Here is a 55,001-nt window from a genome sequence, read left to right on the forward strand (position 1 = left end):
ATCCGGAGGCCGACGGTGACCTGCCGGCCGAAGCCCGCGCTGTCGGCGAGCACGAGGGCGCGCACGCGATCCGGGTGCCGCACCGCGAGGGTCATGGCCACCGCGCCGCCGAGCGAGTTGCCGACGACCGTCACGCGACCCGTCACGCCCGCCGCGTCGAGGCACGCGGGCAGGGCGTCGGCGAGGGACTCGAGCGTGGTGGGACCGTCGACCGGATCCGACCAGCCGAAGCCCGGCAGGTCGAGGCTGTGCAGCTCGTGGCCGTCGGACAGGCGCGCGTGCTGCTCGTCCCAGTCCTCGAGGCTGCGGCCGATGCCGTGCAGGAGGAGGAGCGGATCCCCGGCGCCGGTCACCCGGTGCCGCACCTGCCGGCCGCCGACGTCGAGCATCGCGGTCCCCGGGGCCCGGAGCGGATCGACGTCCCCGGATGCGGCCATGTCGCGACCCTATCGAGATCCCCCACGTGCCGGATTCCTGCGATGTCGGGAGGAGGTGCGACGATGGAGGGGCTGCGCATCGCAGCCCCTTCCCCGTCGCCCGGAGCCACGAGCCCGCCCGACGTGAGGCGACCCACCGAGGTCGCCGCTGAGCATCAAGGAGCGAGACGGCATGACGATCTTCGAGCAGATGGAGTCCGAGGTCCGGAGCTACAGCCGCGGCTGGCCGGTCGTGTTCGACCGCGCCGTGGGCAGCGAGATGTTCACGGCCGACGGCGACCGCTACCTCGACTTCTTCGCCGGCGCGGGCGCCCTCAACTACGGGCACAACAACCCGGCGCTCAAGCAGAAGCTGGTCGACTACATCCTCCGCGACGGCGTCACGCACTCCCTCGACATGTTCACGGAGGCGCGTCGCGACTTCCTGCAGACGTTCCAGGACGTCATCCTCCAGCCGCGCGGGCTCGACTACCGCATCATGTTCCCCGGCCCGGGCGGCGCCAACGCGGTCGAGGCCGCGCTGAAGCTCGCGCGCAAGGTCACCGGCCGCACCACGATCGTGCACTTCACCAACTCGTTCCACGGCATGACCGAGGGCGCGCTCGCGGTCACCGGCAACGCGCTCAAGCGCGGCGGCGCCGGCCACCCGCTCCAGCACACCGTCGCGGTGCCGTTCGACGGCTACCTCGGCGGCGAGACCGACAGCCTCGCGTACTTCGAGAAGCTGCTCGACGACTCGGGCTCGGGCTTCGACAAGCCCGCCGGTGTCATCGTCGAGACCGTGCAGGGCGAGGGCGGCATCAACGTCGCGAGCGCCGAGTGGCTCCGCGCCCTGCGCGACCTGTGCACGCGCCACGGCATCGTGCTCATCGTCGACGACGTGCAGATGGGCTGCGGCCGCACCGGCGGCTTCTTCAGCTTCGAGGAGTCGGGCATCGTCCCCGACATCGTCACGCTCTCCAAGTCCATCGGCGGCTACGGCCTGCCCATGGCCCTCACGCTCCTCAAGCCGGAGCTCGACCAGTGGAAGCCGGGCGAGCACAACGGCACCTTCCGCGGCATCGCGCCGGCGTTCCTCACGGGCGCCGAGGCGCTGCGCCAGTACTGGGCCGACGGCGAGCTCGAGGCGTCCACGCTGCGCAAGGGCGAGCGGATCCACGAGGTCTTCACCGAGATCGCCGCCGAGGCGGCCCCCGGCATGACGCTCAAGGTGCGCGGCCGCGGCCTCGCGCGCGGCATCGAGTTCCCCTCGGGCGACCTCGCGGGCGCGGTCTGCCGGGCGGCGTTCGAGCGCGGAATGCTCATGGAGACGAGCGGCGCCGGCGGCACGGTCATGAAGGTGCTGCCCGCGCTCACCATCACCGACGACGAGGTCGAGGAGGGGCTCGCCATCATCCGCGCGTCCGTCCGCGAGGTCCTCGGCGCCACGAGCGAGGAGCTCGCCGCCGACGAGGTGCCGCTGCCGGTGGCCGTCGGGAGCTGATTACTGGTCGGGTTCGGTCCCTTGTTTTATAACCAACTACTTAGGCCCTAATTCCAGCAGCAGTTCACAAGTCGCAATTAGCGCGTCCGATTTACGCGAAGACCTGCGCATATCTTCTAGGTCTTCGAGGCGCGAGGTATACAGGTTGCGAACTTCTGGTTCCATTTTGGCCACCCGGCAATCGAGGGTTTGTTGTGCGTATTTGAGGGCTGGCCCCGGCATTCCTTCGGACACATATAGGGTAGTCAGTTCGTGGCGCGTGTTTTCAGTCTCGAAATGGCAACTCCCTAGAGAGACTGCCCTGTCCCGCAAAGTAGCAGCAAATTGCTTGATAGCTTTATACGGTTGACCCGCGTTACGGTAAGCAACCCCGGCATAGTGCCCCGAAATCAACGTCTCGATATGGAATTGTCCAAGAACGTCGGTCCGATGGGCCAGGTTACGCTCGTGCATCACCGCGGCCGCTTCCGAGTCGCCAAGTTCATCCAGGCACCGTGCTTGATAGTGGTATGCAACCATGAACTCTCGACTGTCCTCAGTTAAGATATTCCGGATCCGGGGTAGTAGCGAGTCCAAAAGCGCCATGGATTCAGCAAAACGCTTCAGATCGAATAGCGCGGTAGCAGCGTTACTTTCCGCTAGAAGCGTATTGGGGTGATCCGGCCCCCATTCTTCCGCAAACTGATTCGCGAGCTGTTCAAACAGAGCAAGCGCCTCAGCATGCAACTTATGGGCCTGCATGGCCCCGGCTAGGCTATTTCTCACCACTGGAAGCTGTTGACGCGCCCGCCTATCTAACGCTTCTGAGTCCATTGCAATAGCCGCCTGGAGTGACGCGATGGCTTCATCGGTCCTCATAAGCTTGGCATAAACAGGCCCGAGGTTAGCGCGCAGTGCGAATATGTGATACTCATTGGGGACATCTTCTTCTAATGCCGTTTCGAGTAGCTCTTCAAGGACGTCCGCCGCGTCCTGATATTTGTCCTCAGCCTGCAGGACCGCGGCGTAATTAGTCCAATTGACAAAATTGTCGTCGCCCGTTGAGGCCAAGAACGCAAAAATATCTTTCGCCTCCTGAAGGCGTCTACCCTTCATCAAGGTTTGCGCGTACGCAGAGAGCAGTCGGTACCAGAAAGCTTCGCCTAGCTTCTCCTGAATGTCTGCGGTATTCATGATCGCCTCGAACGCACTTGCCGACTCGGCATAAGAGCCTTTTTCCTGCAGCGCCTGCGCCCGATAAAACGTAAGCACCCAGTACGCCAAGGAATCTGAATCGATTTCCGACGTCAGACTTGACGCTACATTGATTTTACGTGCCGAATTACCAGGGGAGCGATCTAGATAATCGACCCATATAGCCCCTGCTTCTAGCACGGCCTCGCGGTCCTCCACCAAACCCGCTTCATACATAGCTATAACAAATTGCGAGGCGGCCGACGCTTGGGCAGGATTGCGATATAATCCGTTATGTACAGCTTCGATCGTTAATTTCAGTAATGCGTCTCGGAAGCCCGCGTGTTGGCTCTTTGAAAAGAACTGGTTATCTTCCTCGGCCACTTGCGCTTGCGCCGAGCTGGAAAACACGTATACGCCAGAGCCGAGGGAAGAAATCCAGGTGGGCGCCTGAAGCAGCAGAGCCTCCACCCCGCTCTCAGACTCGTCAAAATCAATCTGGAAGTCGACAGCCCCGAAGGCAGCAGAAATATCATTGGCGATCCACGCCTTTGCGCCCTGAATTAAACCTTCGTCGACTCCCTTCGTAACATGTGCCAGAAGTGAAAACATACGCTTATGGCCATTGTCGAGCTCTTGCCACAGTCCCCGATACAGGCCAGCCACTGTCGAGGGCAACTCCTCGATGGCCTCGCTTGACAGCTTTAGATCTCCGGATGGAAACTGCTCGTGGTAGCGCCGCCAGAGACCGAAAAGAGTCAACTCAAGAGGGTTTGAGTATAGTTTGACAATCGCTTTCGCCGTACTTGACTCCACATTAGGAAAGTAGTGTCGGAGTATTGCATAACGCGCGTCCTCCTCGAGCGCTAGGTTTGCAGATACCCGCGCCACCTCCTGGTTCTGATCAAAAAGATTGATTGCCTTAGCTTCCCGCAACGCTGACTCAAGTGCGGAATCTGAAGCTTGTTCAGGCCAGGCTGTGGATATGACCATGACGTACGGATTAGACTCTACAAGCTTTGTCATCAGGTTGAGTAGATTGGAGTCCCCCCAATGAGCATCTTCAATGAAGATAACCGTAGGCAGCTTCGGGCCAATCGAGCGCATCAAGACATCGTAAATACGATCATGTACGACCGACATATCCTCGCGAATGTCGTCGCTCCCCCGGACAAGTCGCTTCCGCTCCTCTACCCTTTCGGAGCTGGTTGCAATCTGCTTTAGCGCGGCATAGGCGAGCCCTGTTCCCAGACCTAAATCAATACCCATCGCACCTGTCGCACCCGACAATGCGAGGTTGCCAATTTCGTCAACAAGCGCGTCTGTCGATCCGCTTATAGTCGTCTTTAACCTATCAAGGCGCGAAGTATTCTGGCGCACTAGCTCTGCTATATAGGGCGCGTGGGCGAGCCATTGGTGAAATGCTTGGTGCGCAGAGTTGCCCCTCGATGCGGTCAGGGTAGTCGCAGTGATTCCCCACCACATGAACTGCGGGAGAGAGCCGGGGACGTGCGGAAACATTGGAAACGTTGCTTTACGTGCTCTAGCGTGTTGATCCTCGGTCAATTCAGTGGAATCCTCTGTAATCAGAGGAGGCCAATATGCCGAAGTTTGTTGATGCTTAGATGCGATTTCCTTATAGAACTGTTGAACTATTCGCGTCTTTCCGGCACCACTTGGCGCATCAAGGTGAATCCACTGACCCGTTCCCTCAGAGCCGAGTCGATTGAAGCTTGATAGAAGGTCGCTCACATAAGCTAGACGGCTTGCACCCACGAACGGGGGAATGCTGAACGAACCAGGAGTCATGATATCTCGTCACCAATCTAGCCATGGGTATGCCTATCGAATGCGGGTGGCTAATTGATCAGGCAAACGGAGGTGTTTTAATTATCCGTAGTTTTTTGAAACCGCACAACTCCCCCGTCACGGGGGTATGCGATGACGGACGTTCTCCGCTTCTCCTTCGATACAAGACTCAGGCCCATGCCGACGCCTACCTGGACCCGTTAGCGGTGTTCCTTGCATCGAGTGGATCCAGAAAGGTGCCGCTTCCGGTAGCTGTCGGGAGCTGATGCGTTCCTGCGCATCGCCTCGCAGCTCGGTCGTTCGCCTCGTGGCGCGGCCGGGCCGTCCTTGGGTTAAGCCTCGGCAGTCGTACCCTGCATCTCGAGCTCCGCGGCCGTGACGGAGGCCGACGCCGGCATCCTTGGTCAGTAGTTGTCCGCGCGGAGCTGCTCTGCGAACACGGTCAGGTCCGGGTCCGGCTTCAGGTCCGTGTCCTCCGGCGTGAGCTCCGAAAGCAGGTGCCGCCGCCCGAAGGTAACCCGTGCCGTGACGGGCACGAGGGTAGGAGATGCCGGTTGAAAACAAACGGCGCCGCCCCAACGTGCAGTTTCTTCTCCCAGCGCACGGTGGTGACCGTTTCGCCACTCACGACCGCGTCATGGTGGATGCGTTGGGAGCGGATGACCTGGGACGCGGGGGATCCTACGGGCGGTGATGCAGCCGGGGAACGCTGCCCGGCCCCGCATCCGCGGAGCCGGGACGTCGTGCGTTCACCGCGGCCGCAGGATCCGGTAGCGGTGCTCGGGGCGGCCGGTGGATCCGTAGTTGAGCTGCACGTCGACCACGCGGTCGCGCGCGAGGGCGCCGAGGTAGCGCTGCGCGGTGGCGCGGGAGACGCCGACGCGCTCCGCGATCTCGGGGGCGCTCAGCTCCTCGTCGGATGAGGACAGGGCGTCGAGCACGGCCTGCTCCGTCGCCGGGCGCTCGCGCGCGGAGACCCGGCCGGGCCGCAGCGCGTGGATGGCGCGGTCGATGCCGGCCTGGTCGAGCGGACGGTCGCTCGCGAGGCCGGCGCGGAAGGCCGCGTAGGCCGCGAGCCGCGCGGTGAGCAGCTCGGGCGCGAACGGCTTCACGAGGTAGGAGACCGCGCCGCCGCGGAGGGCGCGGCGGACGGTGGCGGGGTCGTCGGCGGCCGTGACGAGGATCACGTCGGGCTCGATGCGCCGCACGAGGTCGACGCCGCTGCCGTCGGGCAGGTACGCGTCGAGGAGCACGAGGTCGGGGCGGGACGTGTCGAGCACGGCGAGCGCGGCCCGCACGCTGCCCGCGGTGCCGACGGCGCGGAACCCGGGCGCCTGCTCCACGATGCCCTCGTGCAGGCGCGCGATGCGGAAGTCGTCGTCGACGACGAGGACGGTGAGGTCGTCGGTCATGCGCGGTCTCCGCGGGGGTGGGGGTCGGAAGGGTCGGCGGGGGCGGGCGGATCCCCGTCGGGCGGCTCCACCACACCGGCGAGGCGCGCGCAGAACACGGCGCCGGCGTCCGCACGAGGCGGCGGGCCGCCGGGATCCGCGACCCACACGTCGCCGCCGTCGCGCCGCGCGATGTCGCGCACGAGCGGCAGGCCGAAGCCGAGGCCGTGCGGGGGATCCGCGCCCCCGCCCGCGGCGAGCGCCCCCGCGGCCCCGTCCACGTCGTCGGGCCGACGGCGGAAGATGCCCGCGACGTCCGCCGACCCGAGCCCGTCCCCCGAGTCGGAGACCGCCAGGTGCAGGTCGACGCCGTCGTCGAGCGCCTCCACCTCCACCCACCTGTCGGGGCGGGATCCGCGCACGGCCGCGTGCATCGCGTTGTCGACGAGGTTGCCGAGGACGGTGGTGACCTCCTCGGGCCGCACCAGGATCCCGCGCACGAGGGTGCCCGGTCCCACCCGGAGCGCCACGCCCCGCTCCTCCGCCTCCATGGCCTTCGCGCCGAGGAACGCCTGCAGGTAGGGCTCGTCGACGAGGCCGGCGTCGACCGTCGGGAACGCCACGGGCCCCTGCTCGAGCACGCCCGCGAGGTAGCTCTCGGCCTCGTCCACGCGGCCGGTCGCGACGAGGCCGCGGACGACGTGGAGGCGGTTGGCGAACTCGTGCCGCTGCACGCGGAGCGCCGTGGACATCGCGGTGACGGCGGTGAGGCGGCGGCTCATCGCCTCGATGTCGGTCTCGTCGCGCAGCACCATCACCGCGCCGAGGTCGCGCCCGTCGCGGGCGACGCGGGCGACGTCCACGAAGAGGAGCCGGTCGTCGACCACCGCGCGCAGCGACGGGGATCCGGCGGCGGCGCCGGACGACGCTCCGGCCCGCGCCTGCGCGACCGCCTCCCGCAGCACCGGCGCGACGCCGAGCTCGTCGAGCGTGCGGCCCACCGGATCCGCGAGGCCGAGCAGTTCGGCGGCTCGCGGGTTGCAGACGGTGACCCGGCCGTCGGTGCCGAGGCCGAGCACGCCCTCGCCGACCCCCGAGAGCACGGCCGCCTGGTCCTGCACGAGGCCCGCGAGCTCTGAGGGCTGGAGGCCGAGGGTGAGGCGCGCGAGGCGGCGGCTGAGGATCCCGCTGGCCACCGCCCCGACGCCGAGCGCGAGCAGCGCGACCACCGCGATGGCGGCCACGTCGACGCCGATGGAGTCGCGCACGGTCGCCGCCGCGAAGCCGACGCTGACCTCGCCGACGACCCGGCCGGATCCGTCGTCCGGAGCGTCGACCGCCTCCCGCGCCCGCACCGGCACCTTCGCGCGCGCGGACTCCCCGAGCGTGCCGGTGGCCCACGTCACCTCCTCGCGACCCGCGAGCGCGACCGTCGGATCCGTGCTCACGAGCTGCCCGAGCTCGGCGGGGTCGGGGTGCGCGAGCCGCAGCCCGCGGTCGTCGGTCACGACGACGAACAGCGCGCCCGTGCGCTGCCGCACGGCCTCGGCGGTGCGCTGCACGGGCCCGTCGGCGAGGTCCGCGGCGGTGGCCGTCGCGGGATCCGCGGTCTCGGCCGTCACGGCGGCCCGGAGCGCGGGATCCTCGGCGGCCGTCCGCGCGATCGCGAGCGCCGTCGCCTGCGCCTCCTCGCGGTTCTCGGAGGAGCTGAGCAGGCCGTAGGCGATGGTCGCGATGCCGACCACCACGAGCACGACGAGCAGCTGGAGGACGAGCGTGCGCCGCGCGAAGTCGAGCCCCGCCCGCCGTCGCCCCGTCGCCCGATCCACCTGGTGAGCATAATGCGCAGAACGTCGTCTACGTGCACTATCGCGATGAAGCGGCACAAGCGCGACGGCGCGGGGAAGCCGACCTAGCGTGTGGTGTTCAGCCGGGCGTCCCGCCCACCGACGAAGGAGTCACACGTGCTGGTATTCCTGGGCTTCGCCATGGTCCTCACCTTCATGGCGCTCATCATGACCAAGCGGCTCACGCCCATGGTCGCCCTCATCCTCGTGCCGACGATCTTCGGCCTCTTCGCGGGCGCCGGGCTCGGCATCGGCGACATGGTCATCGAGGCGCTCGGCGACCTGGCCCCCACGGCCGCGCTGCTGATGTTCGCCATCATCTACTTCGGCATCATGATCGACGTCGGCCTCTTCGACCCGCTGGTGCGCCTCATCCTCCGCGTCGCGGGCGGCGACCCGGCGAAGATCGTGCTCGGCACGGCGATCCTCGCGGCCGCGGTCTCGCTCGACGGCGACGGATCGACGACCTTCATCGTCACGACGGCGGCCATGCTGCCCATCTACCGCAAGCTCGGCATGAGCCCGGTCGTGCTCACGTGCACCGCCGGCCTCGCGAACGGCACGCTCAACATCGTCCCGTGGGGCGGCCCCACCGTCCGCGCGGCGGCGGCACTCAAGGTCTCGCCGACCGACATCTTCGTGCCGATGATCCCGTCGCTCCTCGTGGGCATCGCGCTCGTCATGATCTTCGCCTGGACCATGGGCCTCCGTGAGCGCAGCCGTCTGGCCGCGCTCGGCGAGGCGCGGGCCGAGGGCGGGCTCGACGCGGCCGGCGGCACGGGCGGCACCGGTGGATCCACCGGCGGATCCGGCTGGTGGCGCGCCGGTCGCGGCGCCCCCGCGACCCCGCGCGGCGGCCTCATCACGATGGCCCCGGCGCTCGTCCGCGCCGAGACGGCCGCCGTCTCCACGCTCGGCACCACGATGCTCGACCCCGACCGCGACACCCTGCGCCCCCGCCTGATCTGGTTCAACCTCGGCCTGACGCTCGTGGTGCTCGCGCTGCTGATCATGGACCAGCTGCCCCTCGCCTACGTCTTCATGGTCGGCGCGGCCATCGCGCTGATCTTCAACTTCCGCGTCCTCAAGGACCAGGGTGAGCGCATCGCGGCGCACGCGCCCAGCGTGGTCGGCGTGGTCTCGATGGTGCTCGCGGCGGGCGTCCTCATCGGCGTGCTCAACGGCACGGGCATGGTGTCGGCGATGTCGGCCTGGCTCGTCACGATCATCCCGGACGCGCTCGGCCCGGGCCTCGCGGTCATCACCGGCGTGCTCAGCATCCCGATGACCTTCTTCATGAGCAACGACGCCTTCTACTACGGCATGCTCCCGGTGCTCGCGGAGAGCGCGGCGAACTACGGCATCGACCCCGTCGAGATGGCCCGCGCGTCCATCACCGGGCAGCCCGTGCACCTGCAGAGCCCGCTCGTGCCGGCGATCCTGCTGCTCGTGTCGCTGGCCGACGTGAACCTCGGCGACCACCACCGCAAGGTGCTGTGGCGGGCCGTGCTGGTGTCGCTCGTGATGCTCGCGGTGGGCGTGCTCACGGCGGCGATCCCGATCTAGGTCGGGGCGCTCCTCGCGGGCGCGCATGCGGAGGCCGGGCGGCTCGGGGGAGCGCCCGGCCTCCGCGCGTGTCGGGCCTCGCGCGCCGTCCCGGATCGTGCCGGTCGCCTACGAGGTCCGGCGCGCCACCTGGTAGCCCGCATCGGCGTAGACGATCTCGTAGACGGTGCCCGCCTGCGTCGCCTCGCCGTACTGGTCGGCGTTGAGGGCGCCCTGGCCGAGGCCGCCGCCGACCGTGTCGATCACCACGTACTCCGGCGCCGGGTTGCCCGGGTTGCCGAGCCAGAAGACCTCGTGGTCGTCGACGAGGTACGACATGAGGCCGATGTCGCTGAGCACGCTCGCGCCCGCGGGCACCTGGTCGAGCGCGGCCTGCGCCTGCGCGGCCCGGGGCGCGGGCTGCCAGATGGCGGGCTTCGCGAGCTCGGCCATGGGCGAGCGGACGAGGAGCGCGACGGCGGCCACGGCGATCAGCGGCACGGTCGCGCGCGACGCCGTGCGCAGCCAGCGCTGGCGGCCGGCCCGCGCCCGGACCACGCCGTCCATCGCGGCGGCGAAGACGATCGGCATGAGCACCGCGTCGTAGTGGTAGCCGGGCGCCCAGTACGACTCGGTGGGCGACAGGAAGCGCCAGGCGAGCGTGGGCACCACGAGCAGGAGCAGCGGCGAGCGCACGGCGATCAGCGCACCCGCGATCAGGAGGAACGCGACCGTCTCGAGCTTGGGGGCGGCGAGGAGCCCCACGACCGTGCCGAGCGGATCCGCGAGGGCGCCGCCCGCGTCGAGCTTGGAGGCGTAGTCCCAGCGGGACTCCCGGTTGAAGGCCGGCAGGATCACGGCGGTGGCGAGCGCGAACCAGAGGACGCCCCAGCCGGCGAGCGCGATGCCGATGCGGCGGTGCAGCGTGAGGGCGAGGATCGCGCCGAGCACCGCGACCGTGAGGCCGAGGTCCTCCTTCACGAAGACGAGCGGCGCGGCCCAGAGGGCGGCGGCGAGGGCGCGGCGGGCGATCACGGCGTCGAGCGCGAAGGCGAGCAGCGGGAGCGCGAACGCGATCTCGTGGAACTGGAAGGCGACGGCGCCCTGGATCCCCCAGCTGAGCCCGTACGCGGCCGCCACCGCGATCGCGCCCCAGCGGCCGACCACGCGGCCCGCGAGGCGGCCGACGCCGACCACGGAGATGCCGATGAGCACGGCCTGCACCACGAGGAGCGCGAACGCGTGCGGCCACACGGCGTAGACCGGGCCGAGCAGCACGAGGATCGGGTGGAAGTGGTCGCCCATGAGGTTGAACCCGTCGCCCTTGATGGAGACGAGCGGCGCCTGGAGGCGCGCGTAGTCGTGCGCGAGCTGCGCGAAGATGCCGGTGTCCCACGACTTCACGGTGAAGCGGCGCCACTCGAGCGCCGAGTAGAGCACGTAGACGGCGGTGACCAGCGCGGCGACGACCACGGAGCCGACCGTGCCGGGGACGCGGGATCCGGTGACGGTCGCGGGGCGGCCGGGCGCGGGATCCGGGGCGGCGGTCGCGGCGTCGGCGGCGGCGTGTCGGCGGCGTGCCGTGGCGTTCGGACTGGTCACGCGAGCAAGGCTCTCACGCGGACCGGGGGGCGAGCGGGCGCGGTCCCCGGCCCAGCCGCTCAGCGACGAGCGGGGGCGGTCAGCGGCGGGATCCGCCGGTGCCCTCCTGGCGCTCGCGCTCGGCGGCCATGGCGGCGCGGCCGGCGTCGCGGTTCTTCACCCGAATCTGCTCCTCGCGCACCTCGGCCTGCGTCGCGCGCTCCTGCACCAGCCACTGCGGCGGGGCCTCGAGCAGCGCCTTGATCTGCGCGGTGGTGAGCGCCTCGTCGACGCCGCCGCGGGCGAGGCCGGCGATGGAGACGCCGAGCTTGCCGGCGATGACCTGGCGCGGGTGCGGGCCGTCGCGCAGCAGCGTGGCGAGCCACTCCGGCGGGTTCTCGTGCATCTCGGCGAGCTCCGCGCGGGACGGGGTCGACTCCTGGAACTCCACGGGGGTCGCCGGGAGGTGCACGCCCAGCTTCTTCGCCGCGGTCGCGGCCTTCATCGTCTGGCTGGATCCGGGGCTCGTCATGTGCCCAGGGTACCGTCGGGTCCCCGTGCGGCCTGCACTAGCCTGGATCGGACCCGCCGCCGCTCATCGCGCCACCACCGAGCGGGCCATCGAGGGGACTCCCGTGGACGCCGACCCGACCGCCCTCCGGCACTTCGCCGCCGTCGCCGACGAACTGCACTTCGCCCGCGCCGCGAAGGCCCTCAACGTCTCGCGCATCGCCGTGAGCCGGTCGATCCTCGACCTCGAGGCCCTCTGGGGCGTCGAGCTGTTCGTGCGCGACGACGGCCCCACGCGCCTGAGCGCCGACGGCGAGGCCCGCCTCGCGGAGGCGCGCGCCGCGATCGCCGCGGAGGACGCGCGCCTGGCCGCAGAGGCCGAGGCGCCGCCCCGCGGGCTCGTGGTCGCGATCGTCCCGGGCGTCACCGTCGCCAAGTGGACCCGCGCCTGGGACGAGCGCATCGCCGACGTGCCGCTGCGGGTGGTGCCGCTCGCCGAGCCGGACGCCGCGCCCGCGCTCGTCGACGGATCCATCGACGTCGCGTTCCTCCGCCTCCCCGTCGACGGGCGCGGCCTCACGATCGTGCCGCTCTACGGCGAGGTGCAGGTGGCGATCCTGCCCAAGGACCACGCGCACGCCACGGCCGACGCGATCGCGATCGCCGACCTCGCGGAGGACCTCCTGCTGCAGCCGGCCGAGCGGGTGCCGGGCTGGCCGGGTCGCACGGCGGGGGCGGATCCGGTGCCGATGCCCGACGACGTCACGAGCGCCGTCGAGCTGGTCGCCGCCGGCGTCGGCTTCGTGGTCGTGCCGCACGCGCTCGGCCGTCAGCACGCGCGCAAGGACGTGGTGGCGGTGCCCGTGCACGACCTGCCGGAGACGCGGATCGCCGTGGCCTGGCGCGAGGGCGACGCCTCCCCCGACATCGAGGAGCTCGTGGGCATCGTCCGCGGGCGCACCGCCGCGAGCTCCCGGTCGCAGCGCGACGACGACGAGCGCGACCGCCGGAAGCCGACCGCCGCGCAGAAGACCGCGCGCAAGGCCGCCGGGAAGCCGGGCGCCGCGGGCGGGAAGGGCGGCTCGGGCGGCGGGAAGGCGACGCCGAAGGGCGGCGCGGGCGGGAAGCGCACTCCCCCGCCGCGCGGCGGCCGACGCGGGCGCTAGGCCCGACCGGCCAGCCGCATCACGCGGCGCCCGTCGCGGCAGCGGCCGCCGGCGCCGCGGTCACTGCCCCCCGCGCTCCGTCTGCAGGTCAGCGATGACGCGCCCCACGTGCTCGCCCCAGCGGCGGTACATGGACGCGTAGCGGAACACGCCGTCCTCGAAGTCGACCGGCCCGGCGTTCGGCAGCGTGAGGGAGACGGCCTGCGGGAACCGGGCGCACGCCTCGGCCTTGCGCGCGGACATGTACGCCGCGTGGTCGCGGAAGAGCCCGCGCACGAACGAGCCGGCCTCCACGTACTGCGACACCTGCGGCACGTCGGACACGAGCACGATCGAGTTGTCCGCGGTCTGCTCCACGAGGTGGTCGAGCAGGTCCTCGAGCCGGTGGACCCAGGGCGTGATGCGCGCGAGCTCGAGCGCGTCGGCGACCCCGGGCATCACGAGCACGACGTCGTAGCGGTGCAGCTCGGTGATCTGCCGCACGGCCTCCTGCGTGGCCGTGACGTGCTGGTCCGCGAGCGGCACGGTGCGCCACTCGACGCCGCGGCCGGTGATGGCGCTGAGCGCGCGGGCCGTCTGCGCGGCGACGCCGTCCGCGTGCGTGCGGAGCCCCACGCCGGATCCGCCGATGCCGCCGAGCGCGAGGATCCGGTCCGGATCCGGCCCCGGCACCGCTCCGACGGGCGCGTCGGTGGGCACGGCCGCGGTCAGCGGGGTGGGGATGCCGCCGCGCAGGCTCGCCGCCACGAAGGGGCGGACGGCCTGGTGGAGGACGCGGATCGGCGGTGTCATGGGCTCCTGGGGATGGAGAGGGGGTCCGTCCATCTTGCCTCGACGGCCCCGGTGTCGGACGCCGAGCCTATCGTCGTCCACGAGCACGGCCGGGTGCTCGCGACCGACGTCCCCTCACCTGGAGCACCGATGACCCGCGAGCCCGAGCCCCTCGACCACCACCCGCACGCCCGCTTCCACCAGGGCGCCTGGCGCGTCCAGGTCGCGTCGCAGCCCGTCCTCGGCTACGTCGTGCCCACCTGCCGCACCGCCGGATCCGCGCCCGTCTTCGAGGTCTACGCCGACGCGGTCGACGACTCGGGACGCCGCGTGTGGGTCTCCACCGCGGTCACGCTCGAGGCCGCGGTCGCGTGGATGCGCGAGCACGACATGGAGCTGCTCTCCTTCGCGGGCGAGCACGCGCGCCGCCGCCGGGAGCTCGTCGCGGGGATGATGCCGACGCACTACTGAGCGGGTGCCCGGCCGCCGGGTGCACGCCCGGAGCGCGTCACGCCGGCGTCACCCAGTACGCGATGAGCAGCATCGTCACGACGAAGCCCGAGAAGAAGTTGAGGCCGAGGAAGCGGCGCCACCCGCGGTTCGCGGCCTCGGCGTCCTCGTCGCGGATCGACCAGAAGGGCGCGGTGCTGAGGATGTACGGGATCACGAGCACGGCCGCGATCATGCCCGGCGGCCCCGTGAACAGGATCGCGACGCCGGCCGCGGCGTAGGCGAGCACGGCGATCCGCACGGTCGCGGCCCCGCCCAGCACGGTCGCGATGGAGGAGATGCCGCCCTCGCGATCGGCCACGATGTCCTGCACGGCGCCGAACGCGTGCGAGGCGACCCCCCACAGGAAGAACGCCGCGAGGACCGCCCACAGCGCGGGCGTGAACACGCCGCCCGCGAGCACGATGCCGTAGACAGCCGGTGACGTGAAGTGCGTGCTCGAGGTGAGCGAGTCGAGGACCGGGCGCTCCTTGAAGCGCAGGCCCTTCACCGAGTAGGCGATCACGGCGAAGGCGCTCACGGCGAGCACGCCGGTGCTCACGGCGGATCCCACCGCCACGAGGTAGACGAGGAACGGCACGTTGGTCAGGAGCACCGCGATGAGCACCGGCCGGTGCATGGCGCGCGCGAGCACGGCGCCCTCCACGCCGCCCTTCCGCGGGTTCCGCATGTCGGAGTCGTGGTCGAAGACGTCGTTGATGCCGTACATCGCGAGGTTGTACGGGATGAGGAAGTAGATCGTGCCGATCACGGCAGTGAGGTCGAGCTCGCGCGTCACGGTGAGGTACGCGGCCGCGAACGGGAAGGCCGTGTTCACCCAGGAGAGCGGGCGGGAGGAGAGGAGGATCGTGCGCAGCATCCGTGCGGCGCCGGGCCGCGTGCGCACGTCACTCATGCGCTTCGATGCCGGACACGCTGCGGCGTCGTCGCAGCAGGTACCAGACCGCGGGCAGCAGCACGAGGGCGGCGATCGCGTAGGCGAAGTCCTCGATGGGCGCGACGCCGAGGATGAGGCCCACGAGCTTGTCGGGGTCATAGCCGACGAGGCCCACCTGGATCATGATGTTGTCGAAGATCAGGGTCATCACGAGCAGGATCGCGACGGGCATCCGCCGGTACCAGTAGTACTCGGGGTAGTCGAAGCGGCTGGATCCGTACGGCACGGCGGCCGCCTCGCGCAGCAGCAGGCGCCGGAACAGGAACCCGACGATCGCGACGGGGATCAGGAACAGCAGGTCGAGCACGAGGTAGCTCATCGGTTCGCGCGCTCCCTCGCCCGGGCGACGTGGTGGTCGGCCAGGCGGCTGAACCCGTTGACGAGGTTCATCGTGAGGTAGCAGAGCAGCGTGAGGAAGAAGACCTCCTCGAGCGGCAGCTCCGGGCCCACGAGGATCCCCGTCATGAAGGAGGTCTCGCCGCGGAAGAAGATGCCCTGCGAGATGCCGGCGACGTCCCACGCCAGGAAGAACACGACGCCGATGAGCGTCGTGAGGGCGGCGGCCATGCGGTCGCGCCAGAAGAACAGGCGCCAGCGCCGGTCGAGCAGCATCATGCAGCCGAGGGTGACGAGGAGCAGCGCCAGGTAGACGAACCCCATCAGACCACCGGGCGGCCGACCGTGCGCACGAGGGGCTCGGCGCCGGGTCCGGTCGACGTGTCGCCGCGGAGGCGCTTCACGAGGATCTCGGCGCTGATGAGGCACATGGGCAGGCCGATGCCGGGGATGGTGGATCCGCCGGCGTAGTGCAGCCCGTCGACCTTCTTGCTGGTGTTGCCGGCCCGGAACATGGCCGACTGCGCGAGCGTGTGCGCGGGCCCGAGGATGGTGCCCTTCCACGAGTGCAGGTCCCCGGCGAAGTCGCCGGGGCCCGAGGTGCGGCGGACGACGACGCGCTCGGCGAGGTCGGGGATGCCGGCCCAGTCGGAGATCTGCTGGATGGCCCGGTCGGCGATCTCCTCGACCCGCGCGTCCCCGGCGCCGTCGACGCCGCCGCGGCCGATGGTCGGGTCGGCGGGGATCGGCACGAGGATGAACACGTTCTCATGGCCATCGGGCGCGACCGAGCCGTCGGTGGCGCTGGGCTTGCAGACGTAGATGCTCGCGGGATCCGGCACCGAGGTGGCGCCGCCCTTCGGCGGGAAGATCTGCGAGAAGTTGGCGTCCCAGTCCTCGGTGAACAGCAGCGTGTGGTGGTGCAGCTCGGGCAGCTCGCCGCGGACGCCGAGGTACACGAGCACGGCGCCGGGGCCGGCGGTGGCCTTGTCCCAGTACGACTGCGGGTAGGTGCGGAACGCCTCGGGGATGAGCTCGGTCTCGGTGTGGTGCAGGTCGGCGGTGGAGACCACGACGTCGGCCTCCAGCGTCTCGGTGCCGGCGTCGGTCGTGACCTGCACGCCGCGCGCCCGCGCCCGGCCCGCCGTCGTCGGCTCGGTGAGGATGCGCGAGACCGGCGACCCCGTGCGGATCTCGACGCCCTCGGCGCGCGCGACCCGCTCGATCGCGTCGATGACGGTGATGAGGCCGCCCTGCGGGTAGAGCACGCCGTCCTCGAGGTCGAGGTGGCTCATCAGGTGGTACATGCTCGGCGCGAGCTTCGGCGAGGAGCCGAGGAACACGGCCGGGTAGCCGAGGATCTGGCGGAGGCGGCGGTCCTGCACGTACCGGGCCACGTGCGTCTCGAGCGGCGTGAGCAGCAGCTTCGCGAGCGTGCCCGTGCGGGCGACGACGTCGCGCTTCAGCAGCGGCCGGTAGTCGGCGAAGGTCGTGTAGAGGAAGCGCTTCTTCGCCATCTCGTAGACCTCCTTCGCGGAGTCGAGGTAGCGGGCCATCGCCGGGCGGGATCCGGGCTCGAGGCTGTCGAAGAGGTCGAGGTTGGCCTCGCGGGAGTCGCGGATGTCGACGGGCTCGGGGTCGCCCTCGAAGAGCACGCGGTAGCCGGGCAGGCGCACGAGGTCGAGCTGCTCCTCGGCGCTGGATCCGAGCAGCTTGAAGAAGTGGTCGAACACCTCGGGCATGAGGTACCAGCTGGGGCCGAGGTCGAAGCGGAAGCCGTCCTTCTCCCAGGAGCCCGCGCGGCCGCCGACCTGGTCGCGGCCCTCGACGAGGGTGACGCGGTACCCGTCGCGGGCGAGGAGCGCCGCGGAGGCGAGGCCGGCGATCCCGCCGCCGATCACGATGGCGGTGGGTGCGGTCATGGCGCTCTCCTGCTGCTCGGGGTCGGACGGGGTGGGACGCGGCGCGGGGGCGGGCGCCTGGGCAGGGCGGGCGCCGTGGGCGCGGGGCGCGCGGGAGCGGCGCACGAGGCGGCCGTCGGCGCCGGACGGCTCGGCGCCCGTGGCCGCGGCGAGCGCGATGCGGGCCTTGACGGGATCCGGCACCCGCACGCGCGTGCGCGCCAGCTCGGCGGCGGGGGTGTCGCGCAGGCGCACGGCGAGCTCCGCGAACAGGCCCTGCGCGAGCGCGACGGCGCGGCGGCTGGAGGCGGGCAGGTCGGGGATGACGGAGCCGGACATGCGCAGGTCGGCGTCGATGTCGTCGAGGATGCGCTCCTTGTCGGCCTCCGAGAAGGTCGCGACGTCGACGCCGGGGAAGTAGCTGCGGCCGAGCGCGCCGTGGTCGGCGGCGAGGTCGCGGAGGAAGTTGACCTTCTGGAACGCGGCGCCCAGGCGCTTGGCGCCCTCCTCGAACCGGATCCGCTCGGCGCGCGTGGTGGCGTGGCCGACGAGGAACGCGCGCAGGCACATGAGGCCGACGACCTCGGCGGATCCGTAGACGTACTCCGTGAAGGACGCGGGCGTGTGCTCCATCCGCCGCAGGTCCATGCGCATGGAGGCGAAGAACGGCGCGGTGAGCTCGGCGCCGAAGCCGGCGCGGCGGGCGGTGATGGCGAACGCGTGCACGACGAGGTTGGTGCTGTAGCCGCGCAGCATCGCGTCCTCGGTCTCCTGCTCGAGGGCGTCGAGCAGGGCCTCGACGTGCGCGGGATCCACGCCCGCCCCGGCCGCGGCGCCGTCGACGATCTCGTCCGCGATGCGCACGAGCGCGTACACGTTCTCGATGTGCTGGCGCACGTCCGGGCCGAGCAGGCGGGCGGCGAGCCCGAAGGAGGTGGAGTAGCGGCGGATCACGACGGAGGCCGTGTCCTGCGCCACGCGGTCGTACTTCTCGAGGCCGGTGGGCGCCTCGGGGGCGGGTCGGCGCCGACCGGGCACGCGACGCGTCATCGGATGCGCCCGAGCACGGACTCCGCGACGGGCGCGAGCTCGGCGCGGAGGGCGTCCGGCACGACCGGGTCGTCGAGGCGCGCGACGGCGGCGACCGCGAGGTCGCGGGCCAGCCCCTCGGCGTAGGCGCGGGCGCCGGAGCTCTCCAGCACCGAGCGGACGAGCGCGGCCTCGCCGCGGGAGAGGTCGTCCTTGCCGACGAGCGCGCTGATCTCGTGCCACTCCGACGAGCGGACCGCGTGCGCGATGAGCACGGTGCGCTTGCCCTCGCGGAGGTCGCCGAGGTTCGTCTTGCCGGTCTGCTCCTCGTCGCCGAAGACGCCGAGGACGTCGTCCACCACCTGGTAGGCGATGCCGATGTCGCGGCCGAAGTCGCCGAGCGCGGCCACGACCTCGGGGCGCGCGCCCGCGAGCACGGCGCCGGCCTGCAGCGGCGCCTCGAACGAGTAGACGGCGGTCTTGAGGCGCTCCATGCGGAGGATCTCCTCCACGCTCGGCACCTCTGCGGTGAGCGAGAACTCGACGTCGATGAGCTCGCCCGCGGCCGACGCGAACACGGCGTCGTCGAGGATCTCCATGAGGTGCGAGCGGGTGAGGTCGCGCACGCCGCTCGCGTCGATGAGGCGGTACGCGTTGACGAGCGCCAGATCCCCCGCGATGACGGCGGCCGACATGCCGCGGTGCTCGGCGAGCGGCTGGGGCAGGCCCTGGGTGGTGGCGATGTCGCGGTAGGCGCCGGAGACGTTGGGCCCGCCGCGCCGGGTGAAGTCGCGGTCGATCACGTCGTCGTGGACGATGAGCGCGGTGTGCAGCATCTCGAACGCGGCGCCGACGTGGGCCGCGGCCCGCACGTCCTGCCCGCCGAGGCCGTCGTACGCGGCCATGACCATGCGGGGCCGGAAGCGCTTCCCGCCGGCCGTGTTCGACTCGAGCGTGCGCCACAGCTTCACGTACTCCGAGCCCATCGCCTCGGCCCGCACGAGCGACCGGGCGAAGAACGCGTCGAGCACGCCGTTCACGTGGGCCTGCCTCGATGTGGAGACGGCAGCGAGGTTGGTGGCGTCCACGGATGAAACCTAACATCGAGGGGGTAACGGAAAGCAGGGAGCGCATGTCACATCACACCGAGCTCGTCGTCCTCCTCGACGACGACGGCACGGCCATCGGGACGGCGCCCAAGGCGACCGTCCACACCCGCGACACGGCGCTGCACCTCGCGTTCTCGTGCCACGTCTTCGACGCGGAGGGGCGGATCCTCGTCACGCGCCGCGCCATCGGCAAGCTCACCTGGCCGGGCGTCTGGACCAACTCGTTCTGCGGGCACCCCGCGCCGGGCGAGGACATGGTCGAGGCCGTCCACCGCCGCGCCGAGCAGGAGCTGGGGCTGACCCTCGCGTCCGTCGAGCTCGCGCTGCCCGACTTCCGGTACCGCGCGACCGACGCGGCGGGCGTCGTCGAGAACGAGATCTGCCCGGTGTTCCGCGCCGTCGCGGCCACGCCGGTGGATCCGCGGCCCGAGGAGGTCGGCGAGTACCGGTGGGCGGATCCCGAGGAGCTGATCCCCGCGGTCGCCCACACGCCGTGGGCCTTCAGCCCGTGGCTCACGCTCCAGCTGCCGCTGCTGTACCCGGAGCACGCGGCGCACGCCGGGCTCGCGGACGCGGTGCCCGCGGCCTGATCCACTCACCGACGCCGAGGGGCCCGGCCGCGCGATGCGGCCGGGCCCCTCGTCGTGCGGGTGGGATCAGCCCCAGAAGGCGCGGATCTCCTCGGCGAGGCGCTCGGCCTGACGGCGGCCCGCCTCGGCGGAGACCTTGCGGGTCGAGAGCAGGAGCGAGTTCTCGCCGAAGGCGGCCGTGCTCTCGGCGTCGGCCTGGATCACGAGCACCTCGGCCCGGCCGCGCAGCTGCTGCACGACCGTGGAGAGCGTCGGGCCCATGCCGGAGGCGGGGGCCTCGGGGCCGCACGCGATGACGAGGATCCGCTCGTGGTCGGCCACGACGTCGGCGTTCGTGCCGGAGCGCATGCCGCCGTCCATGTAGGGACGGCCGTCGATGGTGACGGGCGGGAAGACGCCGGGCACGGCGCAGCTCGCGGCGGACGCGCGCACGAGGTCGGCGCCGGAGTCCTTGTCGAAGACGGTGAAGCGGCCGGTGCCGGCGTCGACCGCGGTGATGCGGAGGTCCTGCTCGGGCCAGTCGCGGATCGGCAGCAGCTGGCCGATGCGCTCGACGCTCGCGGCGTCGTCGACCTCGGGGTCGTACTCCTCGAGCGCCAGCTCGCCGATCCTCTGGCGGGTCGGGATCTCGCCCGCGGTGCTCACGACGCCCTCACCGATGACCTCGACGGTGCGGGAGAGGTCGCGGCTGCCGGTGGGCTCCGCCATGCCGGCCACGTCGACGAAGTGCTCGTCGTAGGCGGCGTCGATGGCGCCCGCGCGCAGGTTGATCGCGACGACGGATCCGGCCGAGGTGCCGACGACCGTGTCGGCCGCCCCGAGGTCGACGCCCGCGGCGATGAGGCCCGACAGGAGGCCCGTCTCCCAGGCGATGCCGGCGACGCCGCCGCCGCCGAGGACCAGCCCTCGCGTCGGCGTGGTCGTGTCCCGCTCGGTGCCGGTCATGGTCCTCCTCTTCCGCGTGCCTCCAGGCCCGCGTGCGCGTCGTGGTGGTGGTTGATGCGGCTCCATCATCCCCGACGTCGGTGGACGCCGCCCGAGCGCCGGGTGCACGCGCGGTGGACGGGGCCGGGATCAGCGCGCGGCGGGCGGCTCCACGGCGGATGCGGATGCGGCGGGACCGGCGGGACCCGCGGCCGCCTCCCGGTAGACCTCGCGCACCTCGCCGAGGAACCGCGTCACGGCGGCGCGCTCCGCGGCGGTCAGGGAATCGGCCGCGCGCGCGACCCCGCCGATCATGGGCATCAGCTCGGCCATCGCCCGGCCGACGGAGGCGGGCCGCGGGACGACGACGACGCGGCGGCGGTCGTGCGGGTGCGGACGGCGGTCGACGTGGCCGACCTCGACGAGCCGGTCGACCACGAGCGTCGCGGCGGCCGTCGAGACCCCGAGGCGGCTGGCGAGCTCCGTGGGCGACAGCGACCCCTCCTGGATGAGGTGCTCCATCGCCTTCATGTCGGTGGGGTTGACCTCGAGCACGCCGCCGAGCCGGCGCTCGAAGTGGGCGGCGAGGCCCAGCACGTCGCGGAGGATCCGGCCGAGCTCGCCGGCCTCGCCCGCCTCGGCGGGGACGCCCGTGCCGGGTGCCGGGAGGGCGGCGGGCGCGTCCGGTTCGGGGCGGGGACGGGCGCGGGGCATGCCCTCATGGTACGCCCGAGGTAGCTAAGCCGCTTGATCATCAGTAGGCTGACGATCACCGCACCCCTGGAGGACCCGTGAGATCCATCGCCCGCTTCGTCAGCGCCCGCCGCACCGCCTGGATGGCGCTCGTCATCGCGGCGGCCGCCGTGGCCGCCCTGTTCGCCTTCCTGCCGAAGGGCGAGGCCGACGCCTTCCCGCCCTCCGGCCTGCCCGAGTCGAGCCAGGCGCGGCAGGTGAGCGAGCTGCTCGAGCGGTTCCCGAGCGCGGACACCACGGTCGGGATCCTCGTCTTCAGCCGGGACGGCGCCGCCCTCACCGAGGCCGACACCGCCGCGATCGCGCAGCGCGCCGAGGCCCTGGCCGCCGGATCGATCGCCCCGCAGGCCGTCGTGCCGCAGGCCAGCGACGACGGCCGCGCGGCGCTCGTCGCGGTGCCGCTCGACGCGTCCGCGGTCGCCGACGACGTCGCCGGGACCGCCGAGGCCCTCCGCACCACGGCATCGGACGGCCTCCCGGACGGGCTGGTCGCGCAGCTCACCGGCCCCGTCGGCTTCCAGGCCGACATCTCGGACGCCTTCGCGGGCGCCGACCTCCGCCTCCTGCTCGTGACCGTGCTCGTGGTCGCGGTGCTGCTCATCGTCACGTACCGGAGCCCCGTGCTCTGGATCGTGCCGCTCGTCGTGGTCGGCGCCGCCGACGGCCTGGCGCGCGTGGTCGTCACGGCCCTCGCGGATCCGCTCGGGATCACCATCGACGCGTCGATCGGCGGGATCCTCTCGGTGCTCGTCTTCGGCGCCGGGACGAACTACGCGCTGCTGCTCGTGGCGCGCTACCGCGAGGAGCTGACGCGCCAGGAGGACCGCCACGCCGCGATGCTCACGGCGGTGACGAGCGCGGGGCCCGCCATCGCGGCGAGCGGCGGCACGGTCGCGCTCAGCCTCATCACGCTGCTGCTCGCCGAGCTCTCCGGCAACCGCGCGCTCGGCTTCGCGTGCGCGATCGGCGTGCTGATCGCGATCGCCGCGGCCCTGCTCGTGCTGCCCGCCGCGCTCGTGGTCTGCGGGCGCGGCCTCTTCTGGCCGTTCATCCCGCGCGCCGGCACCGACGCCGACCACGGCGGGAAGCCGGGCGTCTGGCGCCGGCTCGGCCTCGGGGTCCGGCGCCGCCCGGCGGTCGTGGCCGTCGTCGCCCTCGCCGGCGTCGGCGTGCTCGCGCTCGGCCTCGTCGGCGCGCGCGTGGGCCTCTCGCAGACCGACCAGCTGCTCGGCGAGCCCGAGTCCGTCGCGGCCCAGGAGGTCGTCGACGCGTCGTTCTCCGCCGGGCTCACCGCGCAGACCGTGGTGCTCGCGCCGGATGCGGCGGCCGCCGACGCGGTCGCCACGGCCGAGTCCGTCCCCGGCGTCGCGGGCGCCCGCGCGGGCGAGTCCGCGGAGGGCCGCACCCGCATCGACGTCCAGCTCGACGCCGAGCCCGAGAGCGCCGCGGCCTTCGCCGCGGTGCAGGACCTCCGCGACGCCTACGCGGCCGCGCCCGGCGCCGAGTCCGAGACGCTCGTGGGCGGCAGCGACGCCACGGCCGCGGACACGGCCGCGTCGTCCGAGCGCGACCAGGGGCTGATCATCCCGATCATCCTGGCCATCGTGTTCGTGATCCTCGGCCTGCTCCTGCGCTCGCTCGTGGCGCCGGTGCTCCTCATCGCGAGCGTGCTGGCCACGTTCTTCGCGAGCCTCGGCGCCGCCAACGTGCTCTTCCAGCAGGTGCTCGGGTTCCCGGCGTTCGACGCGAACGTCGTGCTGTTCGCGTTCCTCTTCCTGGTGGCGCTGGGCGTCGACTACAACATCTTCCTCGTGACCCGGGCCCGCGAGGAGCGGCGCCTGCACGGCACGCGCGAGGGCATGGTGCGCGCGCTGGCGTCCACCGGCGGCGTGATCACGAGCGCGGGCATCCTGCTCGCCGCGGTCTTCGCGGTGCTCGGCGTGCTACCCGTGGTGGCGCTCACGCAGATCGGCGTCATCGTCTGCATCGGCGTGCTGCTCGACACGCTCGTGGTGCGCACGCTCCTCGTGCCGGCGCTCGTGTTCCTGCTGGGCGACCGGTTCTGGTGGCCGTCGCACCGCGGCGCGCGGCACCGTGCGACGGTGGACGCATGAGACTCGCCGAGGCGCTGATGGACCGGTCCGACCTGCAGAGGCGCGTCGAGTCGCTGCGGAGCAGGATCCAGGCGAGCGCCCGGTACCAGGAGGGCGAGGATCCCGCGGAGGACGCCGCCGCGCTGCTCGCCGAGGCGGACGCCGCGGTCGATCGGCTCGCGGAGCTGGTGACGCGGATCAACCTCACCAACACGGCCGCCGCGCTCGACGACGGCACGCCCCTCACCGCGGCGCTCGCCCGGCGGGACGCGCTGCGGACGCGGCACGGGATCCTCACCGGGGCGGCCGACGCCGCGTCCGGCCGCGCGGGTGGAGGCGCCGGCGGCTCCTACGCCCCGCGGCAGATGCGGAGCGAGCTGCGGCAGATCGCGGCGCTGCCCATCCGCGAGGTCCGCGACCGGGCCGACGACGTGGCGCGGCAGCTGCGGGAGCTCGACGCGCGGATCCAGCGCGCGAACTGGGAGGTCGAGCTGGTCGGGGAGGTCGACGCGACGGAGGACTAGGGGCGAGTCGGTAGTCGTCCGGAGCGGGCACACCCCGATGGATCAGCGGGCATCCTGATCCACCTGTGGCGCGGAGGGCAGCGCACCCGGCGAGAGCCGAGCACGAGTCAGCCCCGCACCTCGCACCGGGAACGGTGCACGGGTACAGCTCACCACCACGTGCCGGTCGGACGACGAGGGAGGGTTCGGGGACCTCGCCCCCTGGGGCCCGGCGCGTCGCGCGTCGGGCCCCTTTACGCGTGCCGCCGGATGCGGCCTCACGCGCGCGCGTCGAACCGCCGCCGGTAGCTCGACGGCGTCACCCCGAACGCGGCCGCGAACGCCTGCCGGAGCGTGACGGGGGTGCCGAAGCCGCAGTCCGCGGAGATCCGCTCGACGGGCAGGTCGGTGGTCTCGAGCAGCCGCCGGGCCTCGTCGAGCCGGCGGAAGCGCACCCAGGCGGCGGGGGTGGATCCGGTCGCGCGCCGGAACGCGCGCAGGAACGACCGCCGGCTCATGTGCGCCACCTCGGCGAGCCGGTCGACCCCGAGGTCCTCCCCGAGGTGCGCGAGGACGAACGCCGAGGCGACGGCGACCGGATCCCCCGCCTCGTCCGCCGCGACGGGCCGCTCGATGTACTGCGCCTGCCCGCCCTCGCGGTGCGGCGCGACGACGAGGCTGCGCGCGACGCGGTTGGCGGCCTCGGCGCCCAGCCGCGTGCGCACCATGTGCAGGCACGCGTCGAGCCCGGACGCGGTGCCCGCCGAGGTGAGCACGTCGCCGTGGTCGAGGTAGAGCGCGGATCCGTCGACGACGACCCCCGGGTGGCGGGCGGCGAGGCCGTCGACCGCGTTCCAATGCGTGGCGGCGCCGCGGCCGGCGAGGAGCCCGAGGTCGGCGACGGCGATCGCGCCGAGGCAGAGGCCCGCGACCGCGGCGCCGCGCGCGTGGGCCGCGACGACCGCCCGGCGGAAGGCGGGCCGGGGGTCCCGGCCGTCGTCGATCCACGACGGGATGACCACGACGTCCGCGTCGTCCGCCGCGCGCAGCCCCGCGACCCCGCCGAGCCGGTGGCCCTCCGCGGTGACGATGGACCCGGCGCGGTCCGAGAACAGCACCGTCTCCCAGTCGCCGAGCCCCTGCCGCCGCACCTCGTCGAAGACCATCTGCGGGACGGCCAGGTGGAACATCGTGACGCCGTCGAACGCGTAGACGGCGATCCGGACCCGATCTCCTGCATGTGGCACGGATCCATCGTAGGAGTGCCCGCGGGCCACGGGTGCCGGTCCACGGCAGCGGCGATGATCGGAGGACGGCGCCGCGTCCGGCGCCCGCTCGCGACCCGTTCCAGGAGATGCCCCATGACCGCACCCCGCCGCGCCCTCGTCCTCGTCGACGTCCAGCAGGAGTACTTCGGAGGCCCCCTCGAGATCAGTCACCCCGACCGCGACGACTCGGTGCGCGCCGTCGGCCGCGCGATCGACGCCGCCACCGCGGCCGGCATCCCCGTCGTCGTCGTGCAGCACACCGCCGGCGAGGGCGCGCCCGTCTTCGACCCGACGAGCGACGCCTACCGCCTGCACCCGGAGATCGAGTCGCGCCGCACGGATGCGTGGAAGGGCCTCGTGAAGTCGAAGGGCTCCGTCTTCGCGGGCACCGACCTCGCCGACTGGCTGCGCGCGGAGGGCCTCGACACGATCACCTTGGTCGGCTACATGACCAACAACTGCATCATCGCGTCGGCGGTGGAGGCCGAGGGCCTCGACGTCGCGGCCGAGGTGCTCTCCGACGCGACCGGCGCGATCGCCCTCGAGAACGCCGCCGGATCCGTCGACGCGGCCACCGTGCACGGCACGCTCATGACGCTGCTGCACTCCAACTTCGCCGCGGTCGCGACGACCGACGCGTGGATCGCGGCGCTCGGCGCGGGCGCGGCCCTGCCGAAGGACGACCTCGGCAGCTCGGCCGTCGCGGGCGCGGCGCGCTCCGCGGGCTGAAACCCGGGTCCGGCTGCTCCGCGAGCCCGCTCATCCCGCGCTGTGCCGGTAGTCGAGCATGTCGAACGCCGTGACCTGGCAGGACGCCGCCTCGTCGCGTCCCGAGGCGGTGTCCTCCGCCAGGATCCGGTCCGCCACCCGAAGCCGGCAGGAGACGGTGCCGCCCGTCTCGCCGAGCACGGCGGTGACGCTGAAGTAGTCGCCGGCGGAGTAGGCGGCGTCGGTGAGGTGGACGTCGTGCTCCTGGGTGAGAGGGAGGTCATCCGCCGGCTCGTCGCGGTACTCCTCGTTCAGCCCGCCCAGCCAGATCGTGCGCACCTGCGGCGCGCTGCCGGTCAGCTCGACGGTGAGCGTGACCGGGTAGACGACCTCGGGGGTGCGGGGTGTGGTCGGCACCGGGCTGGACGCGGTGTCCGGGGACGACGGCGGGTACGTGTCGAGCACCAGGCCGACCAGGGTCGTGATCGCGATCGCCCACGCCGCGAGCGCCACGGCGTTGAGCGCCAGCCCGGTGATCGCGAGCGGGCGGGAGTTCCGCCGCCGCTTGCGGGTGAGCGCGAGGATCCCGAACACCGCGCCCACCACCGCGAGGAGCCCGGTGACGAGATCGAGCACCGGCACCAGCGCGCCGATGAGCGCCAGGACGGCGAGCACGATGGCGGTCCACGCGGCCTCGTCCCGTCCGCGCGCGGGAGCGACCGGCGGGGTGGGCGATGCCGCGGGACCCGGTGGGGGCGTCGCGGGGCCGTACGGGGTCGGCTCCGTCATGCGCGGGCTCGCGCCGGGGACGCGGATCCGACGCCGACGCCGACGCCACCACCCGGACGACGTACCCGCCGCCGCATCACTCGGCGGCGTCCCGCAGATCCTCGGCCGTCGCGCTGCAGGTGACCGTGGCGCCGTCGCCCTCGGCCCGCTGCTCGGTGACGATGTAGTCGCCCACGAGGATCCGGCACGTGATGTCGCCCTCCTCCCCGACCGTCGGGTCGATGCTCGCGACCGCGCTCACGGAGAACATCGCCATGTCGAAGGCCGTCGTGTCGGGCACGACGACCTCGCGGCTGAACGGGAGCGGCTGGTCGGACGCCTGCTCGGATCCCGCGGCGCCGCCCACGGAGGTGGTCCAGAGGACGCCTGCGGTGACCGTCCCGCCGGTCCCCTCCACCTCGTACGTGACGCGCGGCTCGTCCGCCGCCTCCGCCGACGACCGCGCCTCGGACTCCTGCACCGCGCCCGTGATGAGGGCGACGATGCCGGCCGTGTAGGCGATCGCGAGCACGATCGAGAGGATCGCCGCGATCACGCTCACGATGAGGCCGCCGAGCGCCATGCCCTTGGGCCGGTCGCGGAGCGCCAGCCCGATGATCCCGAGCACGACGCCCACGACCGCGAGGAACCCCGACACGTAGTTGAGGAACGGGATGACGGACCCGATGAGCGACAGCACGCCCAGGATGAGCGCGGCGAGGCCCACGCCGTTGAAGGTCTTCCGCTCGCGGGGTCCGCTGGTGTCGGGTTCGGGCGCGTAGCTGAAGGTCATGCCTCGACCCTGGCAGGGATCGGGACGCATCCGACCGCCAGCGGGTCACGATCCCGCGACGGCCGGCCGCGCGGTGCTACGCGAGCACCTCCGCGACCGGCGTCAGCGGCAGCCCCAGCGCCGCCGCCACGTGCGGCTCGGTCACGTGCCCGTCGTGCACGTTGAGACCGAGGGCGAGCGCCGGATCCTCCGCGAGGGCCCGCTTCCAGCCCTTCTCGGCGAGGGCGATCACGTACGGCAGCGTCGCGTTCGTGAGCGCGCGCGTCGAGGTCTCGGGTACCGCGCCCGGCATGTTGGCGACGCAGTAGTAGACGCTGTCGTGCACCGCGAAGGTCGGGTCGTCGTGGGTCGTGGGGCGCGATCCCTCGAAGCAGCCGCCCTGGTCGATCGCGATGTCGACGAGCACCGACCCCTTCTTCATGGTCGCGACCATCTCGTCGGTGACGAGCTTCGGGGCCTGGGCGCCGGGGATCAGCACGGAGCCGATGACGAGGTCGGCGTCCTTCAGCTGCGCCGCGATCTCGTAGGCGGACGAGACCCGCGTCTGCACCTGCCCGCCGAAGCGCACCTCGAGCTCGCGGAGCCGCGGGATGGAGAGGTCGATGACCGTCACGTCGGCGCCCATGCCGAGCGCGTTCGCCGCCGCGTGCTCGCCCGCGACGCCGCCGCCGATCACGACCACGCGCGCCTTCGGGGTGCCGGGCACGCCGCCGAGGAGGATGCCGCGCCCGCCCGCCGCGCGCATCAGGTGGTACGCGCCGACCTGGGTGGAGAGCCGGCCGGCGACCTCGCTCATCGGCTGGAGGAGCGGGAGCTGCCGGTTGGGGAGCTGCACCGTCTCGTAGGCGATGGCCGTGGTGCCGGAGGCGACGAGCGCGTCCGTGCACGGCCGTGACGCCGCGAGGTGCAGGTAGGTGAAGAGGGTCTGGCCGGCGCGCATGCGCGGGTACTCCTCGAGGATCGGCTCCTTGACCTTGAGCAGCAGGTCCGCCTGGCCCCACACCTCGTCGGCCGTGGCGACGATGGTCGCGCCCGCCTCGACGTAGTCGGCGTCGGTGATGCTGGATCCGAGCCCCGCCCCCGCCTGCACGAGCACCTCGTGGCCGCGGCGCACGAGCTCGTGCACGCCGGCGGGCGTGGCGGCGACCCGGTTCTCGTTGTTCTTGATCTCGGTGGGGATCCCGACCTTCATGCGCGCTCCGTCTCGTCTCCCCGCGAGGTGCGACCGGCGGCGGCGATGCGGGAGGGCGAGTCCCAATATGGCCATCGTGCGCCCCGAGCGGGCGACTTCCGTAGGATCTTCGCCGAAGGCCGCTCCTCCTGCGTGATCCTTCGCCCCGAGAGGACGGACGCCCGATGCCGACGAAGGAACTGCGGGCGCGCGAGCCGCTCGATGAGGTCGACCGCAAGCTCGTCGCGCTCCTCCGTGCGGACGCCCGCACCCCGAACAGCCGCCTCGCCGAGCAGGCGGGCATCGCGCCGTCGACGTGCGTCACCCGCGTGCGCGGCCTCGTGGAGCGCGGCGTGATCACCGGCTTCACCGCCACCATCGACGCCGATGCGGTGGGCGTGGGCCTGCAGGCGCTCATCAGCATCGCGATCCGCGCGGGCGCCCGCCACGAGATGGCCCGCTTCGCCAACGAGATGCGCGAGCTCGCCGACGTAGTGCAGCTCTTCTTCCTCGGCGGATCCGAGGACTTCATCGTCCACATCGCAGTCCGCGACAGCGACCACCTCCGCGACTTCGTGCTGGACCACCTCTCGGCGCACCCGGCCGTGGCGTCGACCCGCACGAGCGTGGTCTTCGACCACCACTACTCGGGGCCGGCTGTCGCGGATCCGGCTAGGTAGCCATCTAGCACGCTAGACAGATAGACGCCGCCCCATCGGCTTCAGAAGTGAGGTTCTTTGGCCTCGTAGATCTAGGCACCGCCGCCCCCTCAGTCCTAGGATCCTGTTTTGTCGCGTCGTGCTTCTGACTGGTATGGCCCGCACCCTTAGAACGAATCCGAGGGTGCGTTTACGTCCATAATGCCTCTGCCTGAGTCTTTTTCGACTTTCTAAGTGCCGAACAGGGCACCTAATCCTTTTCGAAGGCCAGGCGCTGGACTACGCCGCATTAACGGAAACACCTATATACAAACATCTTAGTACGACTGCGCATCACACGCTGGAACTACTACATACGCCATCATAAAATAAGCCACGGTGGAAACGGCATGAACGACGCAAAAGATTGCAATCCGGGCCCGGCGGATTCGCAGGCTCCCAAGATGCTTATGTCATCGGCTTATGTGTCCACTCTAAAGCAAGCGAGGAACGCAGATGCTCCCGAGAAGCGAATTACGCGAACCCGAGGCACGCAAGGAGGCACAATACTGGCTAAGGTCCTTTCCGGTAGCAAGCGGCATGGGGTTACTTGCATGCGTTGCTTGGGCAGTCTTCAATATTCCAAGCACAAATATACCGGCCATCGACGCGTCTAACCGGGTAGGTATCCAAGTGACAGTCTCAAAAGAAGTTGAACGCGTCGACGTCAACTTTTACGGCGAGTCGCTTGAGCCGGGATTCGATATATCTACATCTCCCGACGGAGTTGGCACGGCCAAAGTCTCAGTAGTATCGACGCGTCGAGACAATGGTTTCTTAGGATGCGGCACCGACGCCGACTACCTGGTACCAGGTGCTTATGTAGACAAGCCGTACTTAAACCTACAAGAGGTGACAGTAGCACTCGGTAAGTCATCCGTTGACTTAGGCCCCAATGCCGTATGTGCGTTCCAACCCCAGTCATTCACGGCCACGGAAGGGGCGCAAACATGGATCAGAACTCCATCCTTGACTGTCGGCGGGGAGTCGATGAACCCAAACCAGACAGCCACTGCATGTATCAGTCTCGTAACGACGGAGGGTCAACCTGAAAACACGACTACATCGACTGGCTCGTGTGTAGATGCAGCCGCCGACGAAACCGGTGTTGGGTCACAGCGGGCCCATACAGAGGGTGGCATAAGATTTTTGGAGTCCGTTCCCGAGCGGGCACGCCAATCGCAAAAGACGCTCTACTTCGGAGTCTCACTCGGCCTTGCCGGCGGCTTTCTATCCACAATCTTAGTCTGGCTGGACGCTCAACGTTCGCGAGTCGCGCCGACCACATCGTCGCAAAGAGGCGCGAGTGTAAATGCGCAGTCTGCAACGCGGCACGTTAGCCGCACGCGTAGGATTTATAGTCGCCCTGGTTTGCGTCGCTACACGCAAGTAGCCGCCGTTCCCGCTCGTCGGACAAAGTCACGATGGCCAGAACAGAAAGGTCGGCTTGCAAAGCTATTGCGCCGCCTACTTTCACTGGGAAACGCCGAAAAATGACGTCCGTAACTAAGGCTCTAGGGAGACCAATACGGGTTCACGGGGCCTGGGTCCAAAGCATCATTAGGATTAAGCGCAACGGCTGACGTGTCCACATTGGCAGACTCTCCTAGGTTTCGGCACCAGTGAGACAGAACATTGCTACCCCGAGTCGGTACCCCTCAAGCGGGTAAGCGGCTTATGTGGCCGGAAGGCGTTGTTTTACTGATCCCGGCTACTCCCCCGACTGCCCCGCGTCCGTCACCGTCACGTCGCTGTGCACGAAGTTGAGGTACGAGCGGGAGGCGGTCGGGCCGCGCTGGCCCTGGTAGCGGGAGGCGTACTCGCCAGACCCGTAGGGCTTCTCCGCGGGCGACGAGAGGCGGAAGAAGCACAGCTGGCCGATCTTCATCCCGGGCCAGAGCTTGATGGGCAGCGTGGCGACGTTCGACAGCTCGAGAGTGACGTGGCCGGAGAACCCGGGGTCGATGAAGCCGGCGGTGGAGTGCGTGAGGAGGCCGAGGCGGCCGAGCGAGCTCTTGCCCTCGAGGCGCGCCGCGACGTCGTCGGGCAGCGTGACCAGCTCGAACGTGGATCCGAGGACGAACTCGCCCGGGTGCAGGATGAACGGCTCCCCCGGCTTCGACTCGATGAGGCGCGTGAGCTCGGGCTGGTCCTCGGCGGGGTCGATGTAGGGGTACTTGTGGTTGTCGAACAGCCGGAAGAAGCGGTCGATGCGCACGTCGATGCTCGCGGGCTGCAGCATCCCGGGGTCGTACGGATCGAGGGCCACTCGTCCGGCGTCGAGCTCGGCGGTGATGTCACGGTCGGAGAGGAGCACGTCAGGAGCCTACCGGCGCTGGGTGGCGCCCGGCCGGAGTCTTGCTAGGCTGTGGTCTCGACCCGGTTCCTAGCCGGTCGCGCGAGTGTAGTTCAATGGTAGAACTTCAGCTTCCCAAGCTGATAGCGCGGGTTCGATTCCCGTCACTCGCTCCATTTATTTAGCAAGTCGTGCATATAGTTGCCGCTAAATTTAGCATTTACTTATGCTGGGGTGCTTTGCAATAGATTCTTCGAGCGCGACTGTATTAGTGTTGATATTTGAAATATATAATTGCGGCCCCTAGTCGTCCGACATTATGGAACCAGTTTCTGTAATCCAAACTCGCTTACCTTCGCTAATGCGAGTGGCTACGACGGACAGTTCGGGGTCAGAGATAGAGGCCCCATTGCCTACCGCGTTAACGGCTTCCAGCAAAGCTCTTCTGACTTCAGCGACAGGCCGTCCCGCATATTTGGATGAGACCGAAGCCAATGCCGCACCAAGACGCTTGATCTGCTCCGCTAGCTGACGCGGAAAGTCGGGATTCATGTGAAATGTCATAGCAAGAAGTCTATCGAGTTGCATGGACCCTTGGCAATCACCTTGATGCAAGAGACTCTTGCCGCTACTACGCCGGCAAGCGGCAGCACGCTTGCGGGCATCTAGCGTCGACGCTTGGCCACCCGGGTCCCTAGTACGCCAAAAATGCACCGGACGGAGGTCCGGGCAACCGCAGGCTAGTTCAGATGGCCGCCTCCGCTAGGCGCTTTACGCCGGAATCAAATCGCAATTGATCTGGCGTTCCAGAAAATTGACGAATAGCAGACATGAGGGCGCGATCGGTGTTGCTCGTCAGTTTCGGTTCAAGCAGATCTAGAAGCAGCGTCCATTGATTTCGGCCTACGTTACTATTGAGTAGCGACGCTATTGACGGCTCCAAAAAGAGCCGAAGGGCAATCCGCGCGTCCGATGTTGAAAATCTGGAAATCATCTTCTTATATGAAACGACGGCGGCAGCACTGACCCCGTAGCCATTACCCAAATAGCAATCAACAATGATGCGGACATATCGCTCGCGAACCTGCGCGGGCACGTCCCCTTGTTCACCGGCAAGATCAAGCACTCTCCGTGCGGGTGTGGGCTCATTGTAAAAATTGTCAGACCCGTGATGAGCACTACTCAAGAGATCGAGAGCATCACTCATATCTATGGCGCGCACCTCATTGGTCAGGTAAGCAGATCCGTTTACGAGGTCGATGAGCTCGCGCGCTGCGCTAGCGAAATCCGTCTCAGCACTCGCGCTTGCCCGACCGTGACGTAAGCCGAAGCTCTTTCGCGCCGCGTCATGGACAAATGGCCACAGACGCGGCCAGAGAAGACGAACGTTGTCGGCGACTGTAGGCGTTCGATCCGGAGCAGTGTAGAGACCGAACAGCCCATTTGCGAGCGTGTCAGCCCGGTCTAAGGGCAGCTGGTCGAAGAACGCTGCCGCGGAATCCACAGCGGGCTGATCAAGAACGTCTCTCTTTATATTTGCGAGTAGTCGGCCCGTATGGGCAGTCACATTATCCGTTGGGACATTAATGACTTCGCGAATGCACAGCTGCAAGAAAGTCACAAGCTCAAGGCCCGTAAGTTCGTTTTGGTTCGGATGGGCGGCACTCGCATGATTGCGCATGAATCGGATATTATCGAGACGCGCAAATCCTACGTCACTAAGCAGCCCAATGGTCATCGCGGCCCGTAGGAGACGTGCATCATCAATAGACGGTAGGTCCTCTTCGGCTTTGAGCGCCTTCCGCAGGTCAGAGTTCGTTCCCGCAGCAATGTCAAAAAAGTATGCGATGTCGAACCCGGTCACACGGGATCGCAACGCTGAAACCAGTTCATCCCATAGGTAGTTCAACGCAGCATCGAACAACCCCACGGTGGCTGCCGCCACCATTTTTGAGACGTAATGTGCGCGAGAGCGAATAAGGGGGTCAAGCTCTTCGAGGACGCTTCCGACATTACTTACCATCGCTGCACGCTCGCCGACAGGCACAAAAAGTCGCTCAGTCGGCAGGCCAAATTGCTCTAGCATGCCCCTGACGCCCTCTTCGAATCTAACGAGATCGGTAGCAGGCGTTCCAGTGTGGGCTACACGAGCGCTCTCGTCTGGATGATTGTCGGTCATTCCGCCAAACTACCGGGGTAACAACGGGACTGACTATAGACAACCCTGCCTATTGGGCCTCCTCTTACCCCCAGAGCAGGGCACGCAGGACGCTCCTCAGGCGTAACGACGTTGTGGGGCACAAGATCGACCCCACGCAACCGCGAAAGCCAAAATCGTCGTCGGCAGCACATCACGGAAATCCTCGAGGTACCTCCTTAACGCTACGCCCTCCGCTGTATCTCACACGTGTGTCATCGCCGGGGTGAGGTGAGAAACGTAATGAGCGGAAGCTGATGACGCACACGCGCCGACTTGGCGGGCACGCCAGATCGACGTGCCATACCTCGGAGCAGTCAGCGGATCGCGCTACTCACCTCCACCAGCAACGACGCCATCCCCGCCTCCGCCGTCGCCGCGTCGCCATCGCGGATCGCATGCGCCACCTGCTCGTGCGTGTCGAGCGCGTGCGGACGCGGGGTCCGCGGCATCAGCCCCTGGTGCGTCCGCCCACTCAGCACCTCCGTGATCACCTCGCGGAGCGCGCAGAACATGTCGATGCCGCTGGCCTCGAGGATCAGGTGGTGGAACTCGATGTCGGCCGCGAGGAACCTGACCAGCTCGCCCGCCTCACCGAGGCGGCGGAGATCCACCGCGAGCTCGGCGATGCGCGCGCGCTGGGCGGGGGTCGCGTTCTCGGCGGCGAGCGCCGCGGCGACCGGCTCCACCGCGCGGCGCAGCTGCGTCAGCGTGCGGAACTGATCCGCCCGGCCGGGGCCGGTGAGCCGCCAGCGGATGATGCGCGGGTCGTAGACGTTCCAGCGATCCGGGCCCTGCACCACGAGGCCCACGCGGCGCTTCGGCACGATGAGGGCCATCGCCTCCAGCACGCGCACGCAGTCGCGCACCACCGTGCGGGAGACGCAGAAGCGCTGTTGGAGGTCCTCGATGGTGAGGCGGGTGCCCTCGGCGAGCCGCCCGTCGACGATCTCGCGGCCGAGCTCCTCGATGATCCGCGTGGCCAGCACCGCGGCGGCGGGCACCGTGGCGGCGGGGACCGCGGCGGCGGGTGCCGAGGGTGGGACTGACCGCGTCGTCATGGACCTCTCCGGGTGCGCGTCGGCCGGCCGGCCGCCTCGATGAGCTTAGGTCGCCGTCTCCGGGTGAGAGCCGCGGCGCTCCCCAATGGTGTTACCTTTGGCCGGACGGCGGCCGACGACACGGCACCGCCCGCGTCGACGAAGGAGTCAGCATGGCCGCACGGCCCCGCCACGTCGTGGTGATGGGGATCTCCGGATCCGGCAAGACCACGATCGCCACCGCCCTCGCCGAGCGGCTCGGCTGGACCTTCGCCGAGGCGGATGAGTTCCACCCCGAGGCGAACATCGCGAAGATGTCCGCCGGCACGCCCCTCACCGACGACGACCGCTGGCCGTGGCTCGAGGCCATGCGCGACTGGATGGGCGGCGAGGCCCGCGCCGGCCGCAGCACCGTCGTCACCTGCTCCGCCCTCAAGCGCTCCTACCGCGACCTGCTCGACGGCGCCGACGGAGACGTGCGCTTCGTGCACCTCTCCGGCGACCCCGACCTGATCCGCGAGCGCATGAAGACGCGCAGCGGCCACTTCATGCCGGCCTCGCTGCTCCCGTCGCAGATCAGCACGCTCGAACCGCTCGACGACGGCGAGCGCGGCCTGACGCTCGAGAACACCGGCACGCCCGACGAGGTCACGACCCGCATCGTCGACGAGCTCGGCCTCGTCGCGAGCTAGCGCCGCGGCGCACCCCACCACCAGCCCGCACCACCACCGGACACCGCACACCGCACACCGCACACCGCACACCGCACACCGCACGGTTCATCAACGGAGAGAACATGACCATCGAAGACTGGACGCAGACCCTCACCGCGGGTCCGCTCCTCCTGATCGCCGCCGGCGCCATCGCCGTCCTGCTGTTCCTGATCATCGCGCTGCGCGTCCACGCGTTCGTGGCGCTGATCCTCGTGAGCCTCGCCACCGCGTTCGCCACCGGGATCCCGACCTCGCAGATCGTCACCGTGCTCGTCGGCAGCTTCGGCTCCACGCTCGGCACGGTCGCGCTGCTCGTCGGCCTCGGCGCGATGCTCGGCCGCCTGGTCGAGACCAGCGGCGGCGCGAAGACGCTGGCCGACACCCTGATCCGCCTGTTCGGCGAGAAGCGCGCGCCCTTCGCGCTGGGCGTCGCGTCGCTGATCTTCGGCTTCCCGATCTTCTTCGACGCCGGCCTCGTCGTGATGCTGCCCATCGTCTTCTCGGTGGCCCGTCGCCTCGGCGGCGGCGTGCTCCGCTACGGCCTTCCCGCGGCCGGCGCCTTCTCGGTGATGCACATCTTCGTGCCGCCGCACCCCGGCCCGGTCGCGGCCAGCGAGTTCTTCGGCGCGAACGTCGGCATCGTGATCATCGTCGGCCTCATCGCCGCGATCCCCACCTGGTACGTCACCGCCTACCTCTACGGGATCTGGATCGGCAAGAAGTTCGTGCTGCCGATCCCCTCTATCCTCGGCCAGGCCGACGAGCACGCAGAGTCGAACCCGCCCAAGTTCGGCACCGTCCTCGCCGTGCTGCTGCTCCCGCTGATCCTCATCTTCATGAACACCGGGCTCAACGCCGCCTGGACCGGCGGAATCCTCCCCGAAGGCACGAGCGACCAGTCCTGGTACCAGGTGCTCCGCACGATCGGCGAGACGCCCGTCGCGCTCCTCATCTCGCTGCTGTTCGCGGCGTTCGTGCTCGGCCGCCGCCGCGGGATCGACAAGACCGCCCTCGAGAAGACCCTCGAGTCGGCGCTCGGCCCGGTCTGCTCGGTGATCCTGATCACCGGCGCGGGCGGCATGTTCGGCGGCGTCCTCCGCACCAGCGGCATCGGCGACGCCCTCGCGGACGTGCTCGGCGACCTCGGCATCCCGATCATCCTCGCCGGCTTCCTCATCGCGGCGATCCTCCGCATCGCGCAGGGATCCGCGACCGTCGCGCTCACCACAGCCGCGGGCCTCGTCTCCCCGGCGATCCTCGCGGGCGACTACAACGCCTTCCAGGTCGCGGCGCTCGTCGTGGCGGTGGCCGGCGGATCCGTGGTCGCGAGCCACGTGAACGACTCCGGCTTCTGGCTCGTCGGCCGCTTCTTCGAGATGGACGTGAAGACGACCCTCAAGACCTGGACGGTGATGGAGACGGCGATCGGCGTGATGGGCTTCGCGATCGCGACGGCGGTGTTCGGGGTGGCGTCGCTGGCGTAGCGGCGCGCTCTCCGTCATCGATCCGTGGCCCGTCCCGCTCTCCGCGGGGCGGGCCTCCGTCGTCTCGTCGGGCTACGGTGCCTCCATGGACGACCTCCCCGAGACCGTGCCCGACCTCGCCCGCCGGATCGGCGTCGACCAGAAGCGGATGAGGGCGTGGCTGCGTCGGCAGGGCTGGCGCTCCCCCGGCGAGCATGGGACGCGCTGGGCGCTCGACTCGGAGCAGGTCCGCCAGGTGGTGGCGCACTTCTCCACGCGCTAGGGCGTGACGTCCGGCCGCGGTTGGCACCGCGGGCACCACCAGGCCCGTCGCGCGCGCTCGCTCGTGCTGCCCGGATCGTCGAGGCCGATCACCGTGGTCCCGCAGCGCAGGCACGGCCGGCCCGCGCGGCCGACCACCCAGTGCGTGCGGCCGCGCCGGGGATCGCCGGTCGTGATCTGGTACGCCGCCGGCACCGTCGCCGAGCGGCGGAGGGAGCGGGCGGCGAGGTCGACGAGGGGCGGCAGGTCGACGTCGGCGACGCGCGTGGCCGGGTGCACGCCCCGGAGGAAGCCGACCTCGTTGACCCACAGGTTGCCGAGGCCCGACATGGGGCGCTGGTCGAGGAGGGCCGCGCGGATGGCTTCGTCGGGGCGGGCGGCGAGGCGCGCGACGGCGAGCGCCGGATCCCAGTCGTCGCGCAGCGGGTCCGGCCCGAGGTGGCCGACGGCGGCGCGCTCGTCGCGGGTGGGGATCAGCTCGACCACCGGGAGGTCGATGCCCCAGAGGGTGCGGTCGTCGTCGAGGCGGAGGCGCACGCGCACCTGGTGCTGGATCCGCTCGGGCACGCGCTTGCCCGGGCCCGTGACCGTCCAGGAGCCCTGCATGCGCAGGTGCGTGTGGAGGGTGGTGCCGTCGTCGAGCCGCATGAGCAGGTGCTTGCCGTGGGTGTCGAACGAGGTGATCCGCCGCCCGCCGAGCCGCGCGCCCGCCCGCGCGCCGGACCGGAGCTCGCCGTCGGCGATGAGCGCGCCGCCGACCTGCGCGCGCAGCCGTGCCGCGAGGACGAAGACGGAGTCACCCTCGGGCATGGGTCGACGGTAGGCCGGACCACCGACAGGGGTCCGGGCGGGGCGTATCCGGTCAGACCGGCGCGTGCGCGCGCGGGAGGTCGCCGGCCGTGGCGGCATACCGCGACATGCGCCGGTGCTGCACGACCGCGAAGGGCACCGTGACGACGAGCAGGACGAGGCCGGCGAGGAAGAGGACGAGCATCCACCCGGCGGCGTCGCCGCGCAGGAGCGTGGGGAGGAGGATCGCGACCAGCAGCAGCGACTGGCCCAGCTGGAACGGCTGCAGCGTGCGGCTGAAGACGGCGAGGCGGGCGGCGCGCCACTCGAGCTCCGGCGCGAGCTCCTCGACCTTGCCCACGGCGCGCTGCGAGACCGCCTTCCGGTCCTCCGTCGACAGGCCCGCCGTGATCGAGGATCCCGACAGCTGCGCGCCGATGGAGACGAACAGGCACGTGAGCGCCGGCGCGAGCAGGGAGAACTGGATCACGAGGGCGACCGCGTCGACGGCGTCCTGCGGCTCGAACCGGTCGAGCAGCAGCGTCCCGCCGAGGCTGACCACGAGCGCGATCACGAACACCAGGCCGATGAGGCGCCACTTGCGGCGGGCGGTGTCCTCGGTCCAGTCGAGGTCGATCGAGAGGGTCGGCTCATCGGCGGCGAGGCGCGCGCCGAGCCGGCGCACCGCGGCAGCCTGCGCGCGGAGCACGAGGATCCAGCTGGCGGCGGCCGTGGCGACCGCGGCCACCGCGAACCCCAGCACCACGAGCGGCGAGACGCCGCCGACCAGCGACGCGACGGCGTGCACGACCACGGCGAGCGCGGTGATCCCGAGCCACACGATCACCCGCACCGGAGGCCGGCCCGTCCCGGCGGCGCGCTCGGGGTCCCGCCGCGACTGCAGCTCCAGCAGGCCGAGGCTCGGCGCGAACGCGAGCGCGAGCAGGCCCGCGGTCAGCTGCGGCAGGACCGCGGCCGCGTCCACGTCGGAGACGACGGCCGCCTGGTAGAGCCCGAAGCCGTAGAGCGTGCCGAGGCCGAGGATCAGCGCGACCAGGACGATCAGCAGGGCGATGCGGCTGCCGAGGCCGCCTGCCTGCGCTGCGTCGGTCGTCGGGGTGGATGCCGGGGCCGTGCCGCGCGCGCTCATCCCCCGACCGTATCGGCCGTCACGACCGCGCCCGACCGGGCGAGCTCGCGCGTGGAGGCGGCGTAGCGGCTGCGGCGCCGGTCGTCGATCACGATGTAGGGGACGAACGCGAGGAAGGCGACGCCGAGGACGATCGCGACGATGCCGAAGCCGCCGCCGAGGTCGACCCGGAGGAGGGTGACCACCGACACGACGACGATGAGCGCCGACGACGCCAGCTGGAAGCGCTGCGAGATGCGGGAGACCGCGGCGAGGCGCGCCGCCCGGTGCTCGAGCCGCGGCGCGAGCGGCTCGCCCTTGCCCGACGTCCGGCGCCCGACGCGCTTGCGCTCGGCCGCGCTCAGGTCGCGCAGGATCGACGCCGTCACGGCGTTCAGCGGGAGGACGACCACCGTGCTCGTGATCGCGGCGGCCGCGGCGGCCAGCTGCACGATCGCCGGCCACACCTCCGCGAGGCTGCCGCCGAGGTCCTCGAGGAACAGGAGCGCCACGACGGTGCCCGCGACCGCGCCGAGCAGGCCGGCCAGCACGATGGTCCGCACCTTGCGGCGGATCACCGCCGGCGTCCAGTCGAGGTCGGGCGTCGGGCCGACGCCGGACGCGCGCTCGTGCGCCTCCCGGGCCTCGGATCCGGCGCGCGTCCTCTGCCCGATCAGCCAGCTGGTGCCGCCCATCCCGATCAGCCCGGCGAGCATGCCGACCGGGATCCACGCCGGGACGCCGGAGAGCAGGGCGCCCGCCGCGGCCACCGCGGCGAAGGCGCCGGCGATGGAGATCCAGACGATCAGCGCGACGGGCCGCGGTCGCGGTCCCGCGGCCGGACCCGTCGCCCGGTGCACCTCGAGCTGGCCCAAGGAGAGCGCGAGGCTGAGGGCGAGGAGGCCCGCCGTCGTGTGCACGGCGATCAGGACGAACGCGGCATCTTCGACGCCGCCCGCGACGCTGCTCCAGAAGCCCGCGCCGAGGAGCACCGCGGTGCCCGAGGTGAGGAGCGCGAGGAGCAGGGCGAGCCCGCGGCGCCGCCGGGGTGGCAGCGGCGTGGAGGGGGTGACCGGGGCCGTGCCGTGTGTGCTCACCGATCGACGCTATCGGCCGCCGGTCGCGCCGACGACTCCCCAGGACGGGGCGGAGGCGCCCCTCCCCGCGCCCGGCTCACCCGCCGAGCGCGCCCTCCGCGCGACGCGCGTCTGTCGCCGGACCGCTCGACCAGGCCAGGTCCCGCGAGGCCCCGGCGTACCGCATCCGCCGACGCTGCTCCCAGGTGAGGAGCGGGATGAAGAGGACGAACAGGGCGGTCCCGGCCATGCCGAGCACCGCCCCGTCGAGGGCGGACCGCACGAGGAAGGGGAGCGCGGCGAGCCACATCAGGCCGATGACGCCCAGACCGAACGGGTGCGAGACGCGCGCGAACGCCGCGAAGCGCGCCGCCCGCCACTCGGCCTCGGGGTCGAGCGGTTCGCGCGCGCCGAGCATCCGGCGGCTGATGCGCCTGCGGTCCGCCGCGCTCAGGCCGTGCACCAGGGGCGCCGCGGCGATCTGCAGCTGGATCGAGATGACCCCGCACGCGATCGCGCCACCCGTGCACCCCGCCTGCACCACCAGCGCGAGGATCTCGGCGATCCCGCCCTCGAGGTGGTCGCGCAGCGGGAGGAGGAGCACGCCGGCCACGACGGCCGTCCCGAGGACGACGGCGACGATCACCGCGACGCGGCGGCGGACGTGCGCGGCGGTCCAGGCGAGGTCCGGCGCGAGGCGATCGCGGAGGGGGATCGACGGGCCCGCGGCGTGACGCGCGGCGTCGTCATGCGGGGCGGCGTCGTCGCGGAGGATGCTCACCCTGCGACGCTAGCGGCGCCGGCGGCCGGCACCGCAGCCCCAGGACGGGGCGCGCACCGGGACACGCGCCCCCTCCCCACGTGAACGTCCGCTGGATCCTCCCCGCTCCCCCGCGCGCCCGCCGCCGTCGCCCGCGGGACGGGCCACACTCGACCCACGCACCCGCGCCACACGCGCGGTACGCGCAACGATCCCGAACCCGCCAGCCGCGCACCGCGCGAAGGAGCACCATGAAGATCACCGGCCGCACCGTCCTCATCACCGGCAGCACCTCGGGCATCGGCCTCGGGCTCGCCGAGCGGTTCCACGCCGCGGGCAACCGCGTGGTCGTCGCGGGGCGCCGCGCCGAGCTGCTCGACGAGATCACCGCCCGGCACGACGGCATGGCCTCGGTCGTGCTCGACGTGGCCGACCCCGCCTCCATCACCGCGGCCCGCGACGAGCTCGCGCGCACCCACCCCGACCTCGACGTCGTGATCACCATGGCCGGCATCATGCAGCCCGAGGACCTCCGCGATCCCGCGCATCAGGCCACGGCCGAGGCCATCGTCACCACGAACCTCCTCGGCACCATCCGCACGATCGACGCGTTCCTGCCGGGCCTCCTCGCGAGCGACGAGGCGACCCTCATGACGGTCTCCTCCGGCCTCGCGTTCGTGCCGCTCCCCCTCACGCCCACCTACAACGCCACGAAGGCGGCCGTGCACTCGTACACGCAGAGCCTCCGCGAGCAGCTCGCCGGGTCGCCGGTCGAGGTCGTCGAGCTGGTGCCGCCCAAGGTGCAGACGGCCCTCATGCCCGGGCAGGCGGAGGCGGGCGACGCCATGCCGCTGGAGGACTTCCTCGACGAGGTGATGGGGATCCTGCAGGCCCGCCCCGAGGACGAGGAGATCCTCGTGCAGGACGTGCACGGCCTCCGCTTCGCCGAGCGCGACGGCCGGCACGACGAGATGCTCGCGCTCCTCAGCGGGCGCGTGCCCGCCGGGCGGTAGCCCGCCCGCGGCAGCCCGCCCGCCGCTACGTGCTCTGCCGCACCACCAGCGTCGTCGGCATGAGCGTGAGCGGATCCACGTCCTCCCCGCCCACGAGCCGCACCAGCACCTCCGCCATCCGGCGGCCGAACTCCTGGTTGGGCTGGCGCACGGTGGTGAGCGGCGGCACGGCCGACTTCGCGAAGTAGTCGTCGTCGAAGCCCACGACGGCGACGTCCTGCGGCACGCGCAGGCCGTGCTCGCGGAGCTCCGAGTAGACGCCGGCGGCCATCTGGTCGCTCGCCGCGAAGACCCCGTCGATGGGCTCGCCGCGCGCCAGCAGCGTGCGCATCGCGTCGGCGCCCGACGCGGGCGAGAAGTCGCCCACCGCGACGAGCGTGGGATCCAGCCCCGCCGCGGTCATCGCCTCGCGGAAGCCGCGCAGCCGGTCGATGCCCGCGGGCATGTCCTGCCGACCCGCCACCGCCGCGATGCGGGTGCGCCCGCGCTGGATGAGGTGCTCGGTCGCCGCCCGCGCCGCGCCCACGTTGTCGACGTCGACGGTGGGCGCCTCGCGGTCGTCCTGCCGGAGCGGCCTGCCGGCGAACACGACCGGCAGCCGGTCGCGCAGGCCGCTGAACGTGGCGTCGCCCGAGTGGTGCGAGACCACGAGCACCCCGTCGACGTTGCCGCCGAGCAGGAACCGCCGGGTCTTCTCCGCCTGCGCGGGCGAGGAGATGAGGAGCGTGAGCGTGTACTCGGTGGTCGCGAGGTACGTCATCGCGCCCTGGATGAGCGACGCGAAGAACGGATCCGCGAACACCCGCGCGGTCTGCTCCGGCATCACGAGCGCCAGCGCGTTGGTGCGGCGCCCGGCGAGCGAGCGGGCCGCGCGGTTCGGCACGTAGTTGAGCTGCGCGATGGCCGCGTTGACGGCGGTGACGACCTCGGGGGCGACGCGGTCGGATCCGTTCACCACCCGCGACACCGTGGCCCGGCTGACGCCCGCGAGCTTCCCGACCATCTCGAGGGTGGGCGAGCCCTGCTCGGCGTTGATGGCCACGGGCCCTCCAGTCTGCGATCCGGCTGGGTCGAGTGTAGGGCCGGGCCCCTACCCCTTCACCGCCCCGGCCATGATCCCGGATATCAGCTGCCGCCCCGCGAGCACGAACAGGACCAGCAGCGGCAGCGTCGCGAGCACGGCGCCGGCCAGCACGATCGAGTAGTCGACGTACCGCGCCGACTGCAGCTGGCTCAGCGCCACCTGCAGCGTCGGGTTCTGCGGCACCACGAGCAGCGGCCACAGGTAGTCGGTCCACGCCGTCATGAAGGTGAACAGGCCGAGGATCGCCATGGCCGGCCGTGCCGCCGGCACGCCCACGTGCCAGAACGTGCTGATCATGGAGGCGCCGTCCATGCGCGCCGCCTCGATGAGCTCGGTCGGGATCACGTCCACGAGGTACTGCCGCATGAAGAACACGCCGAACGCGGTCACGAGGGTCGGCACGATGACCGCGCCGAGCGTCCCGGTCCAACCGAACTGCTTCATGAGCATGAACAGCGGGATGATGCCGAGCTGCGTGGGCACCGCGAGCGTCGCGATGACGAACACCATGAGGCCCTCGCGCCCGCGGAACCGCAGCTTCGCGAACGCGTACCCGGCGAGCGTCGAGAACGTGATGACGGAGACGCTGATGACGACCGACACGATGACGCTGTTCATGAGCGCCAGCCAGAACGGGACCGTGTCGACGACCTCGCCGACGTTGATCCAGAACCGGCCGCCCGGCAGCAGCGACGGCCAGGTGTCGGTGAGGGCCGACTTGTCGCTCGACCCCATCACCACCGACCACCACAGCGGGTACGCGCCGCCGACGAAGACGGCGAGGATCAGCCCGTAGGCGAGGAAGCCGGGGCGTCGGTCGAGCCCGGTGCCGCCGCTCGGACGACGCCGGGGCGCGCGGCCCCCGTCGGACGCGGGCGGCTCGGCGACGGCGCGGGGCCGCGTGGCGGTGGCGGTCATGATGCGGACTCCTCATCGCGGGCGGCGGCCCGCTCCTCGGGAAGGACGGTCGGGGGTGCGGACGGCGCCGTGGTCGCGCCCGGCGACGGCGCCGCCGGCTGCGCGCGGAACCGGGCGAGCGCCCGGCGGGTGCGGCGCTCGGATCCCCGGGCCTCCGCGCCGGCGATGCGCCGCGAGAGCCAGAAGTTGAGCAGCCCGATGAGGACGATGAGGAGGAACAGGATCCACGCCACCGCGCTCGCCTTGCCGAAGTCCTGCCGGTTGAACGCGAGGTCCCACAGGTAGAGCACGGTCGTCTGGTACTGCCGCTGCGGGCCGCCGGGCGTCGAGCTCGCGGCGTTGAACAGCTTCGGCTCGGTGAAGATCTGCAGGCCGCCGATGGTGGCGGTGATGATCACGAAGATCAGGGTGGGCCGGATGCTCGGCACCGTGATGGAGAAGAACCGGCGCACCGCCCCCGCCCCGTCGAGCGCCGCCGACTCGTGCACGTCGCGCGGCACCGCCTGCATCGCCGCGAGCAGGATGAGCGCGTTGTACCCGGTCCAGCGCCAGTTCACCATCGTCGCGATGGCGAGGTGGGAGGGCAGCGTCTCCGTCTTCCACATGATCGGGTCGAGCCCGATCTCGGTGAGCACGTTGTTGACGAGCCCGTACTTCTCGCCGAACACGCTGCTGAAGATGATCGCGACCGCGACCGGCGTGACGATGTACGGGAGGATCACGCTCATCCGCCAGAACGTCTTCGCGCGCAGGTTCTGGTCGAGGATCGCCGCGATGGCCGCGGCCACCGCGAGCTGCGGGATCGTCGACAGCACGAAGATGCTGAAGGTGTTGGCGATGGAGTTCCAGAACAGCGGATCCGCGAGCTCGGCCGTGTAGTTCTCGAACCCGATCCAGTCGCCGGCGCCCGTGAGCAGGTTCCAGTCGTTGAGCGACACGACGAACGTGTACGCCAGCGGGAACAGCCCGACGAGCCCGAACAGGATGAAGAACGGCGCCACGTAGAGGTAGGGCGAGTACCGGAAGTCCCAGGTGGACAGCCGCTGGCGCCAGGTGGGCGGGTCGGCGCGCCGGGAGCGCTCGGCCGCCGGGGCTCGGGGTGGCGCCGGGGGGCGCAGCGTGGTCGTCATCGATCCTTCTCTCGCACGTCGGGGGAGGAGGTGCGGGCACCCGTGCGCCCGCACCTCCCGGGTGGACGGCCCTCGCGGGCCGCCCGGCTCCTACTCCTCGACCAGCTGGCCGAGCAGGGTGATGGCGTCGGCCCAGGACTTCTTCCCGTCGGCCTTGCCGGCGTCGAGCGCCTGGATGGACGGGCCGAAGACCTGCTCCTGGATCACCGAGTCGTCGGGTCCCTTGAACTGGGCCTCGACGCCCTCGGCGCGCGCGGCGAGCATCGTGCCGAGCGGGGCCTCGTTGAAGAACGCGGTCAGCTCGCTCGTGCCGGTCACGCCCTCGGAGGTCTGCGCCTCGACGGTGCTCGGGAAGGGCCCGGCCGCCTGGAACGCGGAGGACTGCTGTGCCGGCTCGGTGAGCCAGGCCGCGAGCTCCGCGGCCTCGGCCGGGTGCTTCGACGTGGTGGGGACGGTCAGGAACGACCCGCCCCAGTTCGCCGCGCCGCCGGGGAAGACGTCCGCGAAGTCCCAGCCGGTCGAGGCGTCGCCGCCCGCGGACTCGGTCTGGCCCTTGACGACGCCGAGCATCCACGCGGGGCAGACGAAGGTCGCGAAGGACCCGTCGGTGAAGGCCTTGCCGCCGCCCCAGTCCCACGCGGTCTGCGCGTCGGAGAGGCCGGCCTCGGCGCCGTCAGCGACCTTGCCCCAGAGGGCCTCGAGGTCGGAGTTGCCCTCGACGTTGAGCTTCCCGTCCTCCGTGTAGTAGCCCTCGGGCTGCTGGTTCACCATGGCGTTCCAGATGAAGCCGGACTGGTCGTAGAAGGCCTTGCCGGTCTTCTCGCGGTACTGCTTCCCGACCTCGAAGTACTGGTCCCAGGTCGCGTCCTCGCCGCCGAACAGCGCGGCGACCTCGGTGCGTTCGGTGGGGAGCCCCGCCTCGCCGAACAGCTTCGCGTTGTAGCAGAGGCCCTCCGGCCCGATGTCGGTGCCGTAGCCGATGACGCGGCCCTCGGGATCCGTCGCCTGCTGGTACTTCCAGGGGACCCAGCGGTCCTTGACGTCCTCGATGCCGTGGTCGCGGAGGTCGGTGAAGGAGTCGGAGACCTGCATGACCTTGCTCAGCCAGCCCTCCTCGACCGCCTGCACGTCGGGGAGCCCCGCCCCGGACGCCTGCTTGGTCTGCCAGTCGATGAGGGCGTTGCCGCCCGTGTCGATGTTGGTGGCCTTGATGGTGATGCCGGGGTGCGTCTTCTCGTACTCGGCGTAGAGGTCGTCGAACCCCATGGCGTTGAACGTGGTGACGGTGAGCGTGATGTCGTCGCCCCCGGATCCGGAGCCGGAGGAGCCGCCGCTGCATCCGGTCGCGAGGAGGGCGATCACCGCGGCTCCGGCGATGCCGGCCGCCGTGCGCGTTCGTGCTGTCTTCATCGAAGGTCACTCCCTTGTGCCTGGTCGAGCGTCGGTGCTCCCGCTGTAAGAGCGCTCTCACGCCGTCCGGCAGACCATATGCGGCGCTTTTCGGTCGTGTCAACCCTGCGGCGAACTTCCGTGGAAGCGCTCTCACAACGTAGGCTCGCCTCATGTCGACGATGACGCCGCACCCCGCCGCCCACGAGGACCCGGACGCCCGCCCCCTCCGCTTCGGCGTGATCGGCGCCGCAGGCATCGCCCGCTCGGTCGTCCCCGACATGCAGCTCGTGCCCGGCGTCGAGGTCGTCGCCGTGCACTCCCGCACGCGCGCCAGCGCCGAGGAGCTGGCCTCGGCGTGCGGCATCCCGCGGATCCACGACACCCTCGAGGCGCTCCTCGCCGACCCCGAGGTGGACGCCGTCTACGTCGCCACCCCGCACACGCTCCACCGCGCGCAGGCCGAGGCGGCGCTCCGGGCCGGCAAGCACGTCGTCTGCGAGAAGCCCGCGACCACCACGGCCGCCGACACGCGCGCGCTCGTCGAGATCGCCCGCGCCGAGGGCCTGCTGCTCCTCGAGGCGCTCTGGATGGCCTTCTCCCCCGGCTACCTCGCGGTGCAGGAGGCGATCGCCGCGGGCCGCATCGGGGATCCGCGCGCCATCTCCGTGGCCTTCGGCTTCGTCACCGAGGAGGGGAAGGGGCGCCTCTGGGACCCGGAGGTCGGCGGCGGCACGCTCCTCGACATGGGCGTCTACCCGCTCGCGTTCGCGCACGGCCTGTTCGGCACGCCGTCCTCGGTCGCCGCGGTCGGCACGGTCGTCGAGGGCGGCGTCGACACGGAGGTCGCGATCCTGCTGGGCTGGCCCGACGGACGCCACGCGACGCTCGCCTGCTCGCTCGTCGCCGCGCTGCCGCTGGGCGCGACCGTCAGCGGCACGGCCGGCCGCATCGAGGTGGATCCGCTGTTCCTCGCCTCCCCCGGCCTCGCGATCGTGCCCGCCGACGGGGATCCCGAGCGCCGGGAGCACGCGATCGAGGGCCGCGGCTACGTGCCCATGTTCCGCGCCGCGCGCGATGCGATCCGCACGGGCGCCGTCGAGTGCGCCGAGATGCCGCACGCGGAGTCGATCGCCCTCGCCGAGCTGATGGACGGGATCCTCGCGGAGGTCGGCGCCCGCTGACGCCGAGCGCGCTCCGCGCCCCGCGCACGACGACGGCCGCGCCCCCGAGGGGACGCGGCCGACGTCGAGCGAGCCGGGAGGCTACGGCTTCAGCACCACCTTGATGCAGCCGTCCTCCTTCTTCTGGAAGATCTCGTACATGTGCGCGGCCTCGCTGAGGGGCGCGGTGTGCGTGACGAGGTCCATGACGCCGAGCGGGTCGGCGGGGTCCTCGACGAGGGGCAGCAGGTCCTGGATCCAGTGCTGGACGTTGCACTGGCCCATGCGGATCGCGATCTGCTTGTCGAAGAGCGACTTCATGGGCATCGGGTCGGCCTCGCCGCCGTAGACGCCGCTGATGGAGACGGTGCCGCCGCGGCGGACCGCGTCGAACGCCGTGTGCAGGGCCGCGAGGCGGTCGACGCTCGCGGTGTCCATGACCTTCTTGGCGATGCCGTCGGGCAGGAGGCCCGCGGCCTTCTGGGCGAACGACGCGGCGGGGCTGCCGTGCGCCTCCATGCCGACGGCCTCGACCATGGCGTCCGGTCCGCGGCCGTCGGTGAGCGCGCGCAGCCGGTCGGCCACGTCGTCGGTGAGGTCGAGCGTCTCGATGCCGTGGCGCTTCGCCATCTCGCGGCGCTCGGGCACGGGGTCCACCGCGATGACGCGGTAGCCGAGGTGCTTCCCGATGCGGGCCGCGAACTGGCCGACGGGGCCGAGGCCCATGACGCCGAGCGTGCCGCCCTCGGGCACGTTCGCGTACTGGACGCCCTGCCAGGCCGTGGGGAGGATGTCGCTGAGGAAGAGGTAGCGCTCGTCCGGGAGCTCGCCGTCGACGACGATCGCGTTGACGTCGGCGAGCGGCATGCGGAGGCGCTCGGCCTGGCCGCCGGGGATGGAGCCGTACAGCTCGCTGAAGCCGTAGAGCGCGGCGCCGCTGCCCTGCGACTTCACCTGCGTGGTCTCGCACTGCGTGAACAGGCCCCGGTCGCACATGAAGCAGTCGTGGCACGCGATGACGAACGGCACGACGACGCGGTCGCCGACCTTGAGCTTCGTGACGGCGCTGCCGACCTGCTCGACGACGCCCATGTTCTCGTGGCCGAGCACGTCGTCCTTGTCGAGGAACGGGCCGAAGACCTCGTAGAGGTGGAGGTCGGATCCGCAGATGGCGGTCGACGTGATGCGGATCACGGCGTCGGTGTCGTGCTCGATGCGCGGGTCCTCGACGTCCTTGACCTCCACGTCGTGGATGCCCTGCCAGGTGAGTGCCTTCATGGTGCTCCTTCGTTCTCGGGCGCCGGGCCCTCGTGGGGACCGACGCTCGTCCACACAACGCCCTCCGGCGCTGGCCGCCAAGCGAAGGACAGGCGGCGTCCAGGCAGCGCGGGCACCCGGGCGCGGCGGGGCGGGCCGCGCAGACGATCCGCCCCGTGAGCCGGCCGTCCACGACACGGCCGATCCGGGGCGGATCTGGAGGGCCTGGAACGGCGGTCCGGACTGCATAGGAGGACTCTCGACAACCCTCAAGCGCCCGAGCCCGCGACGGCCTCGTGGTCAGAGTGTGGTCCACAGGTGGGGAAATGCCCAGGGGGTTGACTCCGCTCCCGGCGGATGCACGGCGAAGGGGTCAGACGTCCCAGCCGTGGGTGCGCTGCACCATGCGGAGGGCCTCGGCGGCCTCGTCCTCGCCGAACGGCATGCGGTCCCAGTGGATGCCCGCCGTCGAGATCCAGCCCAGCTCGGTGAGGGCGGCGGCCAGGTCCTCGACGTAGAGCGCGACCGCGTCGCCCGTGCCGCGGATCGCGTCGCCGGAGATGGACCAGCCGAAGTAGCCCGAGATGAAGCGCGCCTGCTCCGTCGCGCTGCGGACGTGCTCCCGCGCGCAGGCGGGGAGCGACTCGCTCGCGGAGGACTGGACCAGATCGCCCATGTCGTCGGCGCCCGTGTCGTGCATCGCGTCCCTCTCCCGGGCGACGCCCGCGCGCGACCCGGGACCAAAGATGCCAGGCGCACGCACGCCGCCCCAATGCGCGGGAAGGGGGTTGACACCGGGAGGACTTACACCGTATGCCGGGCGGGGACGCGCCGGGCAGCGGGGCCGATCAGCGCCGGCGGGTCAGCGCGCGTCGTCGCGCGGCTCGTCCTCGGGGGGCTCGCGCATGATCAGCAGGCCGCCGGGGCTGTTCGCCGTGGTCATGAGCGCGTCGACCCACTTGCGGTTGATGGGCGGCACGCGGCTGCCGTGGTACTTGAACACGAGGGGCAGCGAATTGTGCATCCAGATGGTGGTGCGCCCGTCGCCGACCTCGACGTCGTCGCGCCAGGAGAAGTAGAAGGCCTCGCCGCGGCGCAGCTTCGCGCCGATGACGAGCTGCAGGTGCGCGAGCAGGCGGTCGTCGAACTCCGCCGTCAGCGTCGAGTCGTACTTGAACGTGCCCATGATCGATCTCGTGTCCCCCTCGTGACCTCTCGTGCCCCGCGCTGACGGTGGAGGGGGCAGGAGTGCGGCGCTGAGCTTCGGCCGTGCCCGTCCACTATGCCAGCGATGCCGCCGAGTGTCGGCCTGCGCGGGAGGCGGTTGCGCATGTGGTAGGGGGAACGGCCGGGGGAGGAGGCGACGCGATCGCCTGCGCGGGGGATCCGACGCGCCCGAGCGGACGCGCGCGTGCGTGTCAAGGGGGTAGGCGGTCCCGGGTCGCCGGCGAACGCTCGACGGAGTCGCGGACGGTCCGGCCCGCGATGCGAAGACGAGATGACGACGAGAGGTCCCCATGTTCTTCCACAAGCAGGAGCTGCAGCACGACGCCACCCCCGACAAGCCCGACCCCATCTACGCGCGCCACCTCCAGGAGGTGCTCGGCGGCCAGTACGGCGAGATCTCCGTCGCCATGCAGTACGGCTTCCAGTCCTGGAACTCGAAGCTCCCCGGCAAGTACCGCGACATGCTCTACGGCATCGGCGCCGAGGAGTTCGGCCACGTCGAGATGCTCGCGATCATGATCGCCAAGCTGCTCGAGACCGCGCCCGTCGAGGCGACCGAGGAGGCGATGAAGGACCCGACCCTCGCGGCGGTCATCGGCGGCATGGACATCCAGCACGCCATCGTCGCCGGCGCCGGCGCGCGCCCCGTCGACAGCAACGGCAACCCGTGGCAGGGCTCCTTCATCACCTGCAGCGGCAACCTGCTCGCCGACTTCACGGCCAACGCCAACGCCGAGATGCAGGGGCGGATCCAGGCCGCCCGGCTCTACCACATGACCGACGACCACGGCGTGAAGGACCTCCTGTCCTTCCTCATCGCCCGCGACACGATGCACCAGAACCAGTGGACCGCCGCGATCGCCGAGCTCCGCGCGGAAGGCACGGAGGACCTGCCGGTCCCGAGCGACTTCCCGATCGAGCTGGAGGACCGCGAGGTCTCGTACCAGTACCTCAACTTCTCGGACGGCCCCGCGGCCGCCGAGGGCTCCTGGGCGTCGGGCCCGACCCCCGACGGCAAGGGCACCTTCACGTACCACGACGGCCCGACCACCACCGCGCCGATGCCGGCGCCGCCCGTCGGCAACCCGCTCCTCCACGGCACCATCCCGCCGAAGGACCCGGGCATCCTGAAGAAGGCGGCAGGCGCCGTCAAGGACGCCGTCACCCCCGAGTGATCCGCGTCGCATGACCCGGCGGCCGGCCCTCACGGGGTCGGCCGCCGACCCGCGTCCGCACGGACGCGGGCCCCCGAGCGAGAGGACCGCATGATCCGCACCGGCACCCCACCCCACCCCGCGTCCCCCGTGCTCACGCGCGACGTGGCGCCGGGAGTCCACCTGCTCGCGCACGCCCACGTGAACATGTACCTCGTCGAGGGCGACGACGGGATCACGCTGGTCGACACCGCGTTCCCCGACACCTGGCCGCACCTGCTGCAGGCCCTCGCCGCCCTCGGTCGGACGCCCGACGACGTGCGCGCGATCGTGCTGACCCACGGGCACTGGGACCACGTCGGATCCGCCGCGCGCGCCGCCCGCGAGCTCGGCGCGCCGGTGCACGTGCACCCCGACGACGCGCACCTCGCCCGCCACCCCTACTCCTACCGCCGCGAGCGCACGCCCTTCGTCTACCCGCTCCGCTACGGCCGGGCGATCCCCGTGGTCGCCGCCATGGCCGCCGCCGGCGCCCTGCGCGTCGAGGGCGTGGACGCCGTGACCGACATCGCCGCCGGGCCGCTCGACGTGCCCGGCCGGCCCGTCGCGATCCCCACCCCCGGCCACACCGACGGGCACGTCGCGCTGCACCTCCCCGACCGGGACGCGCTGATCACGGGCGACGCCCTCGTGACGCTCGACCCGTACACGGGCCGCACCGGCTGCCGCATCGTCGCGGGCGCCGCCACCGCCGACAGCGGGCGCGCGCTGCGCTCGCTCGCCGCGCTCGAGGGGACGGACGCGCGCATCGTGCTGCCGGGGCACGGCGCGCCCTGGCGCAACGGGATCCGCTCCGCCGTCTCCGCCGCGCGCTCGGCGGGGCCGTCGTGACGGGTCTCACGGAGCTCTGGCTCGTGCGGCACGGCGAGAGCACGGCGAACGTCGCCGCGAGCCGGGCCGACCGCGACGGCGCGGAGGTGATCCACGTGGACCACCGGGATCCGGACGTGCCCCTCTCCGACACCGGCACGGCCCAGGCGCGCGCCCTCGGCCGGTGGTTGGCGAGCCGGTCGGACGTGCCGACGGCCGTGTGGTCGTCGCACTACCTGCGGGCGCGGAGCACGGCGGCGGTCGCGCTGGCCGAGGCGGGCATCGCCGCGGAGATCCGGGCGGACGAGCGCCTGCGCGACCGCGAGCTCGGGATCCTCGACCTCCTCACCTCCCGCGGCGTCGCCGCACGCCACCCCGACGAGGACGCCCGGCGCCGCTGGCTCGGGAAGCTCTCCTACCGGCCGCCCGGCGGGGAGTCGTGGGCGGACGTCGCGCTGCGGATCCGCTCCTTCCTGCAGGACCCCGAGGTCGAGGCCGCCGACGGCCGCGCCCTCATCACCACGCACGACGCCGTGGTGATGCTCTTCCTCTACGTCGGCCTCGGGCTCTCCGAGGCCGAGCTGCTGGCCTTCCAGTCGCAGCACACCGTGGCGAACGCGTCCGTCACGATCCTCGAGCGGTCCGCCCCGCGCGGCCCGTGGACCCTCCGGACCTTCTCGGCCACGGAGCACCTCGACGGGCAGGGCGCGCCCGTCACCGAGCACGGAGGGGAACCCGATGACCGAGGACGATGACGCACGGCCCGAGGCACCGGCCGAGGTCGTGACGCCCGCGGGCCTGCGCGACTGGGCGCTGCCCGAGGCGACCGGATCCAAGTACGGCCGCGGCCAGGTCGTCGTCGTCGGCGGGGCCCTCCGCTCCCCCGGCGCGGCCATGATCTCCGGGCTCGCGGCGCTGCGGGTCGGCGCCGGCCGGCTCACGCTCGCGGTCGGCGCGTCCGTCGCCACGCAGGTCGCGGTCGCCGTGCCCGAGAGCGGCGTGGTGCCGCTCGAGGAGACGGACGGCGGGCACGTGCGCGGGGCGGGGATCCGCGCGGCCGAGGACGACATCGCCTCCGCCGACGCCGTGCTCGTCGGCCCCGGGCTCGACGACGCGGACGAGGCCGAGCGCATGGTGCGCCTGCTCGCGACGCTGGTGTCCGACGACGCCGTCGTGGTCCTCGACGCCTTCGCGCTCGGGGTCCTGCCCGCGTGCCGCGAGTCCGCCGGGCACCTGGCCGGGCGGCTCGTCCTCACGCCCAACTCGTCCGAGGCGGAGCGGCTGCTCGGGCGCGAGGCGGGGGACGACGCCGTGGCCGACGCCCGCGAGATCGCGCGCGGGTACGCGGCCGTGGTGTCGATGGGCGGCGTGGTCGCGGCGCCCGACGGACGCGCGTGGACCATCGGCGCGGGCGGCAGCGGCCTCGGCACGTCCGGATCCGGCGACGTGCTGGGCGGCGCGGTGGCCGGCCTCTGCGCCCGGGGCGCGGATCCCGCCCAGGCCGCGGTCTGGGCGACGCACGCGCATGCCGCAGCGGGCGACCGGCTCGCCGTGCAGGTGGGTCCGCTCGGCTACCTCGCGAGCGAGCTGCTCCTGGAGCTGCCGCGCGTGCTCGTCGAGCTGGAGGCGTGAACCGGCCCCCTCCCCAGGGCGCGCGCGCTCGGGCGTCCGCTGGGGATCCCGGCCGGGCCCGGTCGCCGCGGCCCGACGGTCGTAGGGTCGGAGCATGACTGATTCGACGTACACCGCACAGCTGGTCGGCCCCGACGGCACGGAGGAGACCGAGGTCGAGTTCCTCAACGGCGAGCCCGTGAAGAGCTTCACGCGCGCCACCTCGCTCAGCGAGGAGGAGGTCGTGTGGGAGCTCGACTCCGACGAGGACGGCTACGTCTACCGTCCCGCGGGAATCCCGGGGGCTGACTACTCCTGATGAGCGAGGGCCCGCGCCCCTAGCTCCAGACGATCGGCAGGCAGCAGAGCACGCTGACGGAGATCGCGCCGAGCGACGCCAAGGTCCATGGCCGGATGGCCGGGTGGAAGAGCCCGACCTTCCCGGCGCCGTGGGCCCGCACGCCCTTGATCGCGCCGATCACCTGGAGCACGAGCCCCACGGCGAGGGCCGCGAGGGCCACGTACAGGAGCGCGGTGGTCGTGCCGTCGGTCATCACCCGTCGAACGCTACCGGCGGGACCGCTCCGCGGCTGGCCCCCGTCCGGCCGGGCCGTCCCGCGGCCCCGCCGTAGGATC

Annotated in this window: 53 protein-coding genes and 1 tRNA gene (1 of these 54 cut by a window edge); 20 read left to right on the plus strand and 34 right to left on the minus strand. The window is 71.2% G+C overall.

The features are described from left to right. Positions 1–437 carry the 5' portion of an alpha/beta fold hydrolase gene (locus tag H9X71_RS14225; RefSeq protein WP_191147657.1) on the minus strand. Its footprint begins 436 nt before the window's first position, so only the first 437 of its 873 coding nucleotides appear in the window; its start codon is at positions 435–437; its stop codon lies off the left edge, out of view. Between the two features lie 172 nt (positions 438–609). Between H9X71_RS14225 and ectB the strand changes: the two genes are divergently transcribed. After that, the gene (gene ectB / locus H9X71_RS14230) at positions 610–1,920 is read left to right on the plus strand and encodes a diaminobutyrate--2-oxoglutarate transaminase (RefSeq protein WP_191147658.1); all 1,311 of its coding nucleotides are present in this window, start codon (positions 610–612) and stop codon (positions 1,918–1,920) included. A gap of 36 nt (positions 1,921–1,956) precedes the next feature. Here ectB and H9X71_RS14235 read toward each other — a convergent pair whose 3' ends face one another. The 4 genes from H9X71_RS14235 to H9X71_RS14245 all read right to left on the minus strand — a co-directional run bounded on the left by H9X71_RS14235 (position 1,957) and on the right by H9X71_RS14245 (position 8,122). Further along, entirely contained in the window at positions 1,957–4,902 is a 2,946-nt protein-coding gene (locus H9X71_RS14235; RefSeq protein WP_191147659.1) for a tetratricopeptide repeat protein, read from the minus strand. A 404-nt stretch (positions 4,903–5,306) separates the two neighbouring features. Next, the gene (locus H9X71_RS15055) at positions 5,307–5,438 is read right to left on the minus strand and encodes a hypothetical protein (protein WP_280527977.1); all 132 of its coding nucleotides are present in this window, start codon (positions 5,436–5,438) and stop codon (positions 5,307–5,309) included. 213 nt (positions 5,439–5,651) lie between these two features. After that, positions 5,652–6,314 (minus strand): response regulator transcription factor, encoded by a 663-nt coding sequence (locus tag H9X71_RS14240; RefSeq protein WP_191147660.1) that lies wholly within the window; start codon positions 6,312–6,314, stop codon positions 5,652–5,654. Beyond that, the gene (locus H9X71_RS14245) at positions 6,311–8,122 is read right to left on the minus strand and encodes a sensor histidine kinase (RefSeq protein ID WP_191147661.1); all 1,812 of its coding nucleotides are present in this window, start codon (positions 8,120–8,122) and stop codon (positions 6,311–6,313) included. The genes H9X71_RS14240 and H9X71_RS14245 overlap by 4 nt, the downstream gene beginning before the upstream one ends. Before the next feature lie 159 nt (positions 8,123–8,281). Here H9X71_RS14245 and H9X71_RS14250 point away from each other — a divergent pair, with 159 nt between their 5' ends. Continuing rightward, entirely contained in the window at positions 8,282–9,706 is a 1,425-nt protein-coding gene (locus tag H9X71_RS14250) for a CitMHS family transporter (protein WP_244961947.1), read from the plus strand. A gap of 108 nt (positions 9,707–9,814) precedes the next feature. On the opposite strand, the gene H9X71_RS14255 is transcribed toward H9X71_RS14250, so the two are convergent. Together H9X71_RS14255 and H9X71_RS14260 are read right to left on the minus strand one after the other, a co-directional pair. Beyond that, positions 9,815–11,287 carry a DUF2079 domain-containing protein gene (locus H9X71_RS14255; protein ID WP_191147663.1) on the minus strand — a complete coding sequence of 491 codons (1,473 nt, stop codon included), beginning with the start codon at positions 11,285–11,287 and terminating at the stop codon, positions 9,815–9,817. Between the two features lie 79 nt (positions 11,288–11,366). Beyond that, positions 11,367–11,798, minus strand: a complete 432-nt coding sequence (locus H9X71_RS14260; protein WP_191147664.1) for a DUF5997 family protein — start codon at positions 11,796–11,798, stop codon at positions 11,367–11,369. A 103-nt stretch (positions 11,799–11,901) separates the two neighbouring features. Between H9X71_RS14260 and H9X71_RS14265 the strand changes: the two genes are divergently transcribed. Then, the gene (locus H9X71_RS14265) at positions 11,902–12,942 is read left to right on the plus strand and encodes a LysR family transcriptional regulator (protein WP_191147665.1); all 1,041 of its coding nucleotides are present in this window, start codon (positions 11,902–11,904) and stop codon (positions 12,940–12,942) included. A 60-nt stretch (positions 12,943–13,002) separates the two neighbouring features. Here the strand turns inward: H9X71_RS14265 and H9X71_RS14270 are convergent, their stop codons facing one another. After that, positions 13,003–13,734, minus strand: a complete 732-nt coding sequence (locus H9X71_RS14270; RefSeq protein WP_191147666.1) for an SGNH/GDSL hydrolase family protein — start codon at positions 13,732–13,734, stop codon at positions 13,003–13,005. A gap of 129 nt (positions 13,735–13,863) precedes the next feature. Here H9X71_RS14270 and H9X71_RS14275 point away from each other — a divergent pair, with 129 nt between their 5' ends. After that, a complete protein-coding gene (locus tag H9X71_RS14275) occupies positions 13,864–14,184 on the plus strand; it encodes a hypothetical protein (protein WP_191147667.1) in 321 nt (106 codons plus the stop codon). A 37-nt stretch (positions 14,185–14,221) separates the two neighbouring features. Here H9X71_RS14275 and H9X71_RS14280 read toward each other — a convergent pair whose 3' ends face one another. Genes H9X71_RS14280 through H9X71_RS14300 form a run of 5 tightly spaced genes read right to left on the minus strand, consistent with a single transcriptional unit; the run spans position 14,222 to position 19,514 of the window. Beyond that, positions 14,222–15,118 (minus strand): prenyltransferase, encoded by an 897-nt coding sequence (locus H9X71_RS14280; protein WP_191147668.1) that lies wholly within the window; start codon positions 15,116–15,118, stop codon positions 14,222–14,224. Beyond that, positions 15,111–15,479: a lycopene cyclase domain-containing protein gene (locus H9X71_RS14285; RefSeq protein ID WP_191147669.1), complete on the minus strand. Its 369-nt coding sequence runs from the start codon at positions 15,477–15,479 to the stop codon at positions 15,111–15,113. Before H9X71_RS14285 ends, H9X71_RS14280 begins: the two co-directional genes overlap by 8 nt. Then, positions 15,476–15,820 (minus strand): lycopene cyclase domain-containing protein, encoded by a 345-nt coding sequence (locus H9X71_RS14290; protein WP_191147670.1) that lies wholly within the window; start codon positions 15,818–15,820, stop codon positions 15,476–15,478. The genes H9X71_RS14285 and H9X71_RS14290 overlap by 4 nt, the downstream gene beginning before the upstream one ends. Further along, on the minus strand, positions 15,820–18,447 hold the full coding sequence (gene crtI / locus H9X71_RS15090; protein WP_191147671.1) for a phytoene desaturase family protein: 2,628 nt from the start codon (positions 18,445–18,447) through the stop codon (positions 15,820–15,822). The genes H9X71_RS14290 and crtI overlap by 1 nt, the downstream gene beginning before the upstream one ends. After that, positions 18,444–19,514: a polyprenyl synthetase family protein gene (locus H9X71_RS14300; protein WP_244961661.1), complete on the minus strand. Its 1,071-nt coding sequence runs from the start codon at positions 19,512–19,514 to the stop codon at positions 18,444–18,446. Before H9X71_RS14300 ends, crtI begins: the two co-directional genes overlap by 4 nt. Positions 19,515–19,558: 44 nt before the next feature. On the opposite strand from H9X71_RS14300, the gene idi reads away from it, so the two are divergent. Then, positions 19,559–20,125 (plus strand): isopentenyl-diphosphate Delta-isomerase, encoded by a 567-nt coding sequence (idi, locus tag H9X71_RS14305; RefSeq protein WP_191147672.1) that lies wholly within the window; start codon positions 19,559–19,561, stop codon positions 20,123–20,125. 66 nt (positions 20,126–20,191) lie between these two features. On the opposite strand, the gene H9X71_RS14310 is transcribed toward idi, so the two are convergent. Both H9X71_RS14310 and H9X71_RS14315 read right to left on the minus strand, forming a co-directional pair. Then, positions 20,192–21,070 (minus strand): patatin-like phospholipase family protein, encoded by an 879-nt coding sequence (locus tag H9X71_RS14310; RefSeq protein WP_191147673.1) that lies wholly within the window; start codon positions 21,068–21,070, stop codon positions 20,192–20,194. A gap of 129 nt (positions 21,071–21,199) precedes the next feature. Continuing rightward, positions 21,200–21,763 (minus strand): MarR family transcriptional regulator, encoded by a 564-nt coding sequence (locus tag H9X71_RS14315; RefSeq protein WP_191147674.1) that lies wholly within the window; start codon positions 21,761–21,763, stop codon positions 21,200–21,202. Between the two features lie 77 nt (positions 21,764–21,840). Here H9X71_RS14315 and H9X71_RS14320 point away from each other — a divergent pair, with 77 nt between their 5' ends. Together H9X71_RS14320 and H9X71_RS14325 are read left to right on the plus strand one after the other, a co-directional pair. Next, positions 21,841–23,916 carry an MMPL family transporter gene (locus H9X71_RS14320; RefSeq protein ID WP_191147675.1) on the plus strand — a complete coding sequence of 692 codons (2,076 nt, stop codon included), beginning with the start codon at positions 21,841–21,843 and terminating at the stop codon, positions 23,914–23,916. Then, positions 23,913–24,419, plus strand: a complete 507-nt coding sequence (locus H9X71_RS14325; RefSeq protein WP_191147676.1) for a DIP1984 family protein — start codon at positions 23,913–23,915, stop codon at positions 24,417–24,419. The genes H9X71_RS14320 and H9X71_RS14325 overlap by 4 nt, the downstream gene beginning before the upstream one ends. Positions 24,420–24,676: 257 nt before the next feature. Here the strand turns inward: H9X71_RS14325 and H9X71_RS14330 are convergent, their stop codons facing one another. Further along, positions 24,677–25,645 (minus strand): GlxA family transcriptional regulator, encoded by a 969-nt coding sequence (locus H9X71_RS14330; RefSeq protein WP_244961663.1) that lies wholly within the window; start codon positions 25,643–25,645, stop codon positions 24,677–24,679. 114 nt (positions 25,646–25,759) lie between these two features. Here H9X71_RS14330 and H9X71_RS14335 point away from each other — a divergent pair, with 114 nt between their 5' ends. Then, a complete protein-coding gene (locus H9X71_RS14335; RefSeq protein ID WP_191147677.1) occupies positions 25,760–26,395 on the plus strand; it encodes an isochorismatase family protein in 636 nt (211 codons plus the stop codon). Positions 26,396–26,425: 30 nt separating this feature from the next. Here the strand turns inward: H9X71_RS14335 and H9X71_RS14340 are convergent, their stop codons facing one another. The 3 genes from H9X71_RS14340 to ald all read right to left on the minus strand — a co-directional run bounded on the left by H9X71_RS14340 (position 26,426) and on the right by ald (position 29,127). Beyond that, entirely contained in the window at positions 26,426–27,163 is a 738-nt protein-coding gene (locus H9X71_RS14340; RefSeq protein ID WP_191147678.1) for a DUF4190 domain-containing protein, read from the minus strand. 76 nt (positions 27,164–27,239) lie between these two features. Continuing rightward, entirely contained in the window at positions 27,240–27,935 is a 696-nt protein-coding gene (locus H9X71_RS14345) for a DUF4190 domain-containing protein (RefSeq protein WP_191147679.1), read from the minus strand. A 76-nt stretch (positions 27,936–28,011) separates the two neighbouring features. Then, positions 28,012–29,127, minus strand: a complete 1,116-nt coding sequence (ald, locus tag H9X71_RS14350; protein WP_191147680.1) for an alanine dehydrogenase — start codon at positions 29,125–29,127, stop codon at positions 28,012–28,014. Between the two features lie 164 nt (positions 29,128–29,291). Here ald and H9X71_RS14355 point away from each other — a divergent pair, with 164 nt between their 5' ends. Further along, complete coding sequence (locus H9X71_RS14355; RefSeq protein ID WP_191147681.1) at positions 29,292–29,786, plus strand: Lrp/AsnC family transcriptional regulator; 495 nt, start codon at positions 29,292–29,294, stop codon at positions 29,784–29,786. A gap of 1,729 nt (positions 29,787–31,515) precedes the next feature. On the opposite strand, the gene dcd is transcribed toward H9X71_RS14355, so the two are convergent. Beyond that, a complete protein-coding gene (dcd, locus tag H9X71_RS14360) occupies positions 31,516–32,121 on the minus strand; it encodes a dCTP deaminase (RefSeq protein WP_191147682.1) in 606 nt (201 codons plus the stop codon). Positions 32,122–32,202: 81 nt separating this feature from the next. Between dcd and H9X71_RS14365 the strand changes: the two genes are divergently transcribed. Beyond that, positions 32,203–32,276 (plus strand) — tRNA-Gly (locus H9X71_RS14365). A gap of 569 nt (positions 32,277–32,845) precedes the next feature. On the opposite strand, the gene H9X71_RS14370 is transcribed toward H9X71_RS14365, so the two are convergent. Both H9X71_RS14370 and H9X71_RS14375 read right to left on the minus strand, forming a co-directional pair. Continuing rightward, the gene (locus tag H9X71_RS14370) at positions 32,846–34,279 is read right to left on the minus strand and encodes a hypothetical protein (protein ID WP_213003952.1); all 1,434 of its coding nucleotides are present in this window, start codon (positions 34,277–34,279) and stop codon (positions 32,846–32,848) included. Between the two features lie 335 nt (positions 34,280–34,614). After that, positions 34,615–35,358, minus strand: coding sequence for a FadR/GntR family transcriptional regulator (locus H9X71_RS14375; RefSeq protein ID WP_191147683.1), 744 nt, complete (start codon positions 35,356–35,358; stop codon positions 34,615–34,617). A 152-nt stretch (positions 35,359–35,510) separates the two neighbouring features. On the opposite strand from H9X71_RS14375, the gene H9X71_RS14380 reads away from it, so the two are divergent. The 3 genes from H9X71_RS14380 (at position 35,511) to H9X71_RS14390 (ending at position 37,796) form a co-directional block, all read left to right on the plus strand. Further along, the gene (locus H9X71_RS14380) at positions 35,511–36,029 is read left to right on the plus strand and encodes a gluconokinase (RefSeq protein WP_191147684.1); all 519 of its coding nucleotides are present in this window, start codon (positions 35,511–35,513) and stop codon (positions 36,027–36,029) included. Positions 36,030–36,133: 104 nt separating this feature from the next. Then, positions 36,134–37,534, plus strand: a complete 1,401-nt coding sequence (locus tag H9X71_RS14385) for a GntP family permease (protein ID WP_191147685.1) — start codon at positions 36,134–36,136, stop codon at positions 37,532–37,534. A gap of 85 nt (positions 37,535–37,619) precedes the next feature. Further along, entirely contained in the window at positions 37,620–37,796 is a 177-nt protein-coding gene (locus H9X71_RS14390) for a hypothetical protein (RefSeq protein WP_191147686.1), read from the plus strand. Here the strand turns inward: H9X71_RS14390 and H9X71_RS14395 are convergent. The 4 genes from H9X71_RS14395 to H9X71_RS14410 form a co-directional block, all read right to left on the minus strand. Beyond that, complete coding sequence (locus H9X71_RS14395; protein WP_191147687.1) at positions 37,793–38,605, minus strand: DNA-formamidopyrimidine glycosylase family protein; 813 nt, start codon at positions 38,603–38,605, stop codon at positions 37,793–37,795. The two genes, H9X71_RS14390 and H9X71_RS14395, sit on opposite strands and share 4 nt — an antisense overlap. A 52-nt stretch (positions 38,606–38,657) precedes the next feature. Further along, on the minus strand, positions 38,658–39,734 hold the full coding sequence (locus H9X71_RS14400) for a hypothetical protein (RefSeq protein ID WP_191147688.1): 1,077 nt from the start codon (positions 39,732–39,734) through the stop codon (positions 38,658–38,660). Then, positions 39,731–40,810: a hypothetical protein gene (locus H9X71_RS14405; RefSeq protein WP_191147689.1), complete on the minus strand. Its 1,080-nt coding sequence runs from the start codon at positions 40,808–40,810 to the stop codon at positions 39,731–39,733. Before H9X71_RS14405 ends, H9X71_RS14400 begins: the two co-directional genes overlap by 4 nt. 76 nt (positions 40,811–40,886) lie before the next feature. Continuing rightward, complete coding sequence (locus H9X71_RS14410; RefSeq protein ID WP_191147690.1) at positions 40,887–41,570, minus strand: hypothetical protein; 684 nt, start codon at positions 41,568–41,570, stop codon at positions 40,887–40,889. 230 nt (positions 41,571–41,800) lie between these two features. Between H9X71_RS14410 and H9X71_RS14415 the strand changes: the two genes are divergently transcribed. Then, a complete protein-coding gene (locus tag H9X71_RS14415; protein ID WP_191147691.1) occupies positions 41,801–42,562 on the plus strand; it encodes an SDR family oxidoreductase in 762 nt (253 codons plus the stop codon). A 25-nt stretch (positions 42,563–42,587) separates the two neighbouring features. On the opposite strand, the gene H9X71_RS14420 is transcribed toward H9X71_RS14415, so the two are convergent. The 4 genes from H9X71_RS14420 to H9X71_RS14435 all read right to left on the minus strand — a co-directional run bounded on the left by H9X71_RS14420 (position 42,588) and on the right by H9X71_RS14435 (position 47,104). After that, complete coding sequence (locus tag H9X71_RS14420; protein WP_191149211.1) at positions 42,588–43,565, minus strand: LacI family DNA-binding transcriptional regulator; 978 nt, start codon at positions 43,563–43,565, stop codon at positions 42,588–42,590. An 87-nt stretch (positions 43,566–43,652) separates the two neighbouring features. After that, the gene (locus tag H9X71_RS14425) at positions 43,653–44,564 is read right to left on the minus strand and encodes a carbohydrate ABC transporter permease (protein WP_191147692.1); all 912 of its coding nucleotides are present in this window, start codon (positions 44,562–44,564) and stop codon (positions 43,653–43,655) included. Continuing rightward, a complete protein-coding gene (locus H9X71_RS14430) occupies positions 44,561–45,694 on the minus strand; it encodes a carbohydrate ABC transporter permease (RefSeq protein ID WP_191147693.1) in 1,134 nt (377 codons plus the stop codon). The genes H9X71_RS14425 and H9X71_RS14430 overlap by 4 nt, the downstream gene beginning before the upstream one ends. A 90-nt stretch (positions 45,695–45,784) precedes the next feature. Continuing rightward, complete coding sequence (locus tag H9X71_RS14435; protein WP_191147694.1) at positions 45,785–47,104, minus strand: ABC transporter substrate-binding protein; 1,320 nt, start codon at positions 47,102–47,104, stop codon at positions 45,785–45,787. A 152-nt stretch (positions 47,105–47,256) separates the two neighbouring features. Between H9X71_RS14435 and H9X71_RS14440 the strand changes: the two genes are divergently transcribed. After that, positions 47,257–48,267, plus strand: a complete 1,011-nt coding sequence (locus tag H9X71_RS14440) for a Gfo/Idh/MocA family protein (RefSeq protein WP_191147695.1) — start codon at positions 47,257–47,259, stop codon at positions 48,265–48,267. A gap of 81 nt (positions 48,268–48,348) precedes the next feature. On the opposite strand, the gene H9X71_RS14445 is transcribed toward H9X71_RS14440, so the two are convergent. The 3 genes from H9X71_RS14445 to H9X71_RS14455 form a co-directional block, all read right to left on the minus strand. Beyond that, on the minus strand, positions 48,349–49,524 hold the full coding sequence (locus H9X71_RS14445; protein WP_191147696.1) for a zinc-dependent alcohol dehydrogenase: 1,176 nt from the start codon (positions 49,522–49,524) through the stop codon (positions 48,349–48,351). 352 nt (positions 49,525–49,876) lie between these two features. Next, the gene (locus H9X71_RS14450; RefSeq protein WP_191147697.1) at positions 49,877–50,203 is read right to left on the minus strand and encodes a hypothetical protein; all 327 of its coding nucleotides are present in this window, start codon (positions 50,201–50,203) and stop codon (positions 49,877–49,879) included. A 162-nt stretch (positions 50,204–50,365) separates the two neighbouring features. Next, complete coding sequence (locus H9X71_RS14455; RefSeq protein WP_191147698.1) at positions 50,366–50,689, minus strand: DUF7882 family protein; 324 nt, start codon at positions 50,687–50,689, stop codon at positions 50,366–50,368. A gap of 331 nt (positions 50,690–51,020) precedes the next feature. Between H9X71_RS14455 and H9X71_RS14460 the strand changes: the two genes are divergently transcribed. The 5 genes from H9X71_RS14460 (at position 51,021) to H9X71_RS14480 (ending at position 54,684) form a co-directional block, all read left to right on the plus strand. After that, positions 51,021–51,905: a manganese catalase gene (locus H9X71_RS14460; RefSeq protein ID WP_191147699.1), complete on the plus strand. Its 885-nt coding sequence runs from the start codon at positions 51,021–51,023 to the stop codon at positions 51,903–51,905. A 90-nt stretch (positions 51,906–51,995) separates the two neighbouring features. Then, on the plus strand, positions 51,996–52,775 hold the full coding sequence (locus tag H9X71_RS14465) for an MBL fold metallo-hydrolase (protein ID WP_213003953.1): 780 nt from the start codon (positions 51,996–51,998) through the stop codon (positions 52,773–52,775). Next, positions 52,772–53,509, plus strand: coding sequence for a histidine phosphatase family protein (locus H9X71_RS14470; RefSeq protein ID WP_191147700.1), 738 nt, complete (start codon positions 52,772–52,774; stop codon positions 53,507–53,509). The genes H9X71_RS14465 and H9X71_RS14470 overlap by 4 nt, the downstream gene beginning before the upstream one ends. Then, positions 53,493–54,386, plus strand: coding sequence for an NAD(P)H-hydrate dehydratase (locus H9X71_RS14475; protein WP_191147701.1), 894 nt, complete (start codon positions 53,493–53,495; stop codon positions 54,384–54,386). Before H9X71_RS14470 ends, H9X71_RS14475 begins: the two co-directional genes overlap by 17 nt. Positions 54,387–54,480: 94 nt before the next feature. Further along, a complete protein-coding gene (locus H9X71_RS14480) occupies positions 54,481–54,684 on the plus strand; it encodes a hypothetical protein (protein ID WP_191147702.1) in 204 nt (67 codons plus the stop codon). A gap of 19 nt (positions 54,685–54,703) precedes the next feature. Here H9X71_RS14480 and H9X71_RS14485 read toward each other — a convergent pair whose 3' ends face one another. After that, positions 54,704–54,919 (minus strand): hypothetical protein, encoded by a 216-nt coding sequence (locus tag H9X71_RS14485; protein ID WP_204569440.1) that lies wholly within the window; start codon positions 54,917–54,919, stop codon positions 54,704–54,706. Positions 54,920–55,001: the final 82 nt, after the last annotated feature.

Source organism: Clavibacter zhangzhiyongii, assembly GCF_014775655.1.
Taxonomy (GTDB): Bacteria; Actinomycetota; Actinomycetes; order Actinomycetales; family Microbacteriaceae; genus Clavibacter; species Clavibacter zhangzhiyongii.

Excerpts from the sequence above, each read along its gene's own strand:
- ectB (WP_191147658.1), top strand. The coding sequence starts at position 610 with ATGACGATCTTCGAGCAGATGGAGTCCGAGGTCCGGAGCTACAGCCGC.
- H9X71_RS14235 (WP_191147659.1), bottom strand. The coding sequence starts at position 4,902 with ATGACTCCTGGTTCGTTCAGCATTCCCCCGTTCGTGGGTGCAAGCCGT.
- H9X71_RS14240 (WP_191147660.1), bottom strand. The coding sequence starts at position 6,314 with ATGACCGACGACCTCACCGTCCTCGTCGTCGACGACGACTTCCGCATC.
- H9X71_RS14250 (WP_244961947.1), top strand. The coding sequence starts at position 8,282 with ATGGTCCTCACCTTCATGGCGCTCATCATGACCAAGCGGCTCACGCCC.
- H9X71_RS14260 (WP_191147664.1), bottom strand. The coding sequence starts at position 11,798 with ATGACGAGCCCCGGATCCAGCCAGACGATGAAGGCCGCGACCGCGGCG.
- H9X71_RS14270 (WP_191147666.1), bottom strand. The coding sequence starts at position 13,734 with ATGACACCGCCGATCCGCGTCCTCCACCAGGCCGTCCGCCCCTTCGTG.
- H9X71_RS14275 (WP_191147667.1), top strand. The coding sequence starts at position 13,864 with ATGACCCGCGAGCCCGAGCCCCTCGACCACCACCCGCACGCCCGCTTC.
- H9X71_RS14280 (WP_191147668.1), bottom strand. The coding sequence starts at position 15,118 with ATGAGTGACGTGCGCACGCGGCCCGGCGCCGCACGGATGCTGCGCACG.
- H9X71_RS14285 (WP_191147669.1), bottom strand. The coding sequence starts at position 15,479 with ATGAGCTACCTCGTGCTCGACCTGCTGTTCCTGATCCCCGTCGCGATC.
- H9X71_RS14290 (WP_191147670.1), bottom strand. The coding sequence starts at position 15,820 with ATGGGGTTCGTCTACCTGGCGCTGCTCCTCGTCACCCTCGGCTGCATG.
- crtI (WP_191147671.1), bottom strand. The coding sequence starts at position 18,447 with ATGACGCGTCGCGTGCCCGGTCGGCGCCGACCCGCCCCCGAGGCGCCC.
- idi (WP_191147672.1), top strand. The coding sequence starts at position 19,559 with ATGTCACATCACACCGAGCTCGTCGTCCTCCTCGACGACGACGGCACG.
- H9X71_RS14310 (WP_191147673.1), bottom strand. The coding sequence starts at position 21,070 with ATGACCGGCACCGAGCGGGACACGACCACGCCGACGCGAGGGCTGGTC.
- H9X71_RS14315 (WP_191147674.1), bottom strand. The coding sequence starts at position 21,763 with ATGCCCCGCGCCCGTCCCCGCCCCGAACCGGACGCGCCCGCCGCCCTC.
- H9X71_RS14325 (WP_191147676.1), top strand. The coding sequence starts at position 23,913 with ATGAGACTCGCCGAGGCGCTGATGGACCGGTCCGACCTGCAGAGGCGC.
- H9X71_RS14335 (WP_191147677.1), top strand. The coding sequence starts at position 25,760 with ATGACCGCACCCCGCCGCGCCCTCGTCCTCGTCGACGTCCAGCAGGAG.
- H9X71_RS14340 (WP_191147678.1), bottom strand. The coding sequence starts at position 27,163 with ATGACGGAGCCGACCCCGTACGGCCCCGCGACGCCCCCACCGGGTCCC.
- H9X71_RS14345 (WP_191147679.1), bottom strand. The coding sequence starts at position 27,935 with ATGACCTTCAGCTACGCGCCCGAACCCGACACCAGCGGACCCCGCGAG.
- ald (WP_191147680.1), bottom strand. The coding sequence starts at position 29,127 with ATGAAGGTCGGGATCCCCACCGAGATCAAGAACAACGAGAACCGGGTC.
- H9X71_RS14355 (WP_191147681.1), top strand. The coding sequence starts at position 29,292 with ATGCCGACGAAGGAACTGCGGGCGCGCGAGCCGCTCGATGAGGTCGAC.
- H9X71_RS14370 (WP_213003952.1), bottom strand. The coding sequence starts at position 34,279 with ATGACCGACAATCATCCAGACGAGAGCGCTCGTGTAGCCCACACTGGA.
- H9X71_RS14375 (WP_191147683.1), bottom strand. The coding sequence starts at position 35,358 with ATGACGACGCGGTCAGTCCCACCCTCGGCACCCGCCGCCGCGGTCCCC.
- H9X71_RS14380 (WP_191147684.1), top strand. The coding sequence starts at position 35,511 with ATGGCCGCACGGCCCCGCCACGTCGTGGTGATGGGGATCTCCGGATCC.
- H9X71_RS14385 (WP_191147685.1), top strand. The coding sequence starts at position 36,134 with ATGACCATCGAAGACTGGACGCAGACCCTCACCGCGGGTCCGCTCCTC.
- H9X71_RS14390 (WP_191147686.1), top strand. The coding sequence starts at position 37,620 with ATGGACGACCTCCCCGAGACCGTGCCCGACCTCGCCCGCCGGATCGGC.
- H9X71_RS14395 (WP_191147687.1), bottom strand. The coding sequence starts at position 38,605 with ATGCCCGAGGGTGACTCCGTCTTCGTCCTCGCGGCACGGCTGCGCGCG.
- H9X71_RS14400 (WP_191147688.1), bottom strand. The coding sequence starts at position 39,734 with ATGAGCGCGCGCGGCACGGCCCCGGCATCCACCCCGACGACCGACGCA.
- H9X71_RS14415 (WP_191147691.1), top strand. The coding sequence starts at position 41,801 with ATGAAGATCACCGGCCGCACCGTCCTCATCACCGGCAGCACCTCGGGC.
- H9X71_RS14420 (WP_191149211.1), bottom strand. The coding sequence starts at position 43,565 with ATGGTCGGGAAGCTCGCGGGCGTCAGCCGGGCCACGGTGTCGCGGGTG.
- H9X71_RS14425 (WP_191147692.1), bottom strand. The coding sequence starts at position 44,564 with ATGACCGCCACCGCCACGCGGCCCCGCGCCGTCGCCGAGCCGCCCGCG.
- H9X71_RS14430 (WP_191147693.1), bottom strand. The coding sequence starts at position 45,694 with ATGACGACCACGCTGCGCCCCCCGGCGCCACCCCGAGCCCCGGCGGCC.
- H9X71_RS14435 (WP_191147694.1), bottom strand. The coding sequence starts at position 47,104 with ATGAAGACAGCACGAACGCGCACGGCGGCCGGCATCGCCGGAGCCGCG.
- H9X71_RS14440 (WP_191147695.1), top strand. The coding sequence starts at position 47,257 with ATGTCGACGATGACGCCGCACCCCGCCGCCCACGAGGACCCGGACGCC.
- H9X71_RS14445 (WP_191147696.1), bottom strand. The coding sequence starts at position 49,524 with ATGAAGGCACTCACCTGGCAGGGCATCCACGACGTGGAGGTCAAGGAC.
- H9X71_RS14450 (WP_191147697.1), bottom strand. The coding sequence starts at position 50,203 with ATGCACGACACGGGCGCCGACGACATGGGCGATCTGGTCCAGTCCTCC.
- H9X71_RS14455 (WP_191147698.1), bottom strand. The coding sequence starts at position 50,689 with ATGGGCACGTTCAAGTACGACTCGACGCTGACGGCGGAGTTCGACGAC.
- H9X71_RS14460 (WP_191147699.1), top strand. The coding sequence starts at position 51,021 with ATGTTCTTCCACAAGCAGGAGCTGCAGCACGACGCCACCCCCGACAAG.
- H9X71_RS14465 (WP_213003953.1), top strand. The coding sequence starts at position 51,996 with ATGATCCGCACCGGCACCCCACCCCACCCCGCGTCCCCCGTGCTCACG.
- H9X71_RS14475 (WP_191147701.1), top strand. The coding sequence starts at position 53,493 with ATGACCGAGGACGATGACGCACGGCCCGAGGCACCGGCCGAGGTCGTG.
- H9X71_RS14480 (WP_191147702.1), top strand. The coding sequence starts at position 54,481 with ATGACTGATTCGACGTACACCGCACAGCTGGTCGGCCCCGACGGCACG.
- H9X71_RS14485 (WP_204569440.1), bottom strand. The coding sequence starts at position 54,919 with ATGACCGACGGCACGACCACCGCGCTCCTGTACGTGGCCCTCGCGGCC.